Origin of the sequence: Piscibacillus halophilus, assembly GCF_900110685.1 — a bacterium.
Classification (GTDB): Bacteria; Bacillota; Bacilli; order Bacillales; family Alkalibacillaceae; genus Piscibacillus; species Piscibacillus halophilus.
In genome coordinates this window covers 57,672-115,342 of the sequence record NZ_FOES01000005.1, presented here as the reverse complement: position 1 = coordinate 115,342, position 57,671 = coordinate 57,672, and the positions used below count along the sequence as shown (strand labels likewise).

57 protein-coding genes and 1 pseudogene (2 of these 58 cut by a window edge) are annotated in these 57,671 nt (G+C 37.7%); 39 read left to right on the top strand and 19 right to left on the bottom strand.

Annotated features, from left to right (window positions below):
• The 5 genes from BMY57_RS04595 to BMY57_RS04575 all read left to right on the top strand — a co-directional run.
• Positions 1 to 100, top strand: the final stretch of a protein-coding gene (locus BMY57_RS04595; protein ID WP_091772847.1) for a malate:quinone oxidoreductase. The gene continues 1,445 nt to the left of window position 1, outside the view; the window shows 100 of its 1,545 coding nt (coding positions 1,446-1,545); the start codon falls outside the window, past its left edge; it ends in the stop codon at positions 98 to 100.
• A gap of 166 nt (positions 101 to 266) precedes the next feature.
• The gene (locus BMY57_RS04590; protein ID WP_256205245.1) at positions 267 to 1,925 is read left to right on the top strand and encodes an ABC1 kinase family protein; all 1,659 of its coding nucleotides are present in this window, start codon (positions 267 to 269) and stop codon (positions 1,923 to 1,925) included.
• A 71-nt stretch (positions 1,926 to 1,996) separates the two neighbouring features.
• On the top strand, positions 1,997 to 2,284 hold the full coding sequence (locus tag BMY57_RS04585; RefSeq protein ID WP_091772846.1) for a hypothetical protein: 288 nt from the start codon (positions 1,997 to 1,999) through the stop codon (positions 2,282 to 2,284).
• Between the two features lie 295 nt (positions 2,285 to 2,579).
• Positions 2,580 to 3,752: a ParM/StbA family protein gene (locus tag BMY57_RS04580; RefSeq protein WP_091772845.1), complete on the top strand. Its 1,173-nt coding sequence runs from the start codon at positions 2,580 to 2,582 to the stop codon at positions 3,750 to 3,752.
• 9 nt (positions 3,753 to 3,761) lie between these two features.
• Positions 3,762 to 4,346: a hypothetical protein gene (locus BMY57_RS04575; RefSeq protein ID WP_091772844.1), complete on the top strand. Its 585-nt coding sequence runs from the start codon at positions 3,762 to 3,764 to the stop codon at positions 4,344 to 4,346.
• A 41-nt stretch (positions 4,347 to 4,387) separates the two neighbouring features.
• On the opposite strand, the gene BMY57_RS04570 is transcribed toward BMY57_RS04575, so the two are convergent.
• Positions 4,388 to 5,569, bottom strand: coding sequence for a PLL family lectin (locus BMY57_RS04570; RefSeq protein WP_256205244.1), 1,182 nt, complete (start codon positions 5,567 to 5,569; stop codon positions 4,388 to 4,390).
• A 222-nt stretch (positions 5,570 to 5,791) separates the two neighbouring features.
• Here BMY57_RS04570 and BMY57_RS04565 point away from each other — a divergent pair, with 222 nt between their 5' ends.
• From BMY57_RS04565 to BMY57_RS04555, 3 genes are all read left to right on the top strand, one after another.
• Positions 5,792 to 6,151 (top strand): PadR family transcriptional regulator, encoded by a 360-nt coding sequence (locus tag BMY57_RS04565; RefSeq protein ID WP_091772843.1) that lies wholly within the window; start codon positions 5,792 to 5,794, stop codon positions 6,149 to 6,151.
• Positions 6,132 to 7,145, top strand: coding sequence for an HAAS signaling domain-containing protein (locus BMY57_RS04560; RefSeq protein WP_256205243.1), 1,014 nt, complete (start codon positions 6,132 to 6,134; stop codon positions 7,143 to 7,145). Before BMY57_RS04565 ends, BMY57_RS04560 begins: the two co-directional genes overlap by 20 nt.
• 188 nt (positions 7,146 to 7,333) lie before the next feature.
• Complete coding sequence (locus BMY57_RS04555; protein WP_091772842.1) at positions 7,334 to 8,047, top strand: YybI family spore inner coat protein; 714 nt, start codon at positions 7,334 to 7,336, stop codon at positions 8,045 to 8,047.
• A 33-nt stretch (positions 8,048 to 8,080) separates the two neighbouring features.
• Here the strand turns inward: BMY57_RS04555 and BMY57_RS04550 are convergent, their stop codons facing one another.
• Complete coding sequence (locus BMY57_RS04550) at positions 8,081 to 8,263, bottom strand: H-type small acid-soluble spore protein (protein WP_091772841.1); 183 nt, start codon at positions 8,261 to 8,263, stop codon at positions 8,081 to 8,083.
• Positions 8,264 to 8,340: 77 nt separating this feature from the next.
• Complete coding sequence (locus BMY57_RS04545) at positions 8,341 to 9,141, bottom strand: metal-dependent hydrolase (RefSeq protein ID WP_091772840.1); 801 nt, start codon at positions 9,139 to 9,141, stop codon at positions 8,341 to 8,343.
• Between the two features lie 171 nt (positions 9,142 to 9,312).
• Between BMY57_RS04545 and ltaE the strand changes: the two genes are divergently transcribed.
• On the top strand, positions 9,313 to 10,350 hold the full coding sequence (gene ltaE / locus BMY57_RS04540; protein WP_091772839.1) for a low-specificity L-threonine aldolase: 1,038 nt from the start codon (positions 9,313 to 9,315) through the stop codon (positions 10,348 to 10,350).
• 2 nt (positions 10,351 to 10,352) lie between these two features.
• Here the strand turns inward: ltaE and BMY57_RS04535 are convergent, their stop codons facing one another.
• Complete coding sequence (locus BMY57_RS04535) at positions 10,353 to 11,177, bottom strand: FtsZ/tubulin family protein (RefSeq protein ID WP_091772838.1); 825 nt, start codon at positions 11,175 to 11,177, stop codon at positions 10,353 to 10,355.
• Positions 11,178 to 11,537: 360 nt separating this feature from the next.
• On the opposite strand from BMY57_RS04535, the gene BMY57_RS04530 reads away from it, so the two are divergent.
• From BMY57_RS04530 to BMY57_RS04485, 10 genes are all read left to right on the top strand, one after another.
• Positions 11,538 to 12,437 carry an ABC transporter permease subunit gene (locus BMY57_RS04530; RefSeq protein WP_256205242.1) on the top strand — a complete coding sequence of 300 codons (900 nt, stop codon included), beginning with the start codon at positions 11,538 to 11,540 and terminating at the stop codon, positions 12,435 to 12,437.
• Positions 12,434 to 13,342, top strand: coding sequence for an ABC transporter permease subunit (locus BMY57_RS04525; protein ID WP_091772836.1), 909 nt, complete (start codon positions 12,434 to 12,436; stop codon positions 13,340 to 13,342). Before BMY57_RS04530 ends, BMY57_RS04525 begins: the two co-directional genes overlap by 4 nt.
• A 102-nt stretch (positions 13,343 to 13,444) precedes the next feature.
• Positions 13,445 to 14,080 (top strand): LytTR family DNA-binding domain-containing protein, encoded by a 636-nt coding sequence (locus tag BMY57_RS04520; protein ID WP_091772857.1) that lies wholly within the window; start codon positions 13,445 to 13,447, stop codon positions 14,078 to 14,080.
• A 128-nt stretch (positions 14,081 to 14,208) separates the two neighbouring features.
• Entirely contained in the window at positions 14,209 to 15,720 is a 1,512-nt protein-coding gene (gene scpC, locus BMY57_RS04515; protein WP_091772835.1) for a succinyl-CoA:acetate CoA-transferase ScpC, read from the top strand.
• A 437-nt stretch (positions 15,721 to 16,157) separates the two neighbouring features.
• The gene (ectA, locus tag BMY57_RS04510) at positions 16,158 to 16,679 is read left to right on the top strand and encodes a diaminobutyrate acetyltransferase (protein WP_256205248.1); all 522 of its coding nucleotides are present in this window, start codon (positions 16,158 to 16,160) and stop codon (positions 16,677 to 16,679) included.
• A gap of 47 nt (positions 16,680 to 16,726) precedes the next feature.
• A complete protein-coding gene (gene ectB / locus BMY57_RS04505) occupies positions 16,727 to 18,001 on the top strand; it encodes a diaminobutyrate--2-oxoglutarate transaminase (protein ID WP_091772833.1) in 1,275 nt (424 codons plus the stop codon).
• Between the two features lie 24 nt (positions 18,002 to 18,025).
• Positions 18,026 to 18,421, top strand: coding sequence for an ectoine synthase (locus BMY57_RS04500; RefSeq protein WP_091772832.1), 396 nt, complete (start codon positions 18,026 to 18,028; stop codon positions 18,419 to 18,421).
• Between the two features lie 150 nt (positions 18,422 to 18,571).
• On the top strand, positions 18,572 to 19,363 hold the full coding sequence (locus BMY57_RS04495; RefSeq protein ID WP_091772831.1) for an SDR family oxidoreductase: 792 nt from the start codon (positions 18,572 to 18,574) through the stop codon (positions 19,361 to 19,363).
• A 133-nt stretch (positions 19,364 to 19,496) separates the two neighbouring features.
• On the top strand, positions 19,497 to 20,495 hold the full coding sequence (locus tag BMY57_RS04490) for a TraB/GumN family protein (RefSeq protein WP_091772830.1): 999 nt from the start codon (positions 19,497 to 19,499) through the stop codon (positions 20,493 to 20,495).
• 62 nt (positions 20,496 to 20,557) lie between these two features.
• Positions 20,558 to 21,835, top strand: coding sequence for a glucose-6-phosphate isomerase (locus BMY57_RS04485; protein WP_091772829.1), 1,278 nt, complete (start codon positions 20,558 to 20,560; stop codon positions 21,833 to 21,835).
• A gap of 137 nt (positions 21,836 to 21,972) precedes the next feature.
• Here BMY57_RS04485 and BMY57_RS04480 read toward each other — a convergent pair whose 3' ends face one another.
• From BMY57_RS04480 to BMY57_RS04450, 7 genes are all read right to left on the bottom strand, one after another.
• On the bottom strand, positions 21,973 to 23,595 hold the full coding sequence (locus BMY57_RS04480; RefSeq protein ID WP_091772828.1) for a glycoside hydrolase family 13 protein: 1,623 nt from the start codon (positions 23,593 to 23,595) through the stop codon (positions 21,973 to 21,975).
• 12 nt (positions 23,596 to 23,607) lie between these two features.
• Complete coding sequence (locus BMY57_RS04475; RefSeq protein WP_091772827.1) at positions 23,608 to 24,627, bottom strand: LacI family DNA-binding transcriptional regulator; 1,020 nt, start codon at positions 24,625 to 24,627, stop codon at positions 23,608 to 23,610.
• A 12-nt stretch (positions 24,628 to 24,639) separates the two neighbouring features.
• On the bottom strand, positions 24,640 to 25,455 hold the full coding sequence (locus BMY57_RS04470; protein ID WP_091772826.1) for a carbohydrate ABC transporter permease: 816 nt from the start codon (positions 25,453 to 25,455) through the stop codon (positions 24,640 to 24,642).
• Positions 25,455 to 26,315: a carbohydrate ABC transporter permease gene (locus tag BMY57_RS04465; protein WP_091772825.1), complete on the bottom strand. Its 861-nt coding sequence runs from the start codon at positions 26,313 to 26,315 to the stop codon at positions 25,455 to 25,457. Before BMY57_RS04465 ends, BMY57_RS04470 begins: the two co-directional genes overlap by 1 nt.
• A gap of 161 nt (positions 26,316 to 26,476) precedes the next feature.
• Positions 26,477 to 27,760, bottom strand: coding sequence for an ABC transporter substrate-binding protein (locus BMY57_RS04460; protein WP_091772824.1), 1,284 nt, complete (start codon positions 27,758 to 27,760; stop codon positions 26,477 to 26,479).
• 171 nt (positions 27,761 to 27,931) lie between these two features.
• Complete coding sequence (locus BMY57_RS04455; RefSeq protein ID WP_091772823.1) at positions 27,932 to 28,789, bottom strand: ROK family protein; 858 nt, start codon at positions 28,787 to 28,789, stop codon at positions 27,932 to 27,934.
• A gap of 13 nt (positions 28,790 to 28,802) precedes the next feature.
• Positions 28,803 to 30,398, bottom strand: a complete 1,596-nt coding sequence (locus tag BMY57_RS04450; protein WP_091772822.1) for a glycoside hydrolase family 13 protein — start codon at positions 30,396 to 30,398, stop codon at positions 28,803 to 28,805.
• Positions 30,399 to 30,623: 225 nt separating this feature from the next.
• On the opposite strand from BMY57_RS04450, the gene BMY57_RS04445 reads away from it, so the two are divergent.
• Both BMY57_RS04445 and BMY57_RS04440 read left to right on the top strand, forming a co-directional pair.
• Positions 30,624 to 31,790 carry a TraB/GumN family protein gene (locus tag BMY57_RS04445; RefSeq protein WP_091772821.1) on the top strand — a complete coding sequence of 389 codons (1,167 nt, stop codon included), beginning with the start codon at positions 30,624 to 30,626 and terminating at the stop codon, positions 31,788 to 31,790.
• Between the two features lie 127 nt (positions 31,791 to 31,917).
• A complete protein-coding gene (locus tag BMY57_RS04440; protein ID WP_091772820.1) occupies positions 31,918 to 32,574 on the top strand; it encodes a hypothetical protein in 657 nt (218 codons plus the stop codon).
• 2 nt (positions 32,575 to 32,576) lie between these two features.
• On the opposite strand, the gene BMY57_RS04435 is transcribed toward BMY57_RS04440, so the two are convergent.
• A complete protein-coding gene (locus BMY57_RS04435) occupies positions 32,577 to 32,954 on the bottom strand; it encodes a DoxX family protein (protein ID WP_091772819.1) in 378 nt (125 codons plus the stop codon).
• A gap of 220 nt (positions 32,955 to 33,174) precedes the next feature.
• On the opposite strand from BMY57_RS04435, the gene rlmN reads away from it, so the two are divergent.
• Positions 33,175 to 34,257 (top strand): dual-specificity RNA methyltransferase RlmN, encoded by a 1,083-nt coding sequence (gene rlmN, locus BMY57_RS04430; RefSeq protein WP_091772818.1) that lies wholly within the window; start codon positions 33,175 to 33,177, stop codon positions 34,255 to 34,257.
• On the top strand, positions 34,217 to 35,089 hold the full coding sequence (locus BMY57_RS04425; RefSeq protein WP_177176324.1) for a hypothetical protein: 873 nt from the start codon (positions 34,217 to 34,219) through the stop codon (positions 35,087 to 35,089). Before rlmN ends, BMY57_RS04425 begins: the two co-directional genes overlap by 41 nt.
• A gap of 42 nt (positions 35,090 to 35,131) precedes the next feature.
• On the opposite strand, the gene BMY57_RS04420 is transcribed toward BMY57_RS04425, so the two are convergent.
• Together BMY57_RS04420 and BMY57_RS04415 are read right to left on the bottom strand one after the other, a co-directional pair.
• Entirely contained in the window at positions 35,132 to 35,314 is a 183-nt protein-coding gene (locus BMY57_RS04420) for an H-type small acid-soluble spore protein (RefSeq protein ID WP_091772816.1), read from the bottom strand.
• A gap of 60 nt (positions 35,315 to 35,374) precedes the next feature.
• Positions 35,375 to 35,575 carry an H-type small acid-soluble spore protein gene (locus tag BMY57_RS04415; RefSeq protein WP_091772815.1) on the bottom strand — a complete coding sequence of 67 codons (201 nt, stop codon included), beginning with the start codon at positions 35,573 to 35,575 and terminating at the stop codon, positions 35,375 to 35,377.
• Positions 35,576 to 36,097: 522 nt separating this feature from the next.
• Between BMY57_RS04415 and BMY57_RS04410 the strand changes: the two genes are divergently transcribed.
• From BMY57_RS04410 to BMY57_RS04395, 4 genes are all read left to right on the top strand, one after another.
• Positions 36,098 to 37,243 (top strand): acyl-CoA dehydrogenase family protein, encoded by a 1,146-nt coding sequence (locus BMY57_RS04410; protein ID WP_091772814.1) that lies wholly within the window; start codon positions 36,098 to 36,100, stop codon positions 37,241 to 37,243.
• Positions 37,244 to 37,246: 3 nt separating this feature from the next.
• Positions 37,247 to 38,302, top strand: coding sequence for a CaiB/BaiF CoA transferase family protein (locus BMY57_RS04405; RefSeq protein WP_091772813.1), 1,056 nt, complete (start codon positions 37,247 to 37,249; stop codon positions 38,300 to 38,302).
• A 72-nt stretch (positions 38,303 to 38,374) separates the two neighbouring features.
• Entirely contained in the window at positions 38,375 to 39,985 is a 1,611-nt protein-coding gene (locus tag BMY57_RS04400; RefSeq protein ID WP_091772812.1) for a long-chain fatty acid--CoA ligase, read from the top strand.
• Between the two features lie 174 nt (positions 39,986 to 40,159).
• Positions 40,160 to 40,585, top strand: a complete 426-nt coding sequence (locus BMY57_RS04395; protein ID WP_091772811.1) for a MaoC/PaaZ C-terminal domain-containing protein — start codon at positions 40,160 to 40,162, stop codon at positions 40,583 to 40,585.
• A 35-nt stretch (positions 40,586 to 40,620) separates the two neighbouring features.
• Here BMY57_RS04395 and BMY57_RS04390 read toward each other — a convergent pair.
• The 3 genes and pseudogenes from BMY57_RS04390 to BMY57_RS16255 all read right to left on the bottom strand — a co-directional run bounded on the left by BMY57_RS04390 (position 40,621) and on the right by BMY57_RS16255 (position 42,774).
• Positions 40,621 to 41,389 (bottom strand): annotated as a pseudogene (locus BMY57_RS04390) (3-hydroxyacyl-CoA dehydrogenase).
• Positions 41,390 to 41,400: 11 nt separating this feature from the next.
• Complete coding sequence (locus tag BMY57_RS04385) at positions 41,401 to 42,552, bottom strand: thiolase family protein (protein ID WP_091772810.1); 1,152 nt, start codon at positions 42,550 to 42,552, stop codon at positions 41,401 to 41,403.
• 96 nt (positions 42,553 to 42,648) lie between these two features.
• Positions 42,649 to 42,774, bottom strand: coding sequence for a hypothetical protein (locus BMY57_RS16255; RefSeq protein WP_256205241.1), 126 nt, complete (start codon positions 42,772 to 42,774; stop codon positions 42,649 to 42,651).
• 210 nt (positions 42,775 to 42,984) lie between these two features.
• On the opposite strand from BMY57_RS16255, the gene BMY57_RS04380 reads away from it, so the two are divergent.
• The 8 genes from BMY57_RS04380 (at position 42,985) to BMY57_RS04350 (ending at position 52,639) form a co-directional block, all read left to right on the top strand.
• Entirely contained in the window at positions 42,985 to 44,763 is a 1,779-nt protein-coding gene (locus BMY57_RS04380; RefSeq protein WP_091772809.1) for a S9 family peptidase, read from the top strand.
• A 129-nt stretch (positions 44,764 to 44,892) separates the two neighbouring features.
• The gene (locus tag BMY57_RS04375) at positions 44,893 to 45,885 is read left to right on the top strand and encodes a LacI family DNA-binding transcriptional regulator (protein ID WP_091772808.1); all 993 of its coding nucleotides are present in this window, start codon (positions 44,893 to 44,895) and stop codon (positions 45,883 to 45,885) included.
• A gap of 52 nt (positions 45,886 to 45,937) precedes the next feature.
• Positions 45,938 to 47,371, top strand: coding sequence for an aldehyde dehydrogenase family protein (locus BMY57_RS04370; protein WP_256205240.1), 1,434 nt, complete (start codon positions 45,938 to 45,940; stop codon positions 47,369 to 47,371).
• A 13-nt stretch (positions 47,372 to 47,384) separates the two neighbouring features.
• The gene (locus tag BMY57_RS04365) at positions 47,385 to 47,870 is read left to right on the top strand and encodes a hypothetical protein (protein WP_091772806.1); all 486 of its coding nucleotides are present in this window, start codon (positions 47,385 to 47,387) and stop codon (positions 47,868 to 47,870) included.
• 108 nt (positions 47,871 to 47,978) lie between these two features.
• The gene (locus tag BMY57_RS04360) at positions 47,979 to 49,484 is read left to right on the top strand and encodes a sodium:solute symporter family protein (RefSeq protein ID WP_091772805.1); all 1,506 of its coding nucleotides are present in this window, start codon (positions 47,979 to 47,981) and stop codon (positions 49,482 to 49,484) included.
• A gap of 27 nt (positions 49,485 to 49,511) precedes the next feature.
• Positions 49,512 to 50,675 carry an iron-containing alcohol dehydrogenase gene (locus BMY57_RS04355; RefSeq protein ID WP_256205239.1) on the top strand — a complete coding sequence of 388 codons (1,164 nt, stop codon included), beginning with the start codon at positions 49,512 to 49,514 and terminating at the stop codon, positions 50,673 to 50,675.
• Positions 50,676 to 50,960: 285 nt separating this feature from the next.
• Positions 50,961 to 51,122, top strand: a complete 162-nt coding sequence (locus tag BMY57_RS16025; RefSeq protein WP_175615820.1) for a hypothetical protein — start codon at positions 50,961 to 50,963, stop codon at positions 51,120 to 51,122.
• Positions 51,123 to 51,436: 314 nt separating this feature from the next.
• A complete protein-coding gene (locus BMY57_RS04350; RefSeq protein WP_091772804.1) occupies positions 51,437 to 52,639 on the top strand; it encodes an MFS transporter in 1,203 nt (400 codons plus the stop codon).
• Positions 52,640 to 52,680: 41 nt separating this feature from the next.
• Here BMY57_RS04350 and BMY57_RS04345 read toward each other — a convergent pair whose 3' ends face one another.
• Positions 52,681 to 53,439, bottom strand: coding sequence for a C40 family peptidase (locus tag BMY57_RS04345; protein WP_256205238.1), 759 nt, complete (start codon positions 53,437 to 53,439; stop codon positions 52,681 to 52,683).
• Positions 53,440 to 53,556: 117 nt separating this feature from the next.
• Here BMY57_RS04345 and BMY57_RS04340 point away from each other — a divergent pair, with 117 nt between their 5' ends.
• From BMY57_RS04340 to BMY57_RS04325, 4 genes are all read left to right on the top strand, one after another.
• Positions 53,557 to 54,102, top strand: a complete 546-nt coding sequence (locus BMY57_RS04340; protein ID WP_091772803.1) for a hypothetical protein — start codon at positions 53,557 to 53,559, stop codon at positions 54,100 to 54,102.
• A gap of 144 nt (positions 54,103 to 54,246) precedes the next feature.
• Positions 54,247 to 55,032, top strand: a complete 786-nt coding sequence (locus BMY57_RS04335; RefSeq protein ID WP_091772802.1) for an ABC transporter ATP-binding protein — start codon at positions 54,247 to 54,249, stop codon at positions 55,030 to 55,032.
• On the top strand, positions 55,016 to 55,774 hold the full coding sequence (locus tag BMY57_RS04330) for an ABC transporter permease (RefSeq protein WP_091772801.1): 759 nt from the start codon (positions 55,016 to 55,018) through the stop codon (positions 55,772 to 55,774). Before BMY57_RS04335 ends, BMY57_RS04330 begins: the two co-directional genes overlap by 17 nt.
• Positions 55,775 to 55,792: 18 nt before the next feature.
• Positions 55,793 to 56,782, top strand: a complete 990-nt coding sequence (locus tag BMY57_RS04325) for an ABC transporter substrate-binding protein (RefSeq protein WP_091772800.1) — start codon at positions 55,793 to 55,795, stop codon at positions 56,780 to 56,782.
• 159 nt (positions 56,783 to 56,941) lie between these two features.
• Here the strand turns inward: BMY57_RS04325 and BMY57_RS04320 are convergent, their stop codons facing one another.
• Positions 56,942 to 57,671 carry the 3' portion of an ABC transporter permease gene (locus tag BMY57_RS04320; RefSeq protein WP_091772799.1) on the bottom strand. It continues 506 nt past the right edge of the window, so 730 of the gene's 1,236 nt are visible here — the last part of the coding sequence; its start codon lies off the right edge, out of view; its stop codon occupies positions 56,942 to 56,944.

Genomic DNA, 57,671 nt, shown 5'->3' with positions numbered 1-57,671 from the left:
CCATGCCACCACAGCAGAAGTACTTGATCTAAATGTCCAAGAACCTGAAAAGCAAGCTGATGTTGAAGTCGAATATGAAGAGCAACCAGTTCATAATTAATCACTAGTTTATATCAAGAACCTTTAATCTCATCGTGGATTAAAGGTTCTTTTTGTTTTCGACTAGTCATAAAGGGTAAACTTACCCAAAATAAGGAAGAATCTTAATAAAGGATAGGCTCCATGTCCAATATAGCTCGAGGAGGGTTATTATTTTTAGAAAGCATATGCGTCATATTAAAAGATATCGTGAAATTGCGATGGCTTTTTCTCGAAATGGGCTGGGTTTTATCGTTAAAGAGCTTGGCTTAGATCAAATTTTTTCACTTCCTCGACGTTTATATGTTAGGCGAAATCAGTATTATTCAAAATCACTAGGTCAGAGAATCCGATCTTTTTTAGAAGAGTTGGGTCCGACGTTTATTAAAATAGGGCAAATGGCTAGTGCTCGGCCTGATTTAATACCTGAAGACATTATAGAAGAGTTATCCTTACTACAGGACGAGATCACCCCTTTTTCATTTGACGAAGTAAAGAGAATAGTTGAAGAAGAGCTTGGTGTTCCTATAGAGGAAGCATTTGATAGGTTTGAGGCATCACCTGTAGGAGTAGCTTCTATAGGACAGGTGCATGAAGCGGTGTTAAAGTCTGGCGAGCGTGTAGCTGTCAAAGTCCAACGTCCGCAAGTAGATCAGCAGATACATACGGACTTAGAAATCCTTCGTGAAATAGCTGTACGTGCGGAAAAACGATTTGATTGGGCTGAAAGACATCAAGTAACTAATGTGGTAGAGGAATTTTCAAAAGCTATTAAAGATGAATTAAACTATGTAACAGAAGGTAGAAACGCGGATTTAATGGCAAAACAATTCAGTGATGATTCAACTATTAAGATTCCGACCATCTACTGGGATTACACATCTAAAAAAGTGTTAACGATGGAATTTATAGATGGTATTAAAATTAATCACATTGATCAGTTGCTAGAACGTCACTTTGATTTAAAGTGGTTGGCCGATCGAATCGTTAACACAATATTTTATCAAGTTTTTAAAGACGGTTACTTTCATGCTGATCCTCATGTAGGGAATATTTTTGTATCTGAACACGGACTTGTTTGGATCGATTTCGGTTTAGTTGGCCGTTTATCCTCTGAAATGAAAACTCATTTAGCATCTTTAGTGGTGGCTATGGTTAATCAAGATTCGGATGATATGATTAAAACCATTATGAAAATGGGAGTTGCACCAGATGACGTCGATCTTCATGAATTAAGAGAAGACATCGATCAGTTTATGATCAAGTATTATGATGTCCCTGTTAGTGAAATGAGCCTAGGTCAGACTATAACAGATTTATTTACGATTGCTTATCATCACCGAATTACGATTCCTTCTGACTTAACACTAGTTGGGAAAACTATCCTTACTTTAGAAGGAGTGATAGAACAATTAGATCCTAATTTCAATATGATTGATGCTGCTGAACCATTTGGTCGTAAGTTGATTAGAGAGAAATATAACCCTAAACGGATTGCTAAAAATGTTTTTGAGCAAATAGATGAATATGGTGATATATTAGAAGACATGCCTGAGGTCATTAATGAAATAAGATCCTTAGCTAAAAAGAGAAAGGTTCCTATTGAAATCTCTATACCTGAAGCAGATCGATTCTTTTCTAAACTAGATACGGTCAGTAACCGCTTATCGTTTAGTATTGTTTTATTATCGTTTAGCATTATTATGGTTGGACTTATTATTGGTTCTGCTCTTGGAAGACAGACTTCGTTATTATGGAACATTCCAGCTATTGAGATTGGTTTTATGATTGCGATGTTAATGGTCGCATGGCTGATTTATTCTATTTTTCGTTCAGGTCGATTTTGAGAGCAAATGGTTTAATATGCAATTATGAAAACCTCTTATCTTGTTAAAGCTAATAGATAAGAGGTGATGTTATGGATTTAAATGAGAGAGTAGAACATCAAAGTTTGCCTGTTTCCTTCAAAGAATTGAACGAAGAGTCTAAACATACGATATTCGACTCGTTAATAGGTAAGCGTATCGCCATAACAAGTATGAAGAACCACCAACCAGTTATAATAGAAGGGGTTTTAGAAAACAAAGGATTATATCTTGGAGAAGTGGCTTATGACTTACGAGTAAATAATGATCTCAGACCTATAAAAGTGAATATGCTATATGACATTCATGAGATTACGATTTTAGATGATATGGTTCATTAAAATGAAAACGGGTAATATCCGTTGTCTTTTTTTATTACAATGTTTACAAGTTTGCAATGAGTTTACGTTTGAAAACAAAATCGTTTTCATGTAAACAAAACAGTATACATGTTGTTATATTAGTTTGTTTACTTATTTGTAAACAATGAATACAATTCCGTATACACAAAACCTTCCATTTCGCTAGATTTACAGTTTCATTTCGTTTTGTTAAAGCTCATTGTCGTCGTCCTTTAACTCCCATATCCTTTGTAAGTAAGAGATTTTACATATTATAAAAAAAGGATGATGATGAATGAGTCAATCGAGAGTTGCAGCTGTAGATGTTGGTAATGATTCAGTCAAAGCAATTTTTGGAGAAATGGAAAATGAATTAAACATTCCAAATATCATTGCAAGAGATATTGAAGATCGTCCGGTTATCGGCATTGAAGATTTAGATCAAAAGAATCCTTTAGAAGGAATTCATATTAAAGTTCATTCACCGGCATTAAAAGAAAATAATGTCATTTATCGTGTTGGTCATTTAGCAACAAAAAGTAGTAATTCAACAGAATTAGACCCAGGAAGCAGCAAATCACAAGAGGATCAGACTTTGGTTATGTTATTTGCGTCACTCGCTCTAGACGCCGTTCAAGCAAATGGTTTCTCGAAAACCCAAGGTACTGTAGATGCTAACTATACGTTAGGTACAGGCTTACCTCTTCGTGAAGTAAAGGAAGGAAATGATGCAGGTTATCGTTCCAAATTAATGGGTTCGGTTCACCAAGTTGAGTTTTTAGTAACGCCTAAGTATCAAGGGCTTAAAGTTAATTTGAAGTTTGATGAGGTTAAGGTTTATCCAGAAGGTTTTGCAGCGTTCATCAATTTAGTGATGGACCAAAACCTAAAAATTACAAACAAAGATTTAATTGATAAACATATTTTGATTCAAGATATTGGTGGCCTATCGACTGATATTGCGGTCATTAAAAATCGCACGGTAGATGATGATAAAGCACAAGGATACAATTTGGGTGTGTCAGAGTCATTAGAAAATATAAGAGAAGAAATCTTTTCAAAGCATGGCGTTGAGTTAGATAGCCGTCGCGATGTCGTTGAAATCATAACTCGTAACAATGACCGTAATCATATAATGGTTAAAGGAAGTCGGACAAGTGTTCATGATATTACAGATCGAATTTTACTTGAGCTAGCGAAGAAACAATATCGTCTATTACGTAATACCTGGCAAAAGAACTCACAGACGGAGATTTGTTACTTTGTCGGTGGGGGTTCTAATGTCTTAAAAGAGTATATCAAAACGCTAAACAATAATCTTGATGGGTATAATATTGAATTCTTTGAAGATGAGAAAGAGAGCATTTGGATGATGGCGAATGCTTATTATAAATTGGTGGCAGATTTTGTGAAAAAGAATGAACAACAGAAAGAGTCCGATAAGAAAAAACCGGTAAAGAATAAATAAGGTGATGTCATGAGGAAGTCTCAAACAGAAATAAAACGTGGACAAGCGATCTCATTTCGGATTCCATCGGATACGCCTGACCATCTTTTAAAAGAGTTACAACATTTAAAAGAAACGGAGAGGCGGAACTTTTCTAGTAAAATTGCTGAGTTTGTTTTAGAAGGGGTTAATCAAAATCATTCGAAGGAACGAGAGACCATCACCATTCCATTACCAAACAAATTGAGTAAAGCTCAACGTAACTGGATTAAACACGAACATTCAGAGGCGTTATTAGGAAGTATCATCTACCATCTATTAAATGACCCGGTCCGCGCTACATCATTACTGGCTTCATTAAATAGTCGATCAACGGATATTGATGAGGCTCTTTACCTTCAAGAGGTAGATGAAGGTGATATTCATGAGGGAGAAACAGAAGTTGCTGCGGATGTTGAAACCAATACAAGTTCAGATGCAGATCTTGAAGAGTTTAACTGGGAAGATATGATGAAGCAGCGACATGCTGAGGAAGAAAAGACGGATCAAGAAGAACCAGAGGAAACCGACTTAGATGAGCTGCTTGGTGACTTTCTAAATAAAATGAATAAGTAAAGAAAGAGGCTGTATCAAATGTATTGATACAGCCTCTTTGCTTATTGTTGATACCAGATGTGATTAAGGTTTTGTCCTTGACCTCGAGCAAAGACATCGATTCGATCAGGTCCCCAAGAAACAGCAGCAGGGTGGGATGTAAGGTTGCCACCAAGGTCCTGCCAGTCTTCCCAGCGAGATCCATTCCATGTTTTCTTGTATAAACGATTATCGGTTCCTCTGACAAAGACATCAATTTGATTGTTGCGACGAGATGAGGCAGTTGGGGCACCGGCAAGCCTCCCGCCAAGGCTTTCCCAATCACTCCAACGATTGCCATCCCACCATTTATGAATTAAATCTTGGTTTTGCCCTCTTGCAAATACGTCAATTCGATTTGGTCCCCATGAAATGGAAGCTGGATGAGAGGTAATGTTACCACCAAGGTCTTGCCAATCTTCCCATCGTGTGCCGTTCCATGTTCTTTTATAAAGGCGGTTATTGGTCCCTCTAACAAAGACGTCTAACTGATTTGGCCGTTGAGAGGAAACAGTTGGTGCACTCGTTAATGTACCTCCGAGGTTTTCCCAATCACTCCAACGACTACCGTCCCACCACTTGTGATAAAGACTTTGGTCAGTTCCTCTGACGAAGACATCGATTCGATTAGGTCCCCATGACACAGACCCAGGTGGGGAGGTTAAAACACCTCCGAGGCTTTCCCAATCACTCCAACGGTTACCATCCCACCATTTGTGAATTAAATCTTGGTTTTGTCCTCGTGCAAATACATCTAGTCGATTAGCTTGCCAAGAAGACACACTAGGGGCTGAAGTTAAATTTCCCCCTAAGTTTTCCCAATTGGACCAACCTGCAGTAGGTTCTTCATCATCGCCTCTAATAATATCTAATGTAATTTGTACAACAGTCGTTAAGACACGATCAACTAAACTTTGAGGAACATTGAACGCTCCAAAATATTGGTTAATCCACGGTGTGCGACGTGTAAATTGAATATAGATTTGTCTTGCTGACTGATCAGTATCTGCTTGATTGATCGTAAAGCTTACAAGTAAATAAAAAATATAATCAATAAATCGTCTATTGACCCCAGCTCTAGTCAATTGGGCATATAAGTTATTATGTTGTGATCGAAGCACCTGCATAATTTGTTGTACGGTTGGTTGTTGCCGAATACTGTACTCGTGAGTCGGGACATGTTGTGATTCATCATATTGAAACATAGTCATACCTCCACTTTTTAATTAGTGTATGCATCTAGAAGGTGATTGGGGATAAAGGTAGCGTATTTGGCCAGCCCTATATTTACTATGGTTTAGTTCGTTTTTCTCCGATCTTATTTTTGATTAAAAATACAGTAAAATAAAAATAGTTTATAAAAAACAATAATATTCACTTTACAATAGTGTGCGTCATACAGTATAATAAATTCAGGAGTTGAGGATATGAGTAAAATAAATGAACATGTTGACAAATTGTTACAGGAACTTAGGCGAGGAACCATTACGATTGGGGCTTTAAGTCAACTTTATGAACCTCAGTATGGTTACTCACTTGTCACAACATTAAAAGAAAAAGGGGTTCAGGTTGAACCGGGAACATTGTATCCACTGTTAAGAAGATTAGAAAAGCAGGGACTTTTAGAAAGCCAATGGGATACATCTGAGGCAAGACCGAGAAAATATTACTTATTAAGTCAAACGGGAAAAGAAGTCTTAGATTTACTACGTGTAGAATGGCAAAACATTGCTAGGAGTATGAATGTTTTAATGGAGGAGGAAACAAATGAAGATGGAGATGATTGATCGATACGTTTATGGGGTGACGAAAAGATTACCAGAAGAACAGCGAGCAGATATCGGAGATGAAGTTCGTGGATTAATAGAAGATATGTTGGATGAGCGTGTTCAAGGTAGGGATGTTACGGAAGAAGATGTGAGAGAAGTGTTGTTGGAGCTTGGTCATCCTAGGAGCTTGGCACGTAAATATCAAGGTAACAAAAAATATATAATAGGTCCGGAACTGTATGATTTCTACGTACTGATAGCGAAAATAGCTTTGATTTCGACTGTTGTAGGGTTAACAGCAATTTTCCTGATAAAAGTTATATTAAGCCCAATTAATATAATAGATGATTTTGTAGATTATATTGTGTCATTTATTACGACAATTCCAATGGTTATTGGTTGGGTCACAATTGGCTTTGTTTTAGCTGAATATTTTGATGAAAATAAATTTGCTCAAATTAAGTTAGACAATAATTGGGATCCGTCCAATCTAACGCCGATCCCTGATCCAAAACGCCAAATTAAACGATGTGAACCCATTACATCGATTGTTATTTATGTATTCGTTATTGTGATGTTAGTATTTTCTAATGAATATTTTGGGATTTGGATTTTTCAACAAGGAGAATTCTCGGGTATTGTTCCGTTTTTAAATGAAGCAGAATACAGTTCATTCTTAATATTAATTTTAATCGTTTGTGGATTTGGTATCTTAAAAGAATGTCTGAAACTTTTCTACGAAAGGTGGACGTATTCGCTAGTTACATTTACGGCCATTGTAAATTTGGTTTCCATCACGATTTTCTTTTACTTGTTAAATGAGAATCGCTTCTGGAACCCGGACTTCATGAATGAACTTGTACAAAATGGTATTGTAACGAACGGTAGTGATAATTACCAAGTAATAAAAATTATCTGGGAGCAAATGACACTTTGGGGATTGGTCATTCTAGTGCTAGGTTTGATCTGGGATGTTGTCACTGGGTTTATTAAGGTTCGTAAAGCTAGATAAAAATACTATTGGTCATGATAACATGGCCAATAGTATTTTTTTGATTAAAACTGAACCGAACCGTTGTGACTTGAAGTATGTTGTGTTTTATTTCTAAAACCTCCCTTTTATTCATTTTTAAGTATTTGGGTAGCATGTTTGGCTATCGTCCATAAGATATAGTGAAGGTGATTGAAAGGGAGGATGTTATGAACTTTATTAGACAACAACCACAAGTAGTAGCCTCTAAGCAAGGAGATGTGACAGGAGATGGCGTTATAGACGGTGTCTTTTTAACTGGAGTCATGACTTCAGATAGTCCATTTGTACAGGAAATTACATTAGTCGTACAGGATGGGGTCACTGGACGTTTTAGTATAACTCCATTAAGTGAAAATATGGGTTACGATCCAAGTTTGTTTTTAGGAGATATGACGGGTGATGGTGTGGATGATATTTTAATCAGTATCGCATCAGGTGGGAGTGGAGGTATCATGTATGAATATGTTTACTCTTACTTGAACCATCATGAACGTTTGTTGTTTGATGGAGATACCTATAATGAGCAATTCCAATATGACGTAACATATCAAGATAATTATAAGGTATTGGTAGTTAGTAAAAATAATCAACAGCAATATTTAATAGATATATCAATTAGTCGTGATCAAGAATATTTAAATGAAATTTATAACTCTAACGGTCAGCTTAAAAGTCCGATTAGTGGGTGGGTTAATCCATTAAGTGGTTTATATCCAGTTGATTTTGATTCAAATGGTGTGTATGAATTACTAGCTTATCAACGAATCGCGGGAAGGTATAATGCAGACTCATTAGGGTATGTTCTCAATACGTTGAGTTGGAATGGGGATCGCTTTGTATTAAACAATCAAAATGTCGCCATCTTTGGAACTGACACATAATAAAATACCCAGTTGTCTAACTGGGTATTGGCTCTATACTTCTTTTAATTCCGTTACATCCACTTCAAATTTCTCTCCATCACCACGTTTTAAGTAATGCACTGTAGCTTTTTGACGTTCATCATCGACATCATCGATATAGACATACTCTCCATTGTATAAAACATCTTTCGTGTTGGGATCTTGTCTAATTTCTTTAGCACGCATTAAGTTCATCTAAATCCCTCCAGAAAAAGTGAGTTTGTAGTATGACTATTACCGTTTTATTTTCTATTAAAACATCTAAAGAGCTATTACTTATTTGGAGTTTTGCTTCTAGTAAATGATTTTTCTTCTCCATAGCCTAGAATCACAACGTCTGTATGAGGGTAGTGACTTAACGATTCCTCTAATTTATGATCTTTCGCTATCATGTTTTCGACAACTGGGAACTGATTAATGAGCGAGCTTAAGATTTCTGGAGAAGTAGCAGTTTCTTCTGAAGGGAAGGTATGGCTAGGGATGACGTATTTGACATTTAATAGATTCTTAATCGCATAGGCTGCTTCTTTAGGTCCCATAGTGAAGTGTCCGGAAGATGATAGAATTGCGATATCAGGTTCATAAACTTCCTGTATTAGTTTCATATCAGACATCAATGCTGTGTCCCCCGAGTGATATAGGGTGTAATCATTCTTAAAATCAAAAACATAACCTGCTGATTCACCAGCGTAAACGGGGGTGCTTTGAGTTTCTTTATAGGATGATGTATGTAGTGCTTGAACCATCGTAACCGACACATCATCAAACGAAACAGATCCACCAAAATTAATTGGGAGAACATTTTTAAGTCCTTGTTGCAATAGAATTAAAGCCAACTCATACTGAGCAATAATCGTAACCTCAGGGTGATGCTCTACAAATTTGGAGAGTCCACTTGTATGGTCAAAATGTCCATGGGTTAAAAAGATTGCATCAATGGATTGATAAAACTCTTCTGAATCTAGTAGAGAGGGAAAACCAGGGTTCATGTCGACAAACGGGTCGATTAAATAGTTCTTGCCTTCCTCACTAGATAACTGATACATCGCGTGCCCAAGTCTTAATATTTTCATTGAACGAACGCCTCCTCTAATTTATTAGTAAAGTCTATTCCAAGCATTTACAAATATGAGTCTTGAATCCTATTAGGAGTTCTAATGACCTAATCTTTTACTTATAAGTTATTAAAATTTAAAAACGGTCAGGAATATAATAGAATAAGACAAAAGGTGGGAGGGGATCCAATGATTGATTTAAGAAGTGATACTGTAACAAAACCGACTGAAGCTATGCGTCAGGCTGCTTATAATGCAGAGGTAGGGGATGATGTTTATGGGGAGGATTCAACTGTTAATCGTTTGGAGGAATTAGCGGCTGAAAAATTAGGAAAAGAAGCGGCTCTCTTTGTTACGAGTGGGACTCAAGGAAATCAAATTGCCGTCCTAACGCATTGTCAACCGGCTGATGAAGTCATTATGGAAGCGAATGCCCATGTCTTCGTCTATGAAGGAGCTGCTATGTCAGCTTTAGCAGGGATACAACCGAGGACAATAAATGGGGTAAGGGGAGCGATGAATCCGAAAGAAGTTGAAGCAGCGATCCGTCCTGAAGATATTCATTTTCCTGAAACGGGGCTAATCTGTCTTGAAAATACACATAACAAAGCAGGAGGGACTGTCATACCTCTTGACAATATGGCAGCGATTAAAGATGTAGCAAGTCAGCATAACATTCCTGTACACTTAGATGGTGCTCGTCTCTTTAATGCCGCAGTTGCTTCTGGTATTCCAGTACATAAATTTGCAGAGCAGACGGACACGGTTCAGTTTTGTTTATCTAAAGGATTAGGAGCTCCAGTTGGTTCTATGTTAGCAGGGCCAAAGGAGTTTATTGATCGAGCAAGAAAATGGCGTAAGCGTTTAGGTGGCGGTTTGCGACAAGTTGGAATGGTAGCGGCTCCAGCAATTGTTGCTTTAAATGAAATGGTCGACCGTTTAGGAGACGACCACGAAAATGCGAAAAGATTGGCTGATGGTCTAGCTAATATAGATGGCATTAATATTGAAGAAGAAGTGGAAACGAATATTATATTAGTGAATGTTGAAGAGCTAGGCTTAACGAGTGAAGAATTTATTCAAAAATTGAAACAAGAAGGTATTTTATCAGGCTCTTATGGCACCCATTCTGTTCGTTTAGTCACGAATTATGGTGTTACTAAAGAGGATATTGATACCGTATTACATAAAGTTAATCAAATTGCCCATAAAAAATTGACCTATTAAGGTCAATTTTTTATGAGATTTAGTCTTCTTTTACCTTTTTCAATGCTACGCTTACACTTGGTAATGATCTCATGGTATTTAGATAGTTTATAATCGTCTGGGATAGAGATAGGGTCATTAAGCCCGTTCACAATTAATGTAATTCTAAATCGTTCTCCTGGTTCATTGATGAAATAAGAGCCAATCTTAAATAGGTCTGCCTTTGAAAATAAATCGTGTAATCTTAGATTAATTTGGCGAAATGACTCCATATTGACGTCTCTTGTGTAGCCAATATTAATCAGAAGCTGTTCACCATCTGTAAAATCCTCTGGTAAATAAGGTTTTGAAATTAAATATTTTAATGGTGTATCAAATGATTCCCCTTCTACCGTGTGAGAGAATAATGGGCCTTTATAGTTACGAATAAAATTCTCAAGGTCATGATAATCGATGTTCATCTCACCAGTCTCATTGACGAGTTGTTTTAATGACACCATCGTTTCTTCCTCGATTTCGTTAAACGTTGATTGAGCCTCTCGAATGGTCGTTTCTTGATCAATTAACTCCATTAGATGATCGCTTTGGAAATAAATGACGGCATCGCACAAATCTTTCATATTAAAATACTGTTGAACCGCTGTTTGCCATCTTTTTTTACCCTCAAATCGAAAAGGAAAGCGAAATAATCCTATTAAAATATTCTCCTGTTCTTTTAGATCACGAAGCTGTTCTATTAAACTGTTCGTTTCACTTGAATTCCCTCCGATGAAACGATAGAAGTACAGACCTTCGTGATCTGGCTTGTCCTTCTCTTCAATGGGATAAATAGTTACAGGTTTCTCCATGATCTCTACTCCTATCTAACAGTTTTCATCATTATAACGGCTATTGGATAAGAAATATGTCAAATAGAGTGATATAGCTATTACTAGTTTTGTTGAACGGTGTCAAATCAGGACGTAATACCATTAACGTTGTATGATAGATTTATATATGAGTCGTTAAAATGGGAGGAAACACAATGAAATAAAGGAATGACTGAACGGGATAATATAATCGATGGCTTATAATGATCAGAAAAAACACTACAGTTGTTTTAGCCTCATCTATGGGTATTTCAACCTACAGACCAATTGACATAAAAAAGCTTATCTGACATAATTTATTTAAATTTTCTAAAAATTAAATAAATAGTGGTGATGAAATTGGCCTGGCAGTTCATAAAGCAGATCTTGATTTTTAGTTTAATCGTGTGTTCTTTTGTTCTTTTGCTTCTTTTACCTCGAGAGATGGAAGTGACTCCTTTTGCCCCATTACAATATGAAGCTAACTTTCCATTTACTTTAGAATTGTATAAGGAAACCATTGATGATTTCGTGACTCACATAAAAGAGGAGAGGGGCTTCGGGGAGACGAGTTCAGGTAATAACTTGTTAAGCGAAGTGGAACGCTTTTTTAATCGAAGCTTAAAAGTCATCTTACCAGCCTTTTTATTAAGTATGATCGTGGGAACATTTTTAGGAACTGTACAGGTATATTTTCGAGCACATAAACGAGGAAAAATCATGTCGTTTATTTCATGGGTTTTTGCCTCAATTCCAGACTTCTTTTTATTCATTGCGATTCAATACATGTTAATTATCTTCATGAGACATGGGCTGCCTCAATTTAGTTTATTTGGTCATAATGAATGGTATAGTTTTATCATTCCGTTGATATCTGTCATGATTTATCCGGTTATACATATGGCGAAATTCACAGTCGTCTCAATGGAAAACGAGATGGGGCAAGACTATGTTAGAACGGTTTTCTCCAAAGGTCTAACGAAGTTCGATGCGATGAAACATATGATATGGAATTGTTTTTCACCTATTATGAATCAATCTCAGATGGTGATGCTATATATTCTATCAAGTCTTCCAATTATCGAAAGAATCTCCAGTTATAACGGGGCAGGATATCAGCTATTGGTTGCGATATTAGGAAACGAGGATGTTAGAGCACTATCCTTTATGTTGCCTTTTCTGTTCCTTATGTTCTTAGTTGTGCTGGTGACCCAATTTTTACGATATTGGTTAGTGCCTAAGGAAGTGGTGGGGAAATGAAGTATATAAGACGAAATGCGGTCCTCATTTTTGGCATGTTCCTGCTAGTTATTTTACTGTTCATCACATTTGTAGGCCCTTATTTACCTGGAATTGATCAAGAATTAGAAGAAACTCAATACATATGGTCAGAGGAACGTATTCCGATACCTCCTCCGTATGAACCTAATCCAGAGTATTTATTAGGGTCGGATCACAGCGGGCGAGATTTGATGAGTTTAATTGTCATTGGGGCAAAGGAGACTTTATTAATTGTTTTGTTTATTACCTTGGTTCGTTATTTAGTGGCCATTCCTTTGTCTTATTTAGCTCATAAAGAATGGCTAGGTATTCATTTGTTTTTAAAATGGATTAATGGGTTTTTATCATATGTTCCGACGATTATCATGGTCATCCTACTTGCCATGCTACCACCATTTTTGTTCAACGAGAATCGAATATATATTATGATTTTAATAATCGCATTAGTGGAAGTGGGAAGAGCTGCAGAATCGATTAAACTAGATTTAGATGATACGGCTTCAAAAGAATATATATTAAGTGGTATTGTTGCCGGGGCTAGCCCATTTAGGATCTTTAGACATTATTTATTGCCGTTTGTTTATGGGAAGTTAATCGTTTATATTGTATCAGATGTAGGAAAAGTCATGTTTTTAGTAGGACAGTTAGCTTTTATTGGTGTCTTTATTTCTCAGGAAATCATACAAATCGATTTTGGACAATTTCAAATTAGAAATACGTCTATATCGTGGCCAATGCTTCTTGCAGATGCTCACCGAGATATCAGAATAGCGATCTGGATTCCATTTTGGACAGCCTTTGCGATGACGTTTACCATTTTTACGTTTAATGTCTTAGCCCAAGGATTTCAAAATCTATTTAAAAAGAAAAACACTTATATTTAAGAACTCCGTTAATTCGGAGTTCTTTTATTATGATGATTCTTAATATAAGATAGGAGAATAGAAATAGTACAGATTCTAGGTGGTTCCATTATGAAGTTAAATATGAGTGCTGAAACATTAATCGATTTAATAAGTGAATTGTTCTCTGATGAGACATCTATTGCCCTTTCAGATACGGAGAAGTATGTTTATTATCGACCGAGTAAGCGTATTAACCTAAAGATCAAACCGGGTGACCCAGTCGTTGAGGGAACCATTGCTTATAAGGCATTAAATTCCAAACAAAAGGTATCAGAATACATAGATCGTGACATATTTGGTGTGCCTTACTATGGGATGGCAGTTCCTTATGAGGTGGAAGGGGAAGTAGCGGGCTGTGTAACGGCCATATTTCCAACCTTAACGAATGCGATGTCTGTTATCACCATTAAGAGTGAAGACCGTTGGATGCCAACTCCTTTTTCTGACATTGTGTATATTGAAGCGAAAAACCGTCAAACTTATGTCATTGGTGAACATACAACCGGAACACATAAATATACGTTGAATGAGTTTGATTTCTTCTTACCTAGAGACAGGTTCATTCGATGTCATCGATCATTTATTATCAACATTAATCATATTAAAGAAATTTACCCTGATACTCATTCAACTTTTGTGCTCAAAATGACAGATGGCTCATCTGTTCCAGTGAGTCAAACTCATTCAAGTTATTTTAGAAAGTTATTAGGCTTTTAAAGATTCTGTTTCATACGTAAATATGCTGGTTCATCTTAAAATAGAGTAATTGTGTCTATTAAGACGTTACTCCGCCTTTAAGTAGGTTAAAATTTCATTATAGTCAGAAAAAGAAAGGCGGAGTACCAATGGAACAAGCATATTCACGTATTGAACATCAAGGGTTGAAAGATCGTGTTGTTTCAGCAGAAGTTGCTGCGTCTTGGATTCAAGATGGTATGACATTAGGATTAAGCGGTTTTACTCGTGCAGGTGATGTGAAAGCCCTTCCACACGCCTTGGTTGAACGTGCTAAAAATGAAGTGACTTTTAAAGTAGATGTATTTACAGGGGCTTCGTTAGGCTCTGATATTGATAAAATTTTCGCTGAGGCAGGTATTTTAAGAAAGCGCTTACCATTTCAGGCGGATCCCACGATGCGTAAGAAGATGAATGAAGGTGAATTTCTTTTTGTAGATCAGCATTTATCTCATACGTCTGAAATGTTAAGAGCAAATACGCTAGAACAGATTGATGTGGCAGTGATTGAAGCTGTTGGAATTACAGAAGATGGCATGATTATTCCAACCACGTCTGTAGGTAATTCACTTATTTTTGCTGAAAATGCAAAAGAAATTATTGTTGAAATCAACCAAGCTCAAACGGAATCATTAAAAGGCGTGCATGATTTATATTCTCCAGGCAAGCAAGGAGAGCGTCAGCCCATTCCTCTAACAAAACCAGAGGATTCTATAGGCACTAAAGGAATTCCGGTGAATCCAGATAAAATCAAGGGAATTATTTTTACGAACCAACCAGATTCCCCATCTAATATCGTCCCACCTGATGCAGAGACGAAAATGATGGCTAATCATTTAATTGATTTTCTTAAAAATGAAGTTAAAAAGGGAAGACTGTCAAAAAGTTTGGCTCCACTTCAATCAGGAATCGGCTCTGTCGCAAATGCTGTGTTTCACGGGTTATTAGAGTCTGATTTTGAGGATTTAAAAGTGTATTCTGAAGTTTTACAGGATGCTGTGTTTGATTTAATCGATGCTGGAAAGGTAAGCTTTGCTTCTGGCTGTTCGATTACGTTATCAGAAGATAAGATGAATGAGGTTTTTGGACATTTTGATCGCTATAAAGATCAATTAGTCTTAAGGCCACAAGAGATTTCTAACCACCCTGAAATCATTAGACGATTGGGGTTAATATCGATTAATACAGCATTAGAAATGGACATTTATGGTAATGTAAACTCCACTCACGTGCGAGGAACGAACATGATGAATGGTATTGGCGGGTCAGGAGATTTTGCTCGAAATGCCCGATTAGCTATATTTGTAACAAAGTCAATTGCGAAGGATGGGAAAATCTCTAGCATTGTCCCATTTGTATCTCACGTTGACCACACCGAACACGATGTCGATATTCTTGTCACCGAACAGGGGTATGCAGATTTACGTGGCTTGGCACCGAGACAGCGTGTAGAGCTTATTATTAAGCACTGTGCCCATCCAATGTATCGAGAGGCTTTAATGGATTATTATCAATCGGCATTGGAAAAAGGAGGCCACACGCCTCATGACCTTGAAAAAGCTTTCTCTTGGCACAGCCAATATGAAAAAGAAGGCACGATGCAGCCATTAGTAACAGTTTAATGACACTGATTTAAAATGAGTCTGGGACAAAGGTAAATTGGTCAATAAAATTCGAATGAAAATGTAGCTACTATAAAGAAGGCGAACCTTGGATGTTTAATACAGTCTAAGGTTCGTCTTCTTTTATATAATCATTATTTTTGTCTCAGCCTCATTTTTTATTGTCAAAATCAGTCGGTTACTGTGGAATTAAGAAAGAACAGCCTAATCCATAAAAGTTATTTTATTACAATTTAAAGTAAATCTTTAATATTTTAGAGGATACTTAATGATTTATAAGCATTTTTAAGGACCCTTATACTAAGCCTAAATTTTCCACACTTAATTCATATCAATGATGATTAATCAAGATTTAACTGAATTGAATAAAAATTTCGCCCCCCTTATTATAAATAAATGTAAGTTTCAAAAATCGTGAGTGAAAGGAGAACTTACTTATCAGTAATCAAAATGCAACTGCTACATTAAAGCCATTAGATACTGTTAAATTAGAGGAACCGACTCCAGAAGATGGAGCGGGGATGTGGGACTTAGTGAGTCATTCAACACTAGACCAGAATTCATGCTACAAATACATTATGATGTGTGAATACTTCTCTGAGACCTGTGTTGTCGCGAAAGAGGAAGGGAAAATTGTGGGATTTGTAACCGCGTTTATACCTCCAGAGAAACAAGATGTCTTATTTGTATGGCAAGTGGGTGTTGACTCATCACAACGAGGAAAAGGGATTGCATCACGAATGCTTCAAGAAATCTTTAACCGAGAAGCTTGCCAAGATGTTCGGTTTTTAGAAGCAACCGTGACACCTTCTAATAAAGCTTCACAATCATTATTCAAAGGTTTTGCGAAAAAGAATAATACGAAATGTGATGTGTCAGAGCTATTCTCTAAAGATCTTTTTCCATCAGATGAGCATGAAGAGGAATTAAGGTTTAGAATCGGACCAGTTAATAAATAATTCCGCTTAAATGATGGATAAGATATAAAATTTTAAGGAGGAAAAGAATGTCTAAAACAAATATGGAAATCTTTGAAACATTAGAATCAGAGGTACGCAGTTATTGCCGTGATTTCCCGACGGTATTCACAAAAGCAAAGGAGCACAAGCTCTGGGATGAGAACGGTAAAGAGTACATTGACTTTTTCTCAGGTGCAGGTGCACTAAACTATGGACACAATGATCAGAAAATGAAAGAAAAATTAATTGAATACATTATGGACGATGGTATTACGCACTCATTAGATAAAGCAACATCAGCTAAAGCTGAGTTTATTGAAAAATTTAATGAAGTCATTTTAAAACCACGTGACCTTGATTATAAAATGATGTTTCCAGGTCCAACTGGGACAAACGCTGTTGAAAGTGCTCTGAAGCTAGCACGTAAAGTAACCGGCCGTACAGATATTATTAGTTTTACAAGAGGCTTCCACGGTATGACTATTGGTTCTCTATCTGTAACGGGTAATGCTTCTAAACGTAAAGGAGCAGGTGTACCCCTTAACCATACGGTTACGATGCCATATGACCAATTTGTGGATGAGAAAGATTCCCTTGATTATTTAGAACGTTATTTAGAGGATGACGGAAGTGGTGTCGATCTTCCTGCGGCTATGATTGTTGAGACTGTTCAAGGTGAAGGTGGAATTAATGCTGCTCGCTTTGATTGGCTTAAGAGAGTCGAAGAAATCTGTCACCGATTTAATATCCTTCTCATTGTCGATGACATTCAAGCAGGTATTGGACGTACTGGCACATTCTTTAGCTTCGAAAAAGCTGGTATCAAACCAGATATCGTCTGCTTATCGAAGTCATTAAGTGGTTACGGATTACCATTTGCTGTGGCATTATTCCGTCCAGAATTAGATGTCTGGAGCCCAGGTGAGCACAATGGGACATTCCGTGGAAATAATCACGCTTTTGTAACAGCTTCAGCTGCTTTAGATTATTGGAAAGATGAAAAATTTGAAGAATCTATTGAGCAAAAATCTGAGTTAACATTGACTTTCCTAAATGAGATCGTTGAAAAATATCCTGAGCTTAACGGCAAGGTTAAAGGCCGTGGCTTAATGGTTGGAATCGAATGTGAAAACGGGGAAGTCGCTGATCAAGTGACATCTGAAGCGTTCGAACGTGGTCTTATTATGGAAACAGCAGGTATGGACGGGGAAGTTTTCAAATTATTCCCTGCGGTTAATATTGATGATGCGGCTCTTAAAGCAGGATTAGAAATTATTGAAGAGAGTGTTAGAGCCGTTGTAAAAGAACCTGTTACAAACTAACATCTGAAGGGGAGAAATCAACCAATGAAGGTCGTTAAATTAGAAGATATCTTAGGCACTGAACAAGACGTTCAAGCAGAAAATGGGAATTGGGTAAGTCGTCGTTTAATCCTTAAGAAAGATAATATGGGGTACTCGGTTCATGATACGGTTATTAAAGCAGGAACTGAAACTCATATTTGGTATCAAAATCACTTAGAAGCCGTTTACTGCATTGAAGGTGATGGTGAGGTAGAAACGTTAAAAGACGGTAAAGTCTATAAAATCACACCAGGTACATTATATGCTTTAGACGAGCATGACGAACACCTATTACGTGGTGGTAGTGAAGATATGCGTGTTGTATGTGTCTTCAATCCTCCAATCTCAGGTAAAGAAGTACATGATGAGAACGGTGTTTATCCAGTAGATGATGAATAATGTTTGAAATAGCTCTGCGTTTTAGCGCAGGGCTATTTTTTATAAAAATTTTTCAGTCATTTTACGTGGAATCGCTCATACAAAAGGATTTTTGATAAAAGTGTAGAAAATGATTTAAGTAGTGATTTGATTTATAAGGAGGGGAATCAGTTGGATTTAGGATTAAATAGAAAATCAGTTGTTGTCATGGCAGCAAGTAAAGGATTAGGGAAAGCAACAGCTTTAGAGTTTGCGAAAGAAGGAGCTTCCGTTTTTATTTCAAGTCGAAGTGAAGCAGAACTAAAAAAAGCAGTCGAAGAGATCAGGTCAGCTAGTGGAAATGAACAGGTTTTTTATCAAGTATGTGATATAACCAATCCTAAAGATATTCAGTCTTTAATTAAGGAAGTTGTTAATCAGAATGGAACAGTGGATGTGTTGGTTAATAATGCTGGCGGTCCTCCTGCCGGAACGTTTGACAAGTTTCAGGATGATGATTGGCAGAATGCTTTTGAGTTAAACCTACTAAGTTTTATTCGAACCATTCGTGAGGTTTTACCATATATGAAAGAGCAAAAGTCTGGGAGGATTGTCAATTTTGCCTCATCGTCCATAAAACAAACCATCGATAACCTGTTATTGTCTAACACGTTCCGAGCGGGAATAGTTGGGTTAGTCAAAGGGTTGTCTCAAGAGCTTGGAGAACATAATATTCTCATTAACACGCTTGGCCCAGGGAGGATTGGAACGGATCGATTAACCGAGCTGGATCAAGTAAGAGCAGAAAAATTGGGCGTTTCTGTAAAGGATGTTCAACAACAGGCTGAACGGTCTATTCCAATGGGCCGATATGGTGAACCAGAGGAATTTGCTAAAGTCGCTGTATTTTTAGGATCAGGAGCAAATACTTATTTAACAGGACAATCATTAGTCGTCGATGGTGGAATGGTAAAAGCATTATGATAGGATGAAGTCACTTGCAGATTGCAAGTGACTTTAATATTTTATTATCTATTATGAATAGAAATCATCTAAAAATATCGTTAAGATAATATTAAGTGTATTTCTATCATTTGGTAAAGGAGTTAGTGATTGTATGAAAAGATTCATTTATGTATTTAGTTTAGTCCTGTTTTTAATCATAGCTGGATGTATGGACTCGGATCAAGAAACACAACAACAAGACCAAGATAATACAGATACTGAAGAGATGGAAGAAGCAGATTCAAATACGGATCATGCAGAGGATGAAGCGGAGGAAGTTGAAGGTGAAAGGCCAGAAGGTTTTCTTTGGAAGGTGGAGCAAGGCCCTACGACTGTTTACCTTTTAGGTACGATTCATATCGCGCCTAGAGATTTTTTTCCGCTAAGTGAAACCGTTGAACAAGCTTATGAAGAGTCAGATGTCGTGGTTCCTGAGATTGATATGAATAATATTGATATGTTTGAAATGGAACAGATTACGAATCAATACGCTAGTTATCAAGATGGAACAACTCTAGAAGATCATATTTCGCCTGAACTCTATGAACAGGTAGAAGATATATTCGAGGGTACGATCGTCCCAATGGAGTCTGTTAAACAATATAAACCGTGGTTTGTGACAAACCAAATTGAACAGATGAAAATTTTAGAATTAGGTTACACAGATGGTGTTGATCAGTATTTCTTGAATAAAGCAGAAAGCGATGAAAAAGAAGTAGTGGCGCTTGAGACAGTGGAAGACCAACTTAGTATATTTGCAGACCTATCAGAAGACTATCAAATTGAAATGTTAGAAGAAACGATTGAGTCGCAAGATAATTATGAGGAAGAGTTAAACGGAATGTTAGAAGTTTATAGACAAGGTGATGAGGAAGCCTTATTAGATATGCTCATCGTTGAAGAGGAAGAAAGTGATCCAGAGGATGAAGCTTATTTGACAGCTTTAAATGACGAGCGAAACTATCACATGGCGGAACAAATTCAAGAGTTTCTAGAAGCCGAAGAGGATCAAACGTACTTTGTAATTGTTGGATCTCTTCATTTAACCTTAGAACCTCATATTGGTTCGATTTTAGAAGAAGAGGGCTATGAGGTCACGAGAGTTAATTAAGATAAATTGGCGATTATAGACTATGTTAATTATAATGAAGGGGGAAAGGAGACGTTTTACATATGATTAACGTAACATACTCTGGGAATTATCAAGACATTTTAACAGACGATAAAAAGCGCACGCTTAAGTCCATTCACGAAAAATTATATGCGAAAACCGGAGAAGGCAATGATTATGTAGGTTGGTTAGACTGGCCGTCTGGTTTAAGTGAAGATTTTTTGAATGGCATTAAAGATACAGCTACTCAAATCCGTGAAAAAGCAGACGTACTGATTGTCATTGGGATTGGTGGTTCATACTTAGGAGCGAAGGCTGTGATTGAAGCCTTACAACCTCACTTTGAAAAGAACCCTAATTTTGAAGTATTATTTGCGGGGCATCAAGTGAGCGGCCCTTACTTAAAACAACTTATGTCTTATGTTGATGACAAGGAGGTCGCGCTTAACGTAATTTCGAAATCAGGTACCACAACTGAACCAGCCTTAGCGTTTCGCTTTTTACAACAATACATGAAAGATCGCTATGGAAAAGAAGCTGAATCACGTATCTTTGTTACGACAGATGCTGAAAAAGGGGCTTTACTAACGTTAGCTGAAGAAAAAGGCTATAAACGTTTTGTGGTACCGGATGATGTAGGAGGTCGTTATTCTGTTTTCACAGCTGTAGGATTATTGCCAATTGCAGCTGCAGGTTTTGAACTTAACCAATTAATTCAAGGCGCTAAAGATGCAGAAGACGAGCTTAAATCATTTAACCCTGGTGACAACCCAGCGATTCGGTATGGAACGATTCGCCATCATTTATATGAACAAGGCTATACTAATGAAGTATTAGCAACGTTTGAACCAAAGTTAAGCTTCGTGCAAGAATGGTGGAAGCAGTTGTTTGGTGAAAGTGAAGGGAAAGAACATAAAGGCATTTTCCCGATCTCAGTTGTTTATACGACGGACTTACATTCGCTAGGTCAATACATTCAAGATGGAAAACGAAATTTATTAGAGTCGTTCTTAGTTGTCGATGAAGCGGATGAGGATTTAGAAGTGTTTGAAGCGGAAAACAACGCGGATCAATTAAACTATCTAGCAGGTTTGTCTTTACATGAATTCAACCTGACAGCTTATAAAGGTGTTTCCGAAGCCCATTTATCAGGTGGTGTCCCACAAATCGGAGTTCACGTGAAGAAGATCGATGAATATCACTTAGGCTATTTATTATATTTTTACATGCTCTCATGTGCCTATAGTGCCTATTTATTAGGCATAAATCCTTTTAACCAACCAGGTGTTGAGGACTACAAAACAGCGATCTTTAAATTATTAAATAAGCCAGGATATTAATAGGAAAAGGTGTGAGTTAACTTTAACTCACACCTTTTATAATTAAGAGAAAATGGCTTTAACTAAAGTTTTTGGACGCTTAACTAAACAAAATAGGACGCTAACTAAACTTTTTTCAGTTCATACTTAAGTAAATATTATTTTAACTTATAAACTCTCGCCTCATATGGATTTAATACATTGGATGAAGCGTCAGAGTCATTGCTTAATAATAGCTTATCAATATCGAATGAATCCATTACAGCTGGTTGTTCGCTTAAGTTTGTGACGATTAGCATGCGCACACCTTCGTATTCTCGTGTATAGGAGAATATAGTTGGATGATCTGCCATTTGTAGCTCGTATTGACCGTATATAAAAACATCATATTGACGGCGTAGTTTGATCATCTTTTTGTAAAAACTTAATACAGATCCCTCATCGTTTTGTTGTTTTTCAACGTTTAGCCATTCGTAATTATCATTAACTTTTAGCCATGGGGATGTCTGACTGAACCCAGCGTGATCTTGATTATTCCATTGCATCGGTGTTCTCGAATGATCTCGGCTCGTTTTATTAAGGATTGCCATAATTTCTTCATGACTATATCCCTCTTGTTTTTTTAGATAATAGTCGTTGATCGTTCTGACATCATTAAATTCACCAATTTGTTTAAATTCAGAGTTCGTCATACCGATTTCTTGACCTTGATAGATAAAAGGCGTTCCTTTCATGAAGAAATACATCGCACCAAGTGCAGTGGCACTTTCTCGCCAGTAATTAGAGTCATTCCCCCAAGTAGAGGTCACTCTAGGGATGTCATGGTTCTCAATAAACAATGCATTCCAACCATCACGTTCAAGTGTTTTTTGCCAACGTGTTAACGTTTCTTTCAATTCTATAATATTTAAGTCTTTATTAGACTCTCCATCCCATAATGCAAGATGTTCAAATTGAAAAACCATGTTAAATTTTCCACTTTGACCGACCCATTGATGGATGTCTTCTGTTCCGACCCCATTAGCTTCTGCAACCGTCATAATATCGTAATTAGAAAACGTTTGTTGGTTTAATTCCTCTAAAAAGTCATGAATGCCATCGACATTCATCATATGTTCCCAAGCTGGGGCGTATGGTTTACACTCAGGGTTTTGAGCATCAGGTAGTCCCTCAGTTTTTTTGATATGGCTAATAGCATCGATTCGAAATCCATCAATACCTTTATCTAACCACCAGTTGACCATGTCGTATAAGTTGTGGCGTACTTCTTTATTTTCCCAATTTAAATCAGGTTGCTTTTTAGAGAAGATATGTAAATAATATTGACCTGTCTTGTCGTCATACTCCCAAGCAGATCCACCAAAAATACTTTCCCAGTTATTCGGTTGATCACGCCATATATACCAATCTCGTTTAGGGTGGTCTTTAGCAGAACGTGATTCAATAAACCAATGATGTTCATCGCTGGTATGGTTTAATACAAGATCTAGAATCACTTTTAGACCTCTATCGTGTGCTTCATCTAGTAATCGGTCAAAGTCCTCCATTGTCCCGAATTCTTCCATTATCGATTGATAATCACTAATATCATACCCGTTATCATCATTAGGTGATTGATACATTGGACAAATCCAAATGACATCAACACCTAGGTCAACGAAGTAATCGAGCTTCTTTATAATTCCTTTAAGGTCACCGATTCCGTCTTGATTCGAGTCGTAAAAACTTCTTGGATATATTTGGTAAACAACGGATTCTTTCCACCATTTCTTTTCTGTCATATCATCAGTCCTTTATAAGTTTCGGCAAGATCCACGTTTAATAAGAGTTGATGGTACAATGATTTGTTCAGCTGAACGATTCGGCTGATGGATTCGGTTAATGAGCAAACGAGTTGCTTCAAAACCTAAGTCATAAATCGAAATATCAACCGTACTGAGAGGTGGATCTAGATGTTCGGATATTTTATGATTGTTAAAACCTATAATCGAAATGTCATTAGGCACTTTAAGTTCAAAATCTGATAAGTAGCGAATAAGTTCATAAGCTATTAGATCGTCATGAGTTATGAGTGCAGTTGGTGGCTCATCGAGATGAATTAATTGTTTGAGTAATTCTTTTTCGTTTCCTTGAAGCGTTTTTTGTTTAACGATATATTCATTACGATATGGTATCTCTGCTTTTGCTAAGGCTTCTTTATAACCTTTCAGACGGTCATGTGAAACTATAAATTCATTGTCGTATCCAAAATACGCAATTCGTTCATGTCCGAAGTCGATTAAATGACGGGACACATTGCGAGCATTTTCTACGTTATCGTTGTCAACAAACGATATATCTGAGTGATGGTGCTCTGGACGTCCTACAAGAGTAAAAGGGAACTCTTGATCAATTAAGTAATTCATGATGGGGTCATTTTTCCTTGAATATAGAAGAATGATCCCGTCCACGCGTCGCCCTTGAGTCATGGCTACGACTTCTTCGTAAATTTCGGTCTCAGTCGTTCCAGTAGTTAAATATAATCCATATTTATTGTCGTGAGCATTAGCGGAAATGCCTCTTAAAACTTCTGGGAAGAAAGGATTTTGTAATAAGAGAGTAGTCGAATTTGCCATTACGACTCCTAATGTTTGAGTTTTATTAACTACCAAGTTTCTAGCTTGGAAATTAGGGTGGTAACCCATTTCTTCCATGATTTTTCGAACTTTTTGTTTCGTTTGTTCACTAATTCTAGGATTGTTTGATATGACCCTAGAAACGGTAGCCGTTGATACATTTGCTTTTTTTGCAACATCTTTAATTGTAACAGCCATTCCAATTCCCCCTTACTTCACAGCCCCATCTGTGACTCCTTTAATAATTGCGCGCTGAGCAAAGAAATACCCAACGATTACAGGTAGTATGGCTAAGGTTAATCCAGCCATCGCTAAATGCCATTGTGTCGTATATTCACCAAAGAAGTAGAACATTTTGAGAGGAATGGTCTCACTTCCCTCTTTATTAATTACAAGTGATGGCAGTAAGTAATCATTCCAAATCCAAATCGTATTTAATATACCTACTGTAACCGTAATGGGTTTTAGCATTGGGAAAATGATATACCAAAATATTTGAAAACGATTGGCACCATCAATAGTTGCGGCTTCGTCTAACTCTTTAGGAACATTATTCATTGCTCCGTGGTATAAAAAGATGGACAAGCTTGTTCCGAAACCTAAATACATAAAAATAAGTCCGCCTTGATTTAACATATTTACTTTACCATAGATCGTAACAAGCGGAATCATAACCGATTGGAATGGGATCAGCATCGCGGAAACAAAAATTAATAAAAAGATCGTACTTAGTTTACTTTTTGTACGAGCTAACGCGTACGCTGCCATTGCTGAGAATATAATAATGATGACCACACTTGAAGTAGTAATAAGTAGTGAGTTAAAAAATGTTTTTAAAAAGTTCATGTCAGCGAAGGCTTGGATATAGTTTTCAAAATTGAATCGTTCCGGAAGACTAGTCGTATCCATAAAGATTTCTTTTTTCGATTTAAAGGAGTTAGCGACCATCAGGTAAAGCGGTGCAATCCATAGTAATGCTAAGATGATCCCAAGAATTTCAATTTTCCAGTTATATTTTTTTCTCACTATAGTTGCACCTCCCGACGTTTGTTAAAGTAAACTTGAATGAGTGTAATAAACGCCACGACAATGAAAAAGATGATCGCTTTAGCTTGTGCATAAGCAAATGCATTTGTGGTAAATGCCGTTTTGTAGATTTCCATGGCTACCATTTCAGTCGAATTGGCTGGTCCGCCATTTGTTAATGATAAGTTTTGATCGTAAAGTTTAAATGAATTAGATAATGTTAAGAACATACTAACTGTAAAGGCAGGTGCCACTAATGGAAAAATGACATAACGGAAACGTTGTAATGGTGTTGCACCGTCTACATGTGAAGCTTCGATTAACTCTTGTGAAATCCCTTGTAAATAAGCTATGTAAATCACCATGACGTAACCTGACATTTGCCAGCTCATTAATATGACAAGTCCCCAAAAACCTGTGTCAGTGGTTGAAAGCCAACCTTGTAACGATTCCATTCCAATCATTTGTCCGACGCTTGAGAAAACTTTTGTGAAAATAAATTGCCAAATAAACCCAAGAATTAGACCACCAATTAAGTTTGGCATGAAAAAGACGGTTCTTAGTAAATTACTAGATTTAATATAAGATGTAACAATTAATGCTAATGATAGTCCAATAAAATTGATTAATATAATCGATGCGATCGAAAATTTGGTCGTAAACCAAAGAGAGTTTAAAAATCGTTGATCCTGTATCGCTGTGATGTAATTACTAAACCCAACAAATTCACCTGTTTTAATCCCGTTCCAAGTCGTGAATGAGTAATATGTACCTAATAGTAGTGGTAAGAAGACTACTAGAAATAATGCTAATAATGCGGGTCCTAGAAATAACCAGTAAGATAAACTTCGTGTGCGCATATAAACTACCCCCTCAGTCATTCGGTATATAAAACAAAGTAGCGCGCAGGCTACTTTTTAAAAAGTTTATAATGCCCGCTAATTCTTTGGTGGACGAATTGTGATCAGTCGGGCATTATAAACATTACTGAATATTTACCTCATTGAAGACTAGAATAATATTAATCAGCTCTAGACGATTTCCAAGCTTCCTTAGCTGAATTAATAATGTCATCCCAGCTCATATCACCGTTTAAGTAAGCCTGGATGTTAGCACCTAATTCATCCTCACCCCATCCAGTAGGATAGCCCATGAATACCCAGCCAATAGTTTGGTCATTCTCAGAGTATTCGTAAATAGTTTTAGATAATGGGTCAGCTATCTTAGACGCATCATAACCTTCATATGCTGGAATAAAATTAAAGTCTTCTACAACCACCTGTTTCCCAATGTCAGATGTGTATAACCAATCTAAGAAATCTTTAGAAGCTTCAATAACTTCCTCATCCTTATTGGAATTAACACCCCAGTACATCGGGATACCAACGGGCATAGCATTTTCTTCATAGCCTTCTACTGGAATTGGAAGTACATCGATTCCATTCTTGGCAAAATCAGCGTCAATACCTTCGATGGAACCATAAACCCAGTTACCTTGTTGAATCATTGCTACACGCTCAAGTGAAAATAATTCTTCAACTTGTTGAGAGTAATCAAGGCTCGCGGTTGGTTGAACTGAATACTCGTTCTGGAGATCTAAAACCTTTTGAAAACCTTCTCCATAAGTAAATTCAACAGAATCTGAGTCATAAGCATCTAATACGTTGTGATTGAACTCAGGAGCCAAAAATGTATTAGATAAGTGCAAACCAGTAACCCAAGTTTCTTTTCCTGGTAGAGCAAATACAGCTTCTAATCCTAGTTCATCCTTTTTAGAATCTAGTTCTTCAACAGCTGCTTCTAAGCTGCTGTAATCTGTGATCGATGTGGGGTCAATACCTGCTTCTTCAAATACACGCTTGTTATAAATAAATCCATATCCTTCTTGGTTGTAAGGTAATCCAAGAGTATTACCATCCATTGTAACCCCGTCAAGCGTACCAGGTAATGCTGCCTCAGCTGCAGAAGTGTCGGATAAATCTGCTAAACTATCTAACCAATCTTCTACATCTTGTGGCCCGCCAATGTTATAAATAGCTGGTTCATTTCCGGATGCGAATTTAGAACGTAACGCAGCACCGTAGTCCTCTCCACCACCAACTGTCGTGATATTAATATCTACACCTGGGTTTTCTTCCTCGTATGTTTCAGCTAAATCTTCAAACTGATCTTTAAATTCCACTTTAAATTGAAAAACATCAATTGATACGTCATCCTCTGAAGACTCACCTGAACTACACGCGGCCAGTAACCCACCAGTCAAGACGACTGAAGCGAGAAAGCCTAAAGATTTTTTTAGTTTCAATGTTAAAACATCCCCCTTAATTAATATTTGTGCAATCGTTTGCACAAAAAATAAAAAATAAACAGCAGCACTCTTGCAAGCGTTTTCATACTGCTGTTATTAGACAATATATCATAGTGTAAACGTTTGCGCAATAAAGTTTTTTGAAAATTTGAACGCTGAGTTGAAATATTAAAGGACTAGGTGAGCAGCCCCATACATTCCAGCTTCGTTACCAAACTGTGCAATTTTAATGTCTAAATCATTTAGTAATAATGGTTTTAATTGTTCATTAAGATCATCTAGCCAATAGTCAGCTGCTTCTGAAACACCACCACCTATGACCACGACTTCCATATCAAACGTAGCTTGTAGTGAACTAATGATGATAGCTAAATCGTATGTAAACTCACGAATCACTTGTTTAGCCTTAGGGTCATTAGCGGTAAAAAGTTCTTCTGGTTTATAGGAAAGACCAGCTTCTTTAATACGTCTATGTAGGGCTGTCCCTGAAACATATTGTTCAAAGCATCCCTTACGTCCGCATCCACACTCGACTCCATTTGGATATAATGTCATGTGACCAAGCTCAGCGGCGCCTCCGTTAGGACCTCCAGACAGTAAGAAATCGTCCATGATGACACCGCCACCAAGTCCCGTTCCGAGTGTTAGACAGAGCGTACGATCGTATTCTTTAGCTGCGCCAATTTTAGCTTCTGCTAATGCCGCGACGTTGGCATCATTATCAATTTCAACCCGTTTATTAGTTGCTTGTTCGAGATGTTTTTTCACTTCAGTACCTGTCCAGCCCGGAAGCAGGTCGGTTGCATAAACAATTTTGCCTTCTTTTGAATCTACAAATCCATGAGTTCCAATCCCGATGGCTTCAACATCAGGATGTTTTTCTAGTATTTTGAGAATCTCTTTTTCTAATAAATCATATAGAGGGAAAGTAGTTGGGACTTTCTGATCTAGATAGATTTTCATGTCTTGATCTAAAACGCCCATTCTGACCTTTGTTCCTCCGATGTCAACTCCAATTACTTTCATATTCTTAGCCTCCTTAATTTTGATAAAATACAACGGCTTCCCAAGGTCTTAAGTTTAGTTCTTGATTACTGTCTAATTGATGGTAATTATGAATCAGAATTTCTCCATTTGGTAAATCAAACGTATGTGTTGAATCACTAAAATTACAATAGACGATAAGTTTTTCATGTTCATCTATTCTTTCGAAGGCAAAAACGTTAGGGTGATGCCGATGGATAAGCTTGAATTTTCCTGTAGTTATAATGTTATAGGTTTTCCTTAATTTTATTAGAGATTGATAATGATAAAAAATTGAGTTTGAATCTTGTAAAGCTTGTTCGACGTTAATAGTTTTGTAGTTTGGGTTTACGTCAATCCATGGCCTTCCAGTCGTGAAGCCACTATTTGAAGCATCTGACCACTGCATGGGTGTTCGTGCATTGTCACGTCCCTTAGCATATATCGATTTCATGATGCTATTATGACTCCATCCTTCAGACTTTTTTTCGTGATACATATTAAGAGTCTCGATATCTTGATACCGATTAATGGAATCAAATGCCACATTGGTCATACCAATCTCTTCACCTTGATATACATACGGTGTCCCCTGCATCATATGTAAGCACGTTGCAAGCATCTTAGCAGATTCAACACGATATTTACCATCATCACCAAAGCGGGAAACGATTCTAGGTTGATCATGGTTATTCCAGTAAAGGCTATTCCAACCATTTTTGTATAGAGCATGCTGCCATTTCTCTAAGTTTTCTTTTAAGTCAATAAGGTTAAGTGGTTTTAGATCCCACTTACCGTTTGAACCACTGTCTAAGTCCATATGTTCAAAGGTGAAAATCATGTTCACTTCACGGTTTTTAGGGTTCGTATAAATCATTGCATCTTCAGGTGTTGCTCCAGGCATCTCCCCAACGGTCACACAATCATAATTTGATAACACTTCATCATTCATTTCACGTAAAAACTCATGAATTCTAGGACCATTCATAAAATACGGACTTCCATCTCCGTCTGGGGCATCAGGTAAGCTAGGCTCTTTTGAGATGAAATTAATGACATCCATACGGAATCCATCTACACCTTGATCGAGCCACCAACGCATCATTTCATAAACTTTTTCGCGGACTTTATGGTTTTCCCAATTTAGGTCAGGTTGTTTTTTTGAAAATATATGTAAATAATATTGATCTCGCACTTTGTCATATGTCCATGCTGGCCCACTGAAGATTGATTTCCAGTTATTTGGTTGATCACGCCAGTAGTAAAAATCATCATACTTTCGAAACCACTCGTGCTCATCAGATGTATGGTTGACGACAAGGTCCATCATTAACTTCATATCACGTTGGTGAATTTCGTTTAACAATGAATCGAAATCATCCATCGTACCAAATTCATGCATGATGCTGTAGTAGTCACGAATATCATAACCGTTATCATCATTAGGGGAATCGTATATAGGGCTTAGCCAAATAATATCGACACCTAACTTTTTTAAATAGTCGAGTTTTTGAATGATGCCTTCCAAATCACCGATCCCGTCTCCATTAGAATCCATGAAGCTTCGAGGATAGATTTGATATACACACGCTTTCTTCCACCAGTCAGTCATTCAATTCCTCCTTTTTGGTAGTTATTTTATCATAAGTCTAGGTGACCATTTTATGAAGGTTCGCGTATGATGTCATGAAAAAGTTAATAAAAATTGATTTGTAAATAATGATTTAATGATACACTATTTTTATGTAAGGTTTTAAAATATTGGTTCTTTTTTAGTGTTTCATGATTAGGTTTTCGATAATAAAAGAGCTAAATTAATCAATTAAGAGGGTCTGTTATGTCAGAAGAAAATATTACACGTATACAATTAGATGGTAAAGAAGTCATTCTAATCGGAACCGCGCACGTGTCGAAGCAAAGCGCAGAACAGGTTAAAGAGGTTGTTGAGACTGAACAACCAGATTCCGTTTGTGTGGAACTTGATCAGCAACGTTATCAATCCATTCAAGAAGGTAGTAAATGGAAGGATATGGACATTTTTAAAGTCATCAAAGAGAAAAGGGCAACGATGCTCTTGATGAACATGATGATTTCTTCATTCCAAGGTAGGATGGCCAAACAATTTGGCATTAACCCAGGTCAAGAAATGATTCAAGGGATTGAATCAGCAAAAGAGCATGGGGCGAAGCTAGTTTTAGCGGATCGTAATATTCAAGTAACGTTTTCACGTATTTGGCGCAACTTAGGTTTTATGGGTAAGATGAAGCTTCTCATGAGTATTGTCTATGGAATCTTTAGTGATGAAGAGATCTCAGAAGAAGATCTTGAACGAATGAAGTCACAAGATATGTTAGATACCGTATTACAAGAGTTTAGTGAGTCCTTCCCACAATTAAAGACACCTTTAATTGATGAGCGAGATCAGTACTTAGCGCAAAAAATTAAAGACGCGCCAGGGGATAAAGTGGTTGCAGTATTAGGGGCTGCGCACGTCCCTGGTGTAACGCAGGAAATTCATCGGGATCATGATCTTAAAAAGTTAACGAAGGTCCCACCAAAATCTAAGAAGCCGAAAGTGATTGCCTGGGCTATTCCCCTACTTATATTATCAGTAATTGTCTATACGTTTATCAATAATCCATCAGCTGGTACGTATCAGGCGATTTCATGGGTTTTGTGGAACGGTTCCTTATCCGCGATAGGTGTTGCGGTGGCTATGGGGCATCCGCTGGCGATTTTGACAGCCTTTTTAGTCGCGCCTATTAGCTCGTTAAATCCGTTACTCGCTGCCGGTTGGTTTGCTGGGTTTGTTCAAGCCTTTGTACGCAAGCCAAACGTCTCAGATTTTGAAAAATTATCTGAAGACGTTCATACGGTAAAAGGTTTTTGGCGAAATAAAGTGACACGGATCTTATTAATCGTTGTGATGGCGAATATCGGTAGTTCCATCGGTACTTTTATCGGAGGCGCCGATGTCATCCGTGTATTCTTAGAAAATCTATAAGATGGTGAAAAGAGTGGCTTTATTGCCACTCTTTTTTATGTCACTTTGATAACTTCTCTTTAAGTAACACGCCCATAGACATTCGCATATAAAAGTGATAACAAATTCTTTTTAAAAGGTGATTTTTATGGCGCGAAAACAGTTAGCTTTAGCGGCAGCAGGTAAAGATGAGAATGCATTTGTGTCGTGGGCGATTAATTCAGTAGGAAGGGAAAATGCAAAGAAGTGGAGTTCGGGTCGTGACCTATTAGATCAATTGGTTCAGGCTTCAAACAGAGGGCAGGACTGCATTGAGAAATTGATTATTTTTTCTCATGCTTGGCCATTTGACCCTAATGGGAATCGTGGAGGAGTTAAAATTGGTGGACCTGATATTAATGGATTTTATTTAGACCGTCGTTTGTATGATCATCAAGATGCACGTTATTTAGGGGACATGGCGCAATTAATTCGAGCAGGAGAAGTGAGGTTTTGTGAAGATAGTACAATTATTTTTACAGGATGTCGAGTCGCTTCGAGCAATTTTCCAGTGGAATTAGCTAAATTAACAGGAAGCACCATCATTGCGGCTAACGGCTCAAGTTTCCCTAAGCAAGGCAATCCACCAGGAGACCAAACAGGAGAGTGGGTTAGTGGTGTCAACTTATGGGAAGAACAGCAAGCGGCGAAAGAAGGATTGTATGTTGGGTGGTTGAAATACCAATACGATCCAAACACCCAACATGTGATTGAAGAAAAAATTGGTCAAAAAACGAAGCAAGGTTATGTGTTTGATGTTTGGTAACGTTATGGCCTAAATAGTTTGCCATCGTATTGTTGATAAAGTAAAAATAATAGACCGAGCGTCACGATATCCAATCGTGCGTGGAATAACGTGTTGATTAGTCCTTCATGTAACATGGGCAGTTTCGTGATAACAATCGCGCCAATTATAATGACCATTAACGGAATGGTTGAAAGCTTAACGTAACGATTAAGTATAATGAGTAATCCGAACACGATCTCTGTTGCTGCCACAATGTACATGAACGTAATCGGTGATGGAAAACCTAGATTTGTAAAATAGGCACCTAAGCCACTTCCAACGACCTTCATCAGACCAGACACAATAAAGATAAATCCAACTAAATAACGCACGAGTTGTGTTGTTGAGATCTTAACCATGTTTCTCCCTCCTTTGATTCATTTTCAACGTTTACGATATACTGCATGTCCGCAAACGCACTTACTAAATCTATATGAAAAATTGAGACAAGCATGACTTTTAAAAAATGTTTCAACGACTGGAAGACCTTTCAACTTGTCAGAACGTCTAACATTCAGTAGTATAGGTAGAGGATAAATTTAATAAGATTTTTTCTTATTCAAAGGAAGGTTTTTTTCAATGCGTAAAGAATCCATTTATGGATTAACTTATGATCGATTAAAGGATTGGCTCGTTGAGAATGGGCAAAAGCGTTTCCGTGCAGACCAAGTGTGGGATTGGCTTTATTGCAAACGTGTTAAATCTTTTTCAGATATGAAAAATGTAAATAAAGATACGATTCATTTACTTGAAGACCATTACGTCATTCAAACGCTTGATGAGGCAGTAAAGCAAGAATCGAAGGATGGGACGATTAAGTTTTTATTTGAGCTTCAAGATGGAAACTATATCGAAACGGTCTTAATGCGATTTGATTACGGTTTGTCCGTTTGTGTCACGACACAAGTGGGTTGTAATATTGGCTGTTCTTTCTGCGCAAGTGGTATTTTACGTAAAAACCGTGACTTATCTAGTGGGGAGATTGTGGAACAGATTATGAATGTTCAACACCATTTAGATGATCAAGGGAAAAACGAATGTGTCAGTCACATTGTCGTAATGGGAATCGGTGAACCATTTGATAACTATGATAATACGTTAGACTTCTTACGTATTGTGAATGACCAAAAAGGTTTATCCATTGGTGCTCGTCATATCACTGTTTCAACGAGTGGCTTAGCAGATAAAATTTATCAATTTGCTGACGAAAATCTTCAGGTTAATTTAGCGCTATCGATCCATGCGCCGAATAACGAGTTACGTACACGTATTATGAAGATTAATAAAGCATATCCGCTTGAAAAATTAATGCCAGCTATTGATTATTATTTAGAGAAAACAAATCGCCGTATTACGTTTGAATATATTTTATTAGATGATGTGAATGATCACGTAGAGGAAGCGAAACAGTTAGTCGAATTATTAAAAGATAAACGCCATTTATCTTACGTGAACTTAATACCGTATAACCCAGTGGCTGACCACCCTTATGAGCGTAGCCGTAAGCAGAACATTTTGAAGTTCTATGAAACATTACTTGAAAACGGCATTAACTGTGGGGTTCGTGTCGAACAAGGTAGTGATATTGACGCAGCGTGTGGCCAGTTAAGAAGTAAACAGATTGAAAAGGCAAAAAAGAAGAAAAAAGCAAGCGTATCCTAATATATTAAGAGTGCTGTCAGGGCTAATCACGACAAACGCCCGTGGACAGGCACTCTTTTTTTGTGCATTCGCATATGTTATAAGAGCAGGAACTAAAGGAAGTGATATCTTGACGGTATTTTTCAATGGAAACTCTAATATTTTTCGGTCAAAAAAGCCTGTTAAAGCACCTAATCAAGAACAAGTTGTCGTCGATCGTTTTGATGAATTTATTAAAAAACAGCAAAAAATAAACCAAAATTTAACGAGATCTTATAATGCGTTAAATCAACTCTATAATCGTCAACAGACGACTCAGCAATATATTCTTAATCAGTTAAAACACTTTGAAAATCGCCACCAATCACATGATCAATTTAAAAACCAAATATTAAATCGGTTAACGTCATTTGATCAAAAACAATCGAAAGTGGAGGATTGGATGAGACAAGAAAAATTTGCGAAAGAGAAGTTGATTGGCGAGCTTAAGAGTATACATGAATCCAATCAGAAAATTATAGATGAATTATCGAAGCAAGATGACTCTAATGATGAACTAGCACAACAATTAAACGAAATCATGGGCGTCCAACAAAAAATATCCGAACAAATTTCCCAACATGAACTCCAACAAAAAGAAATGGCTAAGAAGCTGGAAAATCAAGAAGCATTAATAGAGAAAATGGCGCATCAATTAACGAATTTTAGATCGATTATTTACGAACGGAGCCACCATTTAGCCGAGAAAATAGAAGATCAATACGAATTAACATCATCTTATATTCATCAATTACTGAATGGTAAAGATCATCCGATGACGTTTATGGTGACTAAAAGAAAAGATGATGATTAAAGAAAAGAGGACCTTACGATATAATCGAGGTCCTCTTTTCAATCACCGTTTTTCTCTTATGTTGGATAATTGCACCTCAAATTCATTGGCTGGATCATCGAGGTAATATACACGAGCCACGTCATGATCTTCTTCAACATGCTGAATAAAGACCCGTTTACCATTGTATTGCACATTACATATTTTGGGGGAGCTCGCAATTTCTTCTGCTCGTAGTCGGTCCATTTGAAACCTCCTTCGTTTTAAGGTTTATCTAAAGCGTCATTTACGCTTGTCAACGAAGTGTTAGAAAAGTAAATGGACAGGATCGTCCTCATACAAACCATCAATATCAACTTCTTGCACATTATCCATTTGATCTAATGGAAACACTTGAGCTGTTCCATTTTCTTCATCAATACTTTGTACATAAACAGGTATACCGTGGTATTTTACCGTAATTAAAGTAGGTGAATCCACGATTTGTTGTAACATTTGAATGTCCATAAGAAACCTCCAAGTTGCCGTTTAAATTTATGAATGGTTTCGTACTTATATTTTTAACTTAACGGTTTAAAATATACTTAAAGAAAACTTGTCATAAAGCGTAAGAGCAGCCTGTAGAAGATGGTAATTTTTTAATTTACAATAAATTTATTGTAAAAGAAATTATAAATTTGGCGAAAGTTGAATCATTTTTAGCGAACCCAACTATGAATTCGGCGAAACCTTATTCAAGTTTGGCGAGAAGCATAATTAAATTGGCGAAAGTTAATAAAAAATTAGCGAATCATCATGACAGATTGGCGAAACATCACCTTTTCTTAAGTTTGCTGAAGTTTTTTTATTCATACCAAAGAAAATTAGGTTCATAGTAAAGTTTTTTATATTCATACTCAACAAAAATAGATTCATAGTAAAGAAAAAGCCTTTCATACTAAACTCGACAATCCTCTCTCTTTACCAGTCACGCGGACTGTGATATTTTAATATTAAGAAAATTTAAAAAATAAAGGGAGACTTCATTCCATGTCAGCCAGATACTTAAATGAAGAGCATAAGATTTATCGTGAATCATTAAAAAAATTTTTAGATCAAGAAGTAAGACCTTACTTTGATCAATGGGAGGAAGAGCGCATCATTCCGCGAGATCTGTGGACGAAGATGGGGGAAAACGGCTTCCTATGTCCGTGGGTCGATGAACAATACGGCGGTCTTGAGGCGGATTTTGGCTATTCGGTCGTGTTCAATGAGGAGATAGAGCGTGTCGGGACAGGGATGGTAGGTCTTGGGTTACATAATGATATTGTCGTCCCATATTTTGATACATATGGGACGGAGGAACAAAAAGAGCGTTGGATTCCTAAATGTGTAACAGGTGAATACATTACAGCTATTGCGATGACAGAACCAGACGCCGGTTCTGATCTAGCGGGGATTAAGACAACAGCAATTCAACAAGGTGACCATTATGTTTTAAATGGGCAAAAGACATTTATCACTAATGGGATTCATGCTGACCTCATAGTAGTCGTGGCCAAAACAGATCCAGATGCTGTCCCTCCCCACAAAGGAATTAGCCTCTTTGTAGTTGAGAAAGATATGCCCGGTTTTTCCCGTGGTCGGAAATTAGATAAAATCGGACTTCATTCTCAAGATACGGCGGAGTTGTTTTTTGAAGATGTGAAAGTGCCAAAAGAAAATTTGCTTGGTGAAGAAGGAAAAGGCTTTTACTACTTAATGGATCAACTTCAACAAGAACGATTAACCGTCGCGATTAGCGCTCAGGTGGCTGCTGAGGAGATGCTTCAAATGACAACGGAGTATGTAAAAGAGAGAAAAGCATTTGGTCAACCCGTCTCCAAAATTCAGACGGTCCAACATAAAATGGCCGAAGTAGCAACAGAGGTTAGGATTGGACGCTCTTTTTTAGATGATGTAATAGAGCATCATATGAAAAGTAAAAGCGTTGTCACTGAGGTATCTATGGCGAAGTGGTGGATTACCGATATGGCACGTCGTGTCGCAACGACATGCATGCAGCTTCATGGTGGCTATGGCTACATGGAGGAGTATCCAATAGCTAGACGTTATCGTGACATTCCGGTGTCTTCGATTTATGCCGGTACAAACGATATTATGAAAAATATTATTGCTAAAAATATGGGGTTATAAATAATGTTAGAAGGTATTCGTGTGATCGATTTCTCACAGTATTTGCCTGGTCCATTTGCCACGTTGAGGTTAGTTGATTGGGGAGCGGACGTTATTAAAATTGAGCCGCCCCAAGGAGATCCTGCACGCACAATGGCTGAGGGGGCACTTTTTGCGGCCAATAATCGTGGTAAAAAGAGTGTGGCAGTTGATCTCAAAAGTGACGAAGGGATCCAATCAGCATTAGATCTTATTCAAAACGCGGATGTGATCGTGGAAAGTTTTCGTCCTGGAGTCATGGACAGGTTAGGGCTTGGTTATGAAGAAGCTAGCTCATTAAAACCTGATCTCGTATATTTGTCACTTACCGGTTTCGGACAGAATAGTCTCTACTCACACCAAGGTAGTCATGATCTCAATTATATGGCCATGAGTGGGATGTTAAATCAATTGAAGGATAAAGAAGGCCGACCTGTAATGCCGACTCAAACCGTGGCGGATTTAATCGGTGGCATGGCTGCAAGTGAAGCAATTATCGCTGCTTTGTTTAAGCGAGAACGTACCGGGAAGGGAACCTATATAGACCTTGCGATGACAGATGCTGTTTTTTCAATGATGACTAATCATGCGATGTTGTCAAAAATTGCTGGCATTAATTCTGGCATTCCGGTTCTAAACGGTTCTTATGCTAATTATCGTATTTATGAAACGAAGGATCGTCGCTACATGTCCATGGGGGCACTAGAATATAAGTTTTGGAAAAACTTCTGCCAGGCGATTGGCAGGGACGATTGGCTGGCAGAATTTCCAGAACGTTTAAAGCAACCTGAAACCATTCAGGAAGTAGAAAAAGTTTTCTTAACGAAAACATTTGATGAATGGATTCAAGTCGGACGGCAACATGACTGCTGCCTATTTCCGATTTTAGAAATAAGTGAAGTGTTAGAAGGTGAATACGTAAAGGAGCGCGGTCTTGTTCATGAAAAGGAAGGAAGACCGTTTGTTCAAACTCATGATCAGACTGTTTCAAAGGATGATCATATTGCTGACCTGAATGAACATCGGAACCTCTTTAGTTAAGGCTCAAAATTATGATTGACCTCGTCTATTCGGCGAGTTAAAAATAAATATTGTATAAAGGAGAGGGTCCATATGATGGAAGGTAAACTGCTCATCAGCCAGATGATTGAGCGAGCTGAAAAACTTTTCCCCAAAAAGGAGGTCATCTCGCGCACGAGCTCAGGCATTCACCGCTTTACTTACCGTGAAATTGGGGAAAGAACGAGGCGGCTAGCCAGTGCGCTTGAAAAATTAGGAGTTGAAAGAGGCGATAAAGTCGCAACTCTGGCCTGGAATGACCACCGCCACTTAGAAGCTTATTTTGCCGTCCCTGGAATGGGAGCGGTTTTACACACAATCAACATTCGTCTATCCCCAGAACACATTTTGCATATTATCAATCATGCTGAAGACAAAGTCTTACTCGTAGACCCAATGTTTTTACCTATTCTAGAAGCCATAAAAGATCAAATTCCTACCGTACGTGCATTCATCATGATGACTGATGATGACCCATTACCTGATACTACCCTCACACCGATTTACTCGTATGAAGAATTATTGCTAGAAGCAAGTCCTAACTTTGAATTTGTTAAAGATTTAGATGAACATGACCCAGCAGGTATGTGCTTTACCTCAGCAACCACTGGAAAACCTAAGGGAGTCGTCTATTCTCATCGCGGCATTACGTTGCATAGCTTTTCTCTAGGGTTGGCCGATACTGGCGGACTATCTGAATCCGATGTTTGTATGCCAGTAGTTCCGATGTTCCACGTAAATGCATGGGGATTACCTTTCGCGGCTACATGGTTTGGAACGACACAGGTCATGCCGGGACAAGCGTTTACGCCAGAATTATTAGCTGAACTAATCACGAATGAAAAAGTGACGATTACGGCTGGTGTACCAACCATTTGGCTTGGCTTATTAAAAGAGCTAGATTCTAATGCTGAAAAATATGACATGAGTTCGCTTCGTACCATCTTATGTGGTGGTTCAGCAGCTCCGATGGGCATGATTCGTGCCTTTGAAGAAAAGCATAATATTCCATTTGTTCACGCTTACGGTATGACTGAGACGACGCCTTTAGTGACGTTATCACGGTTAAAGAGCTATCAGGAAGAACTCGCATCCGAAGAAAAATTAGATATTCGTGCAAAGCAAGGATGTGTTGTCCCAGGCCTTGAAATTAAAGCCATAAATGACGAAGGTGAAATTGAATGGAACGGTGAAGACATGGGTGAATTACTTGTGCGCGGGCCATGGATTGCGGATGAGTATTATAAAGATGAACGAACGGTCGATGCATTTAAAGATGGGTGGCTTCACACGGGAGATATTGTCACTATTGATGAGGAAGGAAACATTAAAATAACCGATCGTACGAAAGATCTCGTTAAAAGTGGAGGCGAGTGGATCTCAACAATTGATTTAGAAAATGCGCTTATGGCTCATGATACCGTCTTTGAAGCGGCCGTTGTTGGGGTGCCTCATCCAGAGTGGCAAGAGCGCCCGGTCGCAGCAGTTGTCCTTTACCCAGATACGGTTGTATCGAAAGAAGAGCTATTAGAATTTTTAAAGCCACAATTCGCAAAGTGGTGGATTCCTGATGACATCATCTTTATGGATGAACTACCGAAAACCTCGGTCGGAAAATTCCAGAAAAACGCACTAAGAGAACAATTACAAGAACATTTAGTATAAAAACAACTATAAGATTGTGAGTTACCCTTATAGAAATAGGAAATACACCCATAGATTTAAAAAATACACCTATAAAATTTGAAAAAACCCTTATAGAAAGTAGGGATCCACTCACAGAATAATAAAGAAGGAACTCGCAATAAGCGAGTTCCTACATATTTTAGAGGTGAATTCATGAAATTAAGAGATTTTGAGATTGGGCAAACATTTACAACAAAGCCTGTCACCGTCACAAACCAGTCGATATTAGATTTTGGACATCAAAATGACCCACAGTATTTTCATATAGACGAAGAAGCGGCTAAAACTGGTCCGTTTGGAGGGTTAATAGCTTCGGGTTTTCAAACATTATCAATTGTTTGGGTGGAGTTTATTAAACAAGATGTTCTCGGGCGAGACTGTCTTGGCGGTATGGGAATGAATCAAATTGTTTGGCGAGTTCCAGTTTACCCAGGTGATGAGTTAAGCGGTACATTTAGCGTGGCGAGTATGAAGGAGTTGGATCAGGTTAAAGGGATTTTAAATTTGGACATCAAGGTGTTTAATCATAAGGGTAAAGAAGTCATGAGTTGTGAGACAATGATTATGATGAAAAGTTAAAAATGAAGCTGGCGAATAAATATCGCCAGCTTCGATTATTTAGGCTGCATCCGAATCGCACCATCGAGACGTATGACTTCGCCGTTGAGCATCGGGTTTTCAATGATGCTTTCAACAAGTTTAGCATATTCTGCAGGGTCACCTAATCGTGATGGGAATGGTGTCATCGCACCTAGTGCTTCACGGGCTTTTTTCAGGAAGTGATGAAAAAAGAGGTGTGTCAAACAGACCAGGTGCGATCGTCATCACCCGAATGCCGTGTGGTGATAAATCACGAGCAATCGGGAGTGTCATACCAACAATACCTCCTTTTGAAGCACTATAAGCAGCTTGACCTACCTGCCCTTCAAAAGCCGCCACAGATGAGGTATTAATCACAACACCGCGCTCTCCTTGATCATTTTTTTCATTGCTCGCCATGAACTCAGCAGCCAAACGAATCACATTAAATGTGCCAACTAGATTGACTTGGATCACTTTTTGAAATGTCCCTAAATCGTGAACACCTTTACTACTCACCGTTTTGTGTGCAGCACCAATCCCTGCGCAATTAACCACAATATGTAGCCCTCCGAGTTGTTCAGCTACTTTTATCGCATTTTGAACACTCGATTCATCTGTTACATCTGTTTTAACAAAACTGACCTGGTCAGGCCCAAGCTCATCAGTCAGCGCTTTTCCTTTTTCTTCTTGCAAATCCGCAATAACCACTTTAGCACCTTTTTTAACCAGATTTCGAACAGTCGCCTCTCCTAAACCGGAGGCACCTCCTGTCACAAAACCAACTTTTTGTTGTAACTCCACAGCATCCCCTCCTAATCTAATCGTTCAATGATCGTAGCATTCGCCATTCCATGTCCTTCACACATTGTTTGAAGTCCGTAACGTCCACCAGTTCGTTCGAGTTCGTGCACAAGAGTTGTCATTAATTTAGCTCCACTTGCTCCTAATGGATGACCGAGAGCAATCGCTCCACCATTGACATTGAGCTTAGCTGGGTCCGCACCGGTCTCATCTAACCAAGCCATAGGAACAGGAGCAAACGCTTCATTAACTTCAAATAAATCAATGTCATGGATCGTTAATCCGGCCTTTTTTAAAACTTTTTCCGTTGCTGGAATGGGACCTGTTAACATCATCGTAGGGTCAGATCCAATAACCGATCTAGCCAGTACTCTAAAGCGTGGCTTTAATCCAAGTTCCTCAGCTTTTTCTCTCGACATGAGCAATAAGGCAGCTGATCCATCACTAATTTGACTCGCATTTCCAGCATGAATGACACCGTCATCTTTAAAAACGGGTTGGAGTTCACCTAACTTTTCAACTGTTGTATTGTGACGCGGACCTTCATCCTTTTTCACAATCTGTTTAGTTCCGTCTTTAAGTGTGACCTCTATTGGAAATACCTCTTGATCAAAGCGTCCATCATCTTGAGCTTGAATCGCTTTTTGATGACTGTGGTAAGAATATTCATCTAATTGTTCGCGTGAATACCCCCATTTTTCAGCAATTCGTTCCGCTGAAAGTCCCTGATTAATCATCTCGTATTTTTCAGTTAACTTAGGACTGAGTGAAGCGCCATTCATATTCGAAAACATGGGTACTCTCGACATGCTTTCAATCCCTGCCGCAACAACGACATCCATATCACCACTTAAAATTGCTTGTGATGCAAAATGAACGGCTTGTTGGCTAGAACCACATTGACGATCAATTGTTGTACCTGGTACTTCGATCGGGTAGCCTGCCATGAGTGCTGCCATTCTTCCAATGTCAAAAGCTTGCTCGCTAACTTGTGACACACATCCCATAATGACATCTTCAATTACAGATGGGTCTACACCAACCCGGTCTACCAACTCTTTTAATGTTAGAGCTGCTAAATCGTCAGGGCGAATTTCACTTAACATTCCATTCTTTCGTCCGACAGGTGTTCGGACTGCTTCGACAATTACCACTTCTCGCATGATGTTATTCCCCTCTCAAATCAATCTTACTTATATTATAACAAATATTAATAATTATCTGAAAAATATAAATTAAAAAATACTCGTGATTTTTAATCAATCACGAGTATTCGCAAGGGGAATTCGAATAAGCTGATCGTCAGCATCACTTGGATTACCTCGTCCGTCACGGTTACTAGTAATCGTATATAAATAACCATTCTCTATGAAAATATCGCGCATCCGTCCACTATTTTCATATGCTTGATACGAGTAATAGGGTCATTAACAAAATGATGAATCTGATCATACGACATCACCCTCCATCTTTAATCAACATGTTACCTTATTTTTCCTAATTTATACAAATAAAAAAACACTTCGCATCTCGAAGGAATAAAAAGGTTAATGTCGAATATATGTTATGGAGATTAATAAAAGGGAGGCTCTAACATGGAGTTTAAAAAACCAGATGTAAGGCAATTTTTTCAAACGTATGGCATACAAACGTTTGATGTAAGTCCTGATGAGTCACAGCTTACGTTTTCTACCAACTTAAATGGAAAGTATAATTTATGGGCAATGGACTTGCCAAATACATTCCCATATCCACTTACGTTCCATAACCAAAGTACAGGTTCGTTACAATATGATAAAAACGGAAACTTCCTAATTTTAGAATCTGATCAAGATGGTGATGAAAATACGCAACTTTATGCTATTCCAACAAAAGGTGGGAAACTAAAGCCCGTTCGTACTTCTGAGGGACATCGTCATATAAGTTCTTTCATTTCGAATGATGGCAAAAAAGTATATTACACATCGACTAAAGAAGATCAAACCTATTTAAAGAGTTATTTGTATGATTTAGAAAACGATACGGAAGAAGTAATTCTTGAAGGGGAGGGCGCACCAACCTTCTTAATAGAGAAAAGCCCTAAGGAAGAAAGTTTAGTATATAAGAAACTCTTCGCCAATACATCTCAGTTAGCTTATGCTGTAAAAGATGGTGAACATATTCGTTTAACACCTGAAACGGAAGAACAGCATACAATCGGTGGTCTGACATATGCTTCAGAGACAGATTTATATTTTACCACAACCTACCACGCAGACTTCTCTTATCTAGCAAAATTTAATTTGGAGAAAAAAGAGTTTTCTAAAGTCACAGGGTTGGACCAAGTTTCGTTCACAGATGTTAAATACGATCAATCCTTAAATTCTCTTTACATAGTAGGTGAGAAAGGAGTTAAAGACTCACTTTACCGATATGATTTAGAAAATGGAACTTTAGAAGAATTAGATATACCGGTTAGCGTCATTTTACAGTTGAAAGTAGCAGAATCGGGAAATGTCTATTTAATGGGCGTTTCGGCTACCGTGCCTCATAATATCTATAAGCTATCGGATGGAAAATGGGAGAGTCTCACAAATTACGGTGTTCCAGGAGTTGCGAAGGAAGAAATGGTTGATCCGGAAGTGGTGGCATATCCTTCTTTTGATGGAACTGAAATTGAAGCAATGTTCTTTCGTGCAAAACCAGAAAATGACAACGGTCACGTTATTTTATGGCCGCACGGAGGCCCGCAGGCTGCAGAGCGCCAAACATTCCGTGCGTTATTCCAGTTTTTAATCTATCAAGGTTATAGTATATTTACACCAAACTTCAGGGGGTCGACAGGTTACGGCTTGAAGTTTACGAAAGTGATTGAAGGTGATTGGGGTTATGGACCACGTCTCGATAATGTTGAAGGGTTAGAGTGGCTGATCAAAAACGGTTACGCTAATCGAGATAAAATTCTACTCATGGGTGGTAGTTACGGTGGATATATGGCATTGCTTCTTCACGGTCGCCATCCAGAATATTTCAAAGCGGTGGTCGATATTTTCGGTGTTAGTAATCTATTCAGCTTTGTTAAATCGGTTCCAGATTTCTGGAAGCCTATTATGAAACAATGGGTAGGGGATCCTGTAGAAGATAAAGATAAATTTACAGAAGACTCACCTATCACATACTTAGACACCATGACGAAACCAATGTTGGTGATCCAAGGTGCCAAGGACCCACGTGTTGTTAAAGCAGAATCTGATCAAGTCGTTGAAGCATTAGAGAAGCAAGGCACAGACATTAAATATATTGTTTTAGACGATGAAGGACATGGATTCTCTAAAAAAGAAAATGAAATTAAAGTTTACGAGGAAGTACTCGAATTCTTTGAGCAATATGTATAAGTTTTTAGAACTTGTCACTAACATCTGGGGCTTAGCCTCAGGTGTTAGATTATATTTAAGTAATATTGACAATTTTCAGTCTATGTTTTATTTTAAATGTAAGCGCTTAATAAAGGAGTTAATCATCGGATGGTATCATCTAAAGACGTAGCAAAATTTGCAGGTGTGTCGCAATCAACTGTTTCTAGGGTATTAAACAATCCTCGATTAGTTGATGCTAAAACATTTGAAAAAGTAACAAAAGCCATGAAGGAATTAAATTATCGACCTAATTCCATCGCAAGGTCACTTGTGAAACAACAAACTCAATCCATTGCTTTAATTTCTGGACCACTGCATAACCCTTTTTTTGTTGAAACGACAACCTCAATCGTCAACTATTCAAAAGAACGAGGGTATAATGTAAATGTCCACTTTGAAAATTTTGGAGATAATATGGCGGTGTACCAGGATGTTTTAAACCAAAAGGTAGACGGGATCATCTTATCATCGATTTTATATGAAGATCCGATTTACGAAGAACTTATCAAATCGGAAGTACCTTTTATAATGTTTAACAGAAAACATAAAAAAAACGGACATTATGTAGAAATGGATAATGTACAAGCAGGAAGAATTGCGACTGAACACTTATTGAGTCTTAACCATCGAAAAATTGTTTGGATTGGTGGGCCTTTAAGTATGACAACATTTAAAGGTCGATTTGATGGATTTAAAGAAGTTATGTTAGAGAAAGGGATTGAGGTCTCAGATCATAACTGCAAAACGACAGATACGAGTAAAAGTGACATCAAAAAAGTGTTACAAGAAGTACTGGCAGTTAAAGAAAGACCTACTGCTATTTTTGCAGCGACAGATTCGATCGCTATATACTTAATTGATCTATTAATAGAAAAGGGCTACAGAGTACCTGATGATATTAGTGTGATAGGTGTCGATAATATTGCCTTAAGTCAGCACAACTCTTTTCAGTTGACGACTGTAGGCATGGAAGAGGAAAAAGATTTAGGGAGAATTGCCATCGAACATTTAATAGAAATTATAAATGAAGCCCCAGCTGACTTTATCAATAAAACATATAAAAACAAACTGTATAACCGATCTACAACTAAGAAAATTTAATGTCTTTTATGAATACGTATTCATAAAAGAAATAAATAAAGGAGTGGTTAGAATGCTATCTTATAAGGGTTATTTAGATAAGATAAGAGAAGAATCTAAGAATACGTACCCATTAAAAAATCCTCATAATAATGAATTAATTGAAGAGGTTCCAGAGTGCCCAGACGAGCTGATGGAAGCTGCAATTTCGAAAGCAGATGATGCTTTTCAATCTTTCAAGAATGTTAGCTCACATGAACGAGCATCTATACTTGATAAAACGGCCCAAATCGTTGAGGACAACTTAGAATTATTTGCAACGACTATTTCTATGGAATCTGCCAAGCCGATTAAATTTGCAAAAGGTGAAGTTAGCCGTACAGTAGAAACATTGAAATTCTCGGCGATTGAGGCTAAAAAATTAGAAGGAGAAAGCATTCCACTTGATGCAGCTTTAAATGGTAAAGGACGAGATGCCTATACCATATATCAACCAATTGGCGTGGTTGGGGCAATTACTCCATTTAACTTCCCACTTAATTTAGTTGTTCATAAAGCAGGACCTGCAATTGCTGCAGGAAACACAATCGTTGTTAAACCAGCAGAGCAAACACCTTTATCATCGATACTGCTTAGAGAAGCATTTGTCAAAGCAGGGCTGCCAGAAGATGCTTTTATTGTAGTCACTGGAGAAGGTCCGCGATTAGGTCAGGTATTATTGAACGATGAACGTGTTCAAAAGATTACATTTACAGGTAGTCCACAAGTAGGAAAACTAATCAAATCTCAGGCAGGACTGAAAAAGGTCACATTAGAGTTAGGGAATAACTCTGCATTATATATTGATCAATCATTCGAGGATCAGATTGAACAAATAGCAGATAAAGTAGTTGTTGGTGCTTTTTCATATAATGGTCAAGTCTGTATCAGTACCCAACGCATTTATGTTCATGATCGTATTGCTGAAGATTTTATAAAACACCTGAAAAATAAAAGTGAAAAATTGAATTTTGGTGAACCGACAGATGAAAGCACGGATTACTCATCATTAATCAATGAGAAATCTCAAAACCGGGTGTTTGAATGGATCAAAGAGGCAACTGAAAATGGTGCCGTATTACATCTTGGAGGAAATAAAATCGGGAATGGTATTGAACCAACTATTTTGTCAGATGTAGATCCAAGCGCTAAGTTATCTTGCGAAGAAGTGTTTGGTCCAGTAGTGATTGTAAATAAAGTCAATAATTCTCAAGAAGCCTTGGAAGAAATGAATCATAGTCAGTACGGACTAAATGCTGGGGTCTTCACGAAAGACTTAAAGCAAGCTTTATTATTTGGACATGAACTAGATGTCGGACAAGTTTTAATAAATGATGTCCCGACATTGAGGTTTGACCATATGCCATACGGAGGACGTAAAAATTCAGGTTATGGGTATGAGGGTGTCAAGTATGCCATTAAAGAAATGGTGAACCGGAAATTAATTAGTTTGAATTATTCTTATTAGTGGGTGTTTAGCTATGTATTTACTTGAGTATAGTTCAAATCATGTACCGAGTGATTATAGGTACATGATTTACTACCCATATAAAATAACTGAATGGTCAATTAAATATAAACCGTTTCCCTTTATGAAACCGAAATTAGAAAAAATGAGATTAGTGACCAATTTATATAAAAATGACACAAGTTTATTTCATTGGCCAATAGAGAAAATGAAACCGCTAACAACCATTGACTCTAATATTTTAAGAATGCCTAAATTGTTGAGTGAACATGACCTCATGGATTCTTCAGAAGATTTTCTAAGAAACTTATATTTGCATAAAAGAAAAGTTTGGTCTTTCCCAGAACTGACTTTATTAGATCAATATGACTTGTTTGTTCCTTACACAGTCACGAATGGAGAAAGGGGTGAGTATTTAACGGAGTTAACAACAGGTTATAGCACCTTGATTCAAAACAATCAAGATATTTATAACTATTTAAAGGGGGCGGTGACATGACCTTTTTATACATCATGATTGGAGTCATTTTAGTTACTTGGATTGGAATGGCCGTTGTGTTGTTTAAAACTAATTTATTAGATAAGTAGAGGGAGGGAAAGTAAACAGATGAGTTCAGTAGAAATTTACTCATGGATTTTTATTTCAATTTTTATTGGGATTATGCTAACTATGGGGTTTGTGGGGATGAGAAGAACCAATAATGCGGATGATTTCGCGACAGCTCGTTCCAGTTATGGACCTATAGTTATTGCACTAGTAATTAGTGCAGGTATTTCAAGTGGTTCAACTTTTATGGGAATGCCGGGGTTAGCTTATGACTTAGGAGCTCCTAGTCTATGGTACCCATTGCTGTATCCAGTTGCCACCGTTATAGGGATGTTATTTGTGGCCAAAACAATAAAGAAATATGGAGATCAATTTGGCACAAGAACTATACCAGAGTTTTTAGGTGAAAGATTTAATAGTGAGTTTTTAAGAATCGTTTTAACCGTTATTTCTGTATTACTAATCTTTTATGTTGTTTCACAATTAGTGGCAGCAGCAACCATGTTTCAAATTATGATGGGTGTCGATTATTCATGGGGGATTATTATTACAGGAGTTGTATTAGCAGTCTATGTATTTATGGGTGGATCACATTCTGATATTTTGACCGATGCCATCCAAGGATTCTTAATGGTGATTACATCTATTGTAGTTGTTGTTTGTTTTGTAACAAGTGTAGGGGTGGAAGGCGGCTTTAGTGATATGATTTCGCTTATCAAGGAGCGAAACCCAACCGGTTCATTTGACCAACTATTTATACCGGGAGATGCTACGTATGGTTCATTCTGGTTAGTAGCATTACTATTTTTAGCCCACCTTCCTTTTGGTATTTTACCACACTTAGGTAATAAATTTTTAGCCGTAAAATCGAATAGAGATATGAAAAAATTAATCATGTATTGTACGATCTTTGCAACTATTTTGCCTCTAATGGGGTTAGGAGGGATGTTAGGGATTGCAGTATTAGATCCTACGACTGATATTCGTGCTGATGCTATTATTCCAGTCTTGTTCCAAGAAATATTCCCGCCATTCCTTGCAGCATTTTTAGCGGTAACAGTACTATCAGCGATTATGTCAACATCAGATGGGCTCATTGTCTCCTTAACACAATTGTTAGCAAATGATATTTACCGTAAATCGATCGTTCCAAGGACCAATATCTCAAAAGAGAAGGCGGAAAAAGTAGAGTTATGGATTAGTCGTTATTCTACAATTCTAGTTATTCTTGTAGGTGCGTTGATCGCTTGGAACCCACCACAATATCTATCTATTTTTATGTGGATTGGAATTGGAGGAATTGTTTCAGCCACGGCAGGGCCATTGATTGTAGGAGCCTTATGGCAAAGAGCTACTAAATCGGGAGCTATTGCTTCATTATTAACTGGTACAGTTGCTTATTGGTATATTTATTTACCTTTTGGCATGGATGTAAGCAATCCATTTGCCGCGGCAGGTATGGGGGTATTAATTAGTATGATTACCATGTTTGTATTTACGATATTTAACAAAGAAAAGAACGAACTAAATAATACTTATGAAGATAGTAAAGCATCAGTAAATTAACAATAACTAACTTAGGAGTGATACGATATGATGCAACAATTTATAACACCAAAAAATATTTATCACGGAAAAGGGTCGATTCAAAAACTAGAGGATATTTTTAATGAAATGAATGTCAAAAAAGTGTTTATGTTAACTGACCCTATTCTAAAAGAGCTTAATGTGATAGAACCAATAGTCGAGATAGTTGAACGAAATCATTTAGATTTAAAAATCTCAACAAATGTTGTTCCTGAACCTCCATTAAAAGTTGGCAATGATGTTGTGAATGAAGTAAAAACTTTCAACCCAGATTTAGTTATTGGAGTTGGGGGAGGTAGCTCCTTAGATTTGGCAAAGGCATCTGCTATTTTATCCACACATGAAGGTGATGTGGAGGATTACCTTAATCTTACAGGAACAAAGGAACTGACAAATGAAGGAGTTCCAACAGTATTAATCCCAACAACAGCCGGTACAGGAGCGGAAGTAACAGACATTGCTGTTTTTTCGTTAAAAGATACAAAAGATGTTATCACTCATAAATATTTGTTAGCTAATTACGCGATTGTAGATCCTGTGCTAACTTATACATTACCACCAAAAGTCACAGCAGCTTCTGGGATCGATGCTTTAACTCATGCAATTGAAGCTTATACTTCTGTAAATGCGACGCCAATCACTGATACTTTAGCTGTAGAGGCTATGAAGAAGATTGTGAACAATATTAGATCAGCTGTATGGAATAACCATGATTATAAAGCAAGAGATGAAATGGCAAATGGAAGTTTGATAGCAGGCTTAAGTTTTTATAATGCAGGAGTCGCTGGAGTACACGGTTTAGCTTATCCATTAGGTGGTTTATTTAAAATCCCTCATGGCGAATCAAATGCAGTTCTTTTACCTTATGTGTATAACCAAATATGGCCAGCAACTATGGATAAAATGTACTCTCTATATGAAGTTTTTGATATACCAGTAGAAGGTAAGACAAAAAGAGAGGTTGTAAAAGAAATTGTACAGGCTTTATATGATTTGGTCGTAGATGTGGGATTAGCGACCAGCATTGCCGAATATAATATTAAGGAAGAAGATATTGAAACATTGACACAAAATGGATTAAAACAAGAAAGACTTCTTAAGAGAAGTCCAATGAAATTTGATGAAGCATTAGTTAGAAAAGTTTATGAGCATGCTTATAAAGGTTGGTAAAAAATGATACCTCAGTTCCTTAGAAAGGAATTGAGGTATTTTTTATGCTCTTAGATTGTTAGAGGCAAACTATTAAATATTGCATTATAAAATTTCAGAAAATTCAACACTTTACAGCTTTAAAGTAATTTTAAATTGAGAGTATTTGCTTATATATAGGAGAATGTACAAAATTATAAAAGAATTTTATATTTAAGGTTGAAATAATCGTAAAATTTGATATTATATACTTGCAAATCATAATAAATCACAATATTTGAATGAAGGGGGATGGGAGTAATGGAAATGTCTCTTATCTTAGTATCATTAACCGTCTTCTTAACCTTCTTAGTACTATACGCAGCAGAAAAGGTGATTTCATTCTTCAAGAGAAAGAAATCAACCCTTCAAACTATAGATCCAGCAACAAACGGAATAGACATGGAAGTAGAAGTAAGTCATCGTTAATGACTCAAACAAAGGGCTCACCAGCAATGGTGGAGCCCTTTTTTATATAAAAATTATAAATTTGGCGAAAGAAGCGCCTTATTTAGCGAAACCAACCATGAAACCGGCGAAACCTTACTCAAGTTTGGCGAGAAACATAATTAAATTGGCGAAAGTTAATAAAAAATTAGCGAATCATCATGACAAATTGGCGAAATGTCACCCTGTTGAAGAAAAGAGGTAGGGAGAGCTTGTACTTTTCTTGAATTTCATATTGCAATTAAAGACTAATATGATATGATGGAGTACTTTATAAAAATAGTCAGGAGACGTATATGGAACGCAATCATGAATTCAAAGTAACCGTTATAGCTTTAATCACAGCTGCTTGTATTTTAGGGGATGCTATGCTGTTTATCGTTATGCCAATCTATTGGCAGGAATTTGGTCTAACGGCATTGTGGCAAGTGGGGGTTCTTTTATCTGTCAACCGTTTAATCCGCCTTCCAGTCAACCCATTGGTGGGTTGGTTTTATAAGCATATCGATAAACGAACGGGTGTGGTGCTCGCCATTATTCTAGCTACACTATCAACTTTATCGTACGGATGGTTACAAGGGTTTGTCATGTTGCTTGTGATGCGTTGTATTTGGGGGATTGCTTGGTCATTTCTTCGACTAGGTGGTTTCTTAACCGTTATGGAAGTAGCGGATGATCAGTCTCGTGGAAGGTTAATGGGTAAATACAATGGATTATGGGGGCTTGGTGGATTAACTGGAATGTTAGCGGGAGGTCTACTGGCGGATGTTACTAACCTTAAAGTTGTGGCGACTTTATTTGGATTATTATCCATATTGAGTCTACCAATTGCATTTAAATACATACCAAAAACAAAAGAAATGGAAACACCATCTACATCTCCTCACACAAAAGAATCGAACATGTGGAAAAATTGCCAAGCGTGGTCCGTTTTATCGACAGGTTTTATCATGGCGATGGTGATTTTTGGGATCTTTTTATCAACTTTAAGTCGATTAATAGATTTCCAATTGGATCAAGAGTGGACATTCTTAGGTTTTGCCATAGGTGTCGGGACCATTGCGGGACTGATCCAAGCCGTTAAGTGGGCTTGGGATCCTTTTTTAGCTCCTATTGCTGGAAGGCTATCAGATGAACAGTTTGGCAGGGTCAAAATGCTCGTTTTTGCCTTTGTGGGGTCTGGAATGGCATTTTATTTTCTGACGAAGGATTTATATTTTATATGGATTATAGGGTTGATTCTTGTTTTTCAATTAATGTCAACGATCCTAGTCACAGTGACCGATTCATTAGCATCCGATGTAGCAACGACCACATCTAAGGTAGGTCTCATGACAGCTTATACGGTCGCGGTTGATTTAGGCGCCGCGGTAGGACCATTAATAGGCTACGTGGTTCTTGACCTTATTAGTTTAGAAGTTTTATATCAATTAACGTCAGTCATATTAATTTTAATAGGCTTTTATTGGATGGTAAAAGGGAGAAAAGCATCGCGCTAAAAAATAGGGGCTGATCCCATCAGATGGGACGCCCCTAACATTTAAGTGTTGAGTTTGAATTCAAACTCAGGGTGCTTATAGATGACCTCAAATCGACCATCATTTTCAAGCGTCGATAAATCTTCTGGGGAGTAAAGGAAGAAATCATTTTCCAATTCGACGCCAGCACCATAGTAATAACAAAGCCACACAAGTTTTGAACAATATATAGAATGGTAAGGATCATTTAATGGAACAAGTGGTGAGAAAGAAAACGGTGGAACGTCCTCACCAGTATTAAGGTTATCGTTATACATTTGTAAGTATTCATAAGCAAAAGCGGTTGCTTCATGAGCTGCCCAGCTGTCACGACAGCGTAAATGAACATATTTTGGGTGAATTTCCACAAACTCTCGAATAGTGGACACACGAATTTGCGGCATGGAAGTAGTAGCTTCAATAATGTCTCTGTTGTTAAGGACTAAAGCCGCATGCCCCATATATCCCGGAGGTGGAAAATCGCCAAAGTTATCACACGCGACTAAAATATCTCCTGGTTGAAAGTCATGATTATGGTGTGTCCTTCGTCCTTTTCCTCCCATTAAAACCGTCTCGTGCTTATCTCCATCGGCGAAAACGAGTGCTACTTTAACAGGCTTTCCTTCAGGGTTTCTTAAGTGAAAGTCAGAAATAGGGTGGAACGTACCGACCAAGTCTCCACCTAAGTAAACTTTAATATAACGAATTGGGTAACGAAATAAATCAATTTGAACAGAAACTGTATCCCCAGTGCTAGTTCCCGTTACAATTGGGTTTCCCATTTCCTAACACCTCATCTTCATAGTCGTATACTACAAGATATAGGTATTCACCCAAAAAGGTGCATCGTTTGTAACAATTTTTTATTAAGTTCGTCAAAGACTATACGAGGTGATGAGATGAGGAATTTATTTATTTTATCAATGATGAGTTTACTAATAGGGTGTGGAACGACAGGAACCGGTGCCCCTTCTGATGATAAGCTTGATCAGGAAGAAGTTTCATCTACAGAAAGCGAAGTTCAAGAAGAAGACTTTATTTATCGTTTAGTGACTGAAAAAGAAGAGTATGATCAAGGATCTGATGTTCAAGTATATGCTGAGTTAGAATATGTAGGCGATGAAGACTCTGTTGAAATTACCCACGCCGCATCCCCATTCTACTTTCCGATTTATGAAGTGTCCAGAGAGTATGATATTGGTTATAGCATGAATGAACCTTTATTAACAACCGTTCTTAAAAAAGGTGAACCACTAAGGGAGGAGTATACAGGTTCTGGTGGTTTTTCTGGGGAAGATTCTGAGGAATTTAAAGAATTTATTCAACAAGTCATGGATGGGGATTTCCCTAAAGGCTTTTATGAAGTCCATGGTTATACCAATTTCAATTACAAGGAACAAAATTATCAGCTTGATACAAAAGTTCAATTTAAACTGAAAAATTAGTCTGGCTTAGCCAGGCTTTTTTATATGTGCTCAAATTTTTAGCTTTTCCTAATAGTTGACACACTTTCTGTCCCAACTGTATAATTTAATACTGTAACTAAAACCGAGTATTTTTATAGGGTTTATCAGAAATTAGGTGAAGTCATGTTAAATTTAAATAACGTTGGTAAAACATATACAGATCAGAATCAAGGTCGATTCGAAGTGTTTTCGGGTATTGATTTGACTATTGAGGAAAATCAGTTTGTCTCAATCTTAGGACCTTCAGGCTGTGGAAAATCAACACTACTTTCAATGGTTGCTGGTTTAGAAAGTGTTTCGGAAGGTGCGATCTCATTAGAAGGCAATGATATTAATCAACCAGGACCTGACAGAGGGATGGTGTTTCAGGAGCCATCGCTATTTCCATGGTTGAATGTGCAAGAGAACGTCCTCTACCCTATCAAAAAAAGGCTGCCTAAAAAAGAAGCAGAAGAGCGAGTCAATCACTTTTTAAAAATGGTTCATCTAAGTAAGTTCAAAAACCATTACACTTATGAACTTTCGGGAGGTATGCAGCAACGAGTGGCAATTGCCAGAGCACTTGCGATGGACCCTAAAGTGTTGTTAATGGATGAACCGTTTGGAGCTCTAGATGAACAAACACGTCACATTATGCACGATGAATTAACAAAGATCTGGCACGAAACGAAGAAAACGATCCTTTTTGTTACTCACAGTATCCAAGAAGCTATAAAGCTATCAGACCGTGTGGTTGTGATGGGGACTCGTCCTGGTAGAATAATAGCTGATTTTGACATTAATGTATCAAGACCTAGAAGGCGCGATGATGCTAAAGTGATCGAGCTTGAAAATCAAGTGATGGATCTGCTAAAAGATGAGATTAATAAAGTGTTAAAGGAAGAATTAGACCATGAAGCTAGCCATTAAACGGATTTTATTTTTAGTTGTTGTTATTGGAATTTGGCAGGCAATCTATTTATTAAACATTTTCCCTGCCGTTGTGTTGCCGGGACCATTTATAGTCTTCCAATCACTTTATAGTGGCTTTTTAGATGGTAGTTTACTAGTGGCTTTAGGGGCAAGTTTTAAGCACCTTCTCATCGGGATGTCCCTTGCTCTAATCATCGGAACCATCCTCGGTGTTTTACTCGGGAAATCTCGTCAAGCTGATGAAACAGCCGGGATGTATCTGATTGCACTCCAAAGTATCCCAAGTATCGTATGGGTGCCACTATCATTAATGTTGTTCGGTTTTACAGAGTTTGCTGTTATATTTGTCGTCGTATTAGGGGGTACGTTCGTGATGGCGCTTAATGTACGTTCAGCAATTCATAATGTCCCCCCACAGTTAGTTAGAGCAGCCAGAACCATGGGAACGAAGGGAACTGAGCTATTTTTCCGTGTCGAAATCCCGGCCAGTATCCCGTATTACATGACAGGTGTACGTTTGGCGTGGGCATTTAGCTGGCGAGCATTAATGGCTGGTGAGCTTTTAAGTAACGGGCCAGGCCTTGGTTACTCACTTCAATTCGCATCTGATTTTGCCAAAATGGAACAGGTGATTGGAATCATCATTATTATTGGTGTGATTGGGGCTGTTGTCGACCAGTTAGTTTTTTCTAAGTTAGAGAAAAATGTTCTAAAACGTTGGGGATTATTGAAATCATAGAAAGGGAGTTTTATTAAAATGAAAAAGATCATAACTTTAGCAATGGTATTATTGCTTGGTGCTTTCCTTGCGGCATGTGGAAGTACTAATGCCGATAAAGGCTCAGAAGAAGTGACAATTGGTTACTTTCCGAATATAAACCATGTAGCGGGAATGGTGGCGGAAGAAAAAGATTTATATACTGAAACACTACCAGATGGAACAGAGGTTAATTATCAGTACTTTCCAGATGGTTCAGCGTTTATGACAGCGCTTGAAACAGGTGATATCCAAGCAGGGATTGTAGGACCGGGACCAGCGATGAACCACTTTACGAGCGGGGCTGAGGTCAGTATCGTAGCAGCGGGTTCAACAGGTGGAACGGTTATTATGGCTCGTCCTGATGCAAATATTGACTCTCCTGAAGATTTAGCAGGAAAAACATTCATCTCTCCTCGTGTAGGTTGCACGCATGACGTTCAGTTTGAAGCATTAATGAAAGATGAATATGGTCTAACGTCTGACCGTGTGAATGGTGAAATGAAGCACGTAACTGGAAAACCAGCTACTTATTCAAACATGTTTGACACAGGGAATATTGATGTAGCAACAGTTCCTGAACCTTGGGCGTCGTTTATAGAAGAAGAGGGAACAGCTGAAGTTCTAGTAGATACACCAGATGTTGCATATGGAGAAACTTTACCAGCAGCCGTTTTTGTTACATCAAATGAATTAATTGAAAATGATCCTGAACTCGTTCAAAGCATTGTTGATGCACACAAAAAAGCAACAGAATTTATCCAAGACAATCCAGATGAGGCCAAGACCATTGCCATTAACAAAATTAAAGAGATCACTGACCAAGAGCTTTCAGCTTCAGTAATTGATCGCGCTTGGGACCGAATCACGTTCACGTATGATGTTAGCGAAGAAGTTTTACAAGAATTCGCGAATTCATCGCATGACTTAGGATTTCTCGATGAACAACCTGATTTAACAGGTTTAGTCGATAAAAGCTTCATCGAATAAATAAAAAAGGGCTTCCCGATCATGACCGGGAAGCCCTTTTTCTAGTATACTAAATTATTTACTAGAAAAAATTCAATTTTGTCTAGTAAAATTTTGAATTTGTCTAGATAGAAAGCCAATTTGTCTAGAAAACTTCTATAATTGTCTAGTAGCGATCATCTATGCTCTTAACCATTTCCAAATCTCTTGTGGTGTTGCATTTTTACCATAGATTAAGATTCCAACTTGGAAGATCTTACCCGCAAGCTTCATGAAGATCCAAATGCTCACGATTAAGATAGCAAGGCCAATTAAAATTTCAACCCATGGCCATTCATCTAATACCGCTAAACGCATTAGTAACACGGCTGGTGATGTAAACGGTATATATGTCGCGACTTGAGCGATGATTCCTGACGGGTTAGTAAAGATTGGACCAACTAAGAAGAATGGGATAAACGGTAGCATCATGACCATACCCTGGAAGTTGCCACTCGTTGAATAATCTTCAATAGTTGCTCCCAATCCTACAAATAAAGCAGCGAATAGTAAATAACCTAATATTGCAATGACTAGTAACATGAGCGTTTCTGGGACGAATAAGTATTCGAATAAAGGTACATCTTCCAATTTCCAAACGGCAAATGGTGCAACTAACGTAAGCCAAACAGTCACTTGTAAAATTCCTAGGCTAAAGTAACCTAAAATTTTACCTTGCATGAGTTCGACTGCTGTAACTGAAGATAAAATAATTTCAGCAACTTTATCTTTCTTTTCTTGAGAAGCACTTTGGAAAATCATCATACCAGAAATGACAATTGAAAATAGGAAAATTCCTGCAAATATACTCGGAAGCGCTTGTTCGAATGGGAAGCCACCAGTTTCCTCAGCTTCTGTTTCTGACGCTTCT

What these genes read in the sequence shown, in the direction of transcription:
- BMY57_RS04590 (WP_256205245.1), top strand. Translation starts at nt 267, where the DNA reads ATGCGTCATATTAAAAGATATCGTGAAATTGCGATGGCTTTTTCTCGA.
- BMY57_RS04585 (WP_091772846.1), top strand. Translation starts at nt 1,997, where the DNA reads ATGGATTTAAATGAGAGAGTAGAACATCAAAGTTTGCCTGTTTCCTTC.
- BMY57_RS04580 (WP_091772845.1), top strand. Translation starts at nt 2,580, where the DNA reads ATGAGTCAATCGAGAGTTGCAGCTGTAGATGTTGGTAATGATTCAGTC.
- BMY57_RS04575 (WP_091772844.1), top strand. Translation starts at nt 3,762, where the DNA reads ATGAGGAAGTCTCAAACAGAAATAAAACGTGGACAAGCGATCTCATTT.
- BMY57_RS04570 (WP_256205244.1), bottom strand. Translation starts at nt 5,569, where the DNA reads ATGTTTCAATATGATGAATCACAACATGTCCCGACTCACGAGTACAGT.
- BMY57_RS04565 (WP_091772843.1), top strand. Translation starts at nt 5,792, where the DNA reads ATGAGTAAAATAAATGAACATGTTGACAAATTGTTACAGGAACTTAGG.
- BMY57_RS04560 (WP_256205243.1), top strand. Translation starts at nt 6,132, where the DNA reads ATGAAGATGGAGATGATTGATCGATACGTTTATGGGGTGACGAAAAGA.
- BMY57_RS04555 (WP_091772842.1), top strand. Translation starts at nt 7,334, where the DNA reads ATGAACTTTATTAGACAACAACCACAAGTAGTAGCCTCTAAGCAAGGA.
- BMY57_RS04550 (WP_091772841.1), bottom strand. Translation starts at nt 8,263, where the DNA reads ATGAACTTAATGCGTGCTAAAGAAATTAGACAAGATCCCAACACGAAA.
- BMY57_RS04545 (WP_091772840.1), bottom strand. Translation starts at nt 9,141, where the DNA reads ATGAAAATATTAAGACTTGGGCACGCGATGTATCAGTTATCTAGTGAG.
- ltaE (WP_091772839.1), top strand. Translation starts at nt 9,313, where the DNA reads ATGATTGATTTAAGAAGTGATACTGTAACAAAACCGACTGAAGCTATG.
- BMY57_RS04535 (WP_091772838.1), bottom strand. Translation starts at nt 11,177, where the DNA reads ATGGAGAAACCTGTAACTATTTATCCCATTGAAGAGAAGGACAAGCCA.
- BMY57_RS04525 (WP_091772836.1), top strand. Translation starts at nt 12,434, where the DNA reads ATGAAGTATATAAGACGAAATGCGGTCCTCATTTTTGGCATGTTCCTG.
- BMY57_RS04520 (WP_091772857.1), top strand. Translation starts at nt 13,445, where the DNA reads ATGAGTGCTGAAACATTAATCGATTTAATAAGTGAATTGTTCTCTGAT.
- scpC (WP_091772835.1), top strand. Translation starts at nt 14,209, where the DNA reads ATGGAACAAGCATATTCACGTATTGAACATCAAGGGTTGAAAGATCGT.
- ectB (WP_091772833.1), top strand. Translation starts at nt 16,727, where the DNA reads ATGTCTAAAACAAATATGGAAATCTTTGAAACATTAGAATCAGAGGTA.
- BMY57_RS04500 (WP_091772832.1), top strand. Translation starts at nt 18,026, where the DNA reads ATGAAGGTCGTTAAATTAGAAGATATCTTAGGCACTGAACAAGACGTT.
- BMY57_RS04490 (WP_091772830.1), top strand. Translation starts at nt 19,497, where the DNA reads ATGAAAAGATTCATTTATGTATTTAGTTTAGTCCTGTTTTTAATCATA.
- BMY57_RS04485 (WP_091772829.1), top strand. Translation starts at nt 20,558, where the DNA reads ATGATTAACGTAACATACTCTGGGAATTATCAAGACATTTTAACAGAC.
- BMY57_RS04480 (WP_091772828.1), bottom strand. Translation starts at nt 23,595, where the DNA reads ATGACAGAAAAGAAATGGTGGAAAGAATCCGTTGTTTACCAAATATAT.
- BMY57_RS04475 (WP_091772827.1), bottom strand. Translation starts at nt 24,627, where the DNA reads ATGGCTGTTACAATTAAAGATGTTGCAAAAAAAGCAAATGTATCAACG.
- BMY57_RS04465 (WP_091772825.1), bottom strand. Translation starts at nt 26,315, where the DNA reads ATGCGCACACGAAGTTTATCTTACTGGTTATTTCTAGGACCCGCATTA.
- BMY57_RS04455 (WP_091772823.1), bottom strand. Translation starts at nt 28,789, where the DNA reads ATGAAAGTAATTGGAGTTGACATCGGAGGAACAAAGGTCAGAATGGGC.
- BMY57_RS04450 (WP_091772822.1), bottom strand. Translation starts at nt 30,398, where the DNA reads ATGACTGACTGGTGGAAGAAAGCGTGTGTATATCAAATCTATCCTCGA.
- BMY57_RS04445 (WP_091772821.1), top strand. Translation starts at nt 30,624, where the DNA reads ATGTCAGAAGAAAATATTACACGTATACAATTAGATGGTAAAGAAGTC.
- BMY57_RS04440 (WP_091772820.1), top strand. Translation starts at nt 31,918, where the DNA reads ATGGCGCGAAAACAGTTAGCTTTAGCGGCAGCAGGTAAAGATGAGAAT.
- BMY57_RS04435 (WP_091772819.1), bottom strand. Translation starts at nt 32,954, where the DNA reads ATGGTTAAGATCTCAACAACACAACTCGTGCGTTATTTAGTTGGATTT.
- rlmN (WP_091772818.1), top strand. Translation starts at nt 33,175, where the DNA reads ATGCGTAAAGAATCCATTTATGGATTAACTTATGATCGATTAAAGGAT.
- BMY57_RS04420 (WP_091772816.1), bottom strand. Translation starts at nt 35,314, where the DNA reads ATGGACCGACTACGAGCAGAAGAAATTGCGAGCTCCCCCAAAATATGT.
- BMY57_RS04415 (WP_091772815.1), bottom strand. Translation starts at nt 35,575, where the DNA reads ATGGACATTCAAATGTTACAACAAATCGTGGATTCACCTACTTTAATT.
- BMY57_RS04410 (WP_091772814.1), top strand. Translation starts at nt 36,098, where the DNA reads ATGTCAGCCAGATACTTAAATGAAGAGCATAAGATTTATCGTGAATCA.
- BMY57_RS04405 (WP_091772813.1), top strand. Translation starts at nt 37,247, where the DNA reads ATGTTAGAAGGTATTCGTGTGATCGATTTCTCACAGTATTTGCCTGGT.
- BMY57_RS04400 (WP_091772812.1), top strand. Translation starts at nt 38,375, where the DNA reads ATGATGGAAGGTAAACTGCTCATCAGCCAGATGATTGAGCGAGCTGAA.
- BMY57_RS04395 (WP_091772811.1), top strand. Translation starts at nt 40,160, where the DNA reads ATGAAATTAAGAGATTTTGAGATTGGGCAAACATTTACAACAAAGCCT.
- BMY57_RS04385 (WP_091772810.1), bottom strand. Translation starts at nt 42,552, where the DNA reads ATGCGAGAAGTGGTAATTGTCGAAGCAGTCCGAACACCTGTCGGACGA.
- BMY57_RS16255 (WP_256205241.1), bottom strand. Translation starts at nt 42,774, where the DNA reads ATGCGCGATATTTTCATAGAGAATGGTTATTTATATACGATTACTAGT.
- BMY57_RS04380 (WP_091772809.1), top strand. Translation starts at nt 42,985, where the DNA reads ATGGAGTTTAAAAAACCAGATGTAAGGCAATTTTTTCAAACGTATGGC.
- BMY57_RS04375 (WP_091772808.1), top strand. Translation starts at nt 44,893, where the DNA reads ATGGTATCATCTAAAGACGTAGCAAAATTTGCAGGTGTGTCGCAATCA.
- BMY57_RS04370 (WP_256205240.1), top strand. Translation starts at nt 45,938, where the DNA reads ATGCTATCTTATAAGGGTTATTTAGATAAGATAAGAGAAGAATCTAAG.
- BMY57_RS04365 (WP_091772806.1), top strand. Translation starts at nt 47,385, where the DNA reads ATGTATTTACTTGAGTATAGTTCAAATCATGTACCGAGTGATTATAGG.
- BMY57_RS04360 (WP_091772805.1), top strand. Translation starts at nt 47,979, where the DNA reads ATGAGTTCAGTAGAAATTTACTCATGGATTTTTATTTCAATTTTTATT.
- BMY57_RS04355 (WP_256205239.1), top strand. Translation starts at nt 49,512, where the DNA reads ATGATGCAACAATTTATAACACCAAAAAATATTTATCACGGAAAAGGG.
- BMY57_RS16025 (WP_175615820.1), top strand. Translation starts at nt 50,961, where the DNA reads ATGTCTCTTATCTTAGTATCATTAACCGTCTTCTTAACCTTCTTAGTA.
- BMY57_RS04350 (WP_091772804.1), top strand. Translation starts at nt 51,437, where the DNA reads ATGGAACGCAATCATGAATTCAAAGTAACCGTTATAGCTTTAATCACA.
- BMY57_RS04345 (WP_256205238.1), bottom strand. Translation starts at nt 53,439, where the DNA reads ATGGGAAACCCAATTGTAACGGGAACTAGCACTGGGGATACAGTTTCT.
- BMY57_RS04340 (WP_091772803.1), top strand. Translation starts at nt 53,557, where the DNA reads ATGAGGAATTTATTTATTTTATCAATGATGAGTTTACTAATAGGGTGT.
- BMY57_RS04335 (WP_091772802.1), top strand. Translation starts at nt 54,247, where the DNA reads ATGTTAAATTTAAATAACGTTGGTAAAACATATACAGATCAGAATCAA.
- BMY57_RS04330 (WP_091772801.1), top strand. Translation starts at nt 55,016, where the DNA reads ATGAAGCTAGCCATTAAACGGATTTTATTTTTAGTTGTTGTTATTGGA.
- BMY57_RS04325 (WP_091772800.1), top strand. Translation starts at nt 55,793, where the DNA reads ATGAAAAAGATCATAACTTTAGCAATGGTATTATTGCTTGGTGCTTTC.